This window comes from Psychrobacter sp. H26 (genome assembly GCF_059073035.1).
Genome location: NZ_JCACRW010000001.1, coordinates 2,652,889 through 2,710,559 on the forward strand (window position 1 = coordinate 2,652,889; position 57,671 = coordinate 2,710,559).

At 44.9% G+C, this 57,671-nt stretch carries 44 protein-coding genes (2 of these 44 only partly in view); 33 read left to right on the forward strand and 11 right to left on the reverse strand.

The window, feature by feature from the left end:
- A protein-coding gene (locus AC5JPT_RS11045; RefSeq protein ID WP_493858129.1) for a hypothetical protein crosses the window boundary here: on the forward strand, positions 1-878 show its 3' portion. 820 nt of this gene lie to the left of the window's left edge; only the last 878 of its 1,698 coding nucleotides appear in the window; its start codon lies off the left edge, out of view; it ends in the stop codon at positions 876-878.
- A gap of 446 nt (positions 879-1,324) precedes the next feature.
- Entirely contained in the window at positions 1,325-2,905 is a 1,581-nt protein-coding gene (locus AC5JPT_RS11050; RefSeq protein ID WP_493858130.1) for an OmpA family protein, read from the forward strand.
- Positions 2,906-3,037: 132 nt separating this feature from the next.
- Here the strand turns inward: AC5JPT_RS11050 and nagZ are convergent, their stop codons facing one another.
- Positions 3,038-4,123, reverse strand: a complete 1,086-nt coding sequence (nagZ, locus tag AC5JPT_RS11055) for a beta-N-acetylhexosaminidase (RefSeq protein WP_493858131.1) — start codon at positions 4,121-4,123, stop codon at positions 3,038-3,040.
- Between the two features lie 585 nt (positions 4,124-4,708).
- Here nagZ and AC5JPT_RS11060 point away from each other — a divergent pair.
- Positions 4,709-6,919 (forward strand): carboxy terminal-processing peptidase, encoded by a 2,211-nt coding sequence (locus tag AC5JPT_RS11060; RefSeq protein WP_493858472.1) that lies wholly within the window; start codon positions 4,709-4,711, stop codon positions 6,917-6,919.
- A 568-nt stretch (positions 6,920-7,487) separates the two neighbouring features.
- On the opposite strand, the gene AC5JPT_RS11065 is transcribed toward AC5JPT_RS11060, so the two are convergent.
- Positions 7,488-7,973: an FKBP-type peptidyl-prolyl cis-trans isomerase gene (locus AC5JPT_RS11065; RefSeq protein ID WP_319051113.1), complete on the reverse strand. Its 486-nt coding sequence runs from the start codon at positions 7,971-7,973 to the stop codon at positions 7,488-7,490.
- Positions 7,974-8,297: 324 nt separating this feature from the next.
- On the opposite strand from AC5JPT_RS11065, the gene AC5JPT_RS11070 reads away from it, so the two are divergent.
- Positions 8,298-10,313 (forward strand): M61 family metallopeptidase, encoded by a 2,016-nt coding sequence (locus AC5JPT_RS11070; RefSeq protein WP_493858132.1) that lies wholly within the window; start codon positions 8,298-8,300, stop codon positions 10,311-10,313.
- Positions 10,314-10,493: 180 nt separating this feature from the next.
- On the opposite strand, the gene copM is transcribed toward AC5JPT_RS11070, so the two are convergent.
- Together copM and AC5JPT_RS11080 are read right to left on the reverse strand one after the other, a co-directional pair.
- On the reverse strand, positions 10,494-11,360 hold the full coding sequence (gene copM / locus AC5JPT_RS11075; RefSeq protein WP_493858133.1) for a CopM family metallochaperone: 867 nt from the start codon (positions 11,358-11,360) through the stop codon (positions 10,494-10,496).
- Positions 11,361-11,578: 218 nt separating this feature from the next.
- Positions 11,579-12,193 carry an rRNA large subunit pseudouridine synthase E gene (locus AC5JPT_RS11080; RefSeq protein WP_493858134.1) on the reverse strand — a complete coding sequence of 205 codons (615 nt, stop codon included), beginning with the start codon at positions 12,191-12,193 and terminating at the stop codon, positions 11,579-11,581.
- 506 nt (positions 12,194-12,699) lie between these two features.
- On the opposite strand from AC5JPT_RS11080, the gene icd reads away from it, so the two are divergent.
- A complete protein-coding gene (icd, locus tag AC5JPT_RS11085; protein ID WP_493858135.1) occupies positions 12,700-13,959 on the forward strand; it encodes an NADP-dependent isocitrate dehydrogenase in 1,260 nt (419 codons plus the stop codon).
- A 378-nt stretch (positions 13,960-14,337) separates the two neighbouring features.
- Here icd and AC5JPT_RS11090 read toward each other — a convergent pair whose 3' ends face one another.
- Positions 14,338-16,557 carry an NADP-dependent isocitrate dehydrogenase gene (locus AC5JPT_RS11090; protein WP_493858136.1) on the reverse strand — a complete coding sequence of 740 codons (2,220 nt, stop codon included), beginning with the start codon at positions 16,555-16,557 and terminating at the stop codon, positions 14,338-14,340.
- 604 nt (positions 16,558-17,161) lie between these two features.
- Here AC5JPT_RS11090 and AC5JPT_RS11095 point away from each other — a divergent pair.
- The 4 genes from AC5JPT_RS11095 to AC5JPT_RS11110 all read left to right on the forward strand — a co-directional run bounded on the left by AC5JPT_RS11095 (position 17,162) and on the right by AC5JPT_RS11110 (position 22,838).
- Positions 17,162-18,541 (forward strand): GNAT family N-acetyltransferase, encoded by a 1,380-nt coding sequence (locus AC5JPT_RS11095; RefSeq protein ID WP_493858137.1) that lies wholly within the window; start codon positions 17,162-17,164, stop codon positions 18,539-18,541.
- Positions 18,542-18,640: 99 nt separating this feature from the next.
- The gene (locus AC5JPT_RS11100) at positions 18,641-19,141 is read left to right on the forward strand and encodes a chorismate--pyruvate lyase family protein (protein ID WP_493858138.1); all 501 of its coding nucleotides are present in this window, start codon (positions 18,641-18,643) and stop codon (positions 19,139-19,141) included.
- A 468-nt stretch (positions 19,142-19,609) separates the two neighbouring features.
- On the forward strand, positions 19,610-20,866 hold the full coding sequence (gene glyA, locus AC5JPT_RS11105; RefSeq protein ID WP_319051105.1) for a serine hydroxymethyltransferase: 1,257 nt from the start codon (positions 19,610-19,612) through the stop codon (positions 20,864-20,866).
- A gap of 436 nt (positions 20,867-21,302) precedes the next feature.
- Positions 21,303-22,838 carry an alanine/glycine:cation symporter family protein gene (locus AC5JPT_RS11110; RefSeq protein WP_493858139.1) on the forward strand — a complete coding sequence of 512 codons (1,536 nt, stop codon included), beginning with the start codon at positions 21,303-21,305 and terminating at the stop codon, positions 22,836-22,838.
- A gap of 135 nt (positions 22,839-22,973) precedes the next feature.
- Here AC5JPT_RS11110 and gltS read toward each other — a convergent pair whose 3' ends face one another.
- The 4 genes from gltS to AC5JPT_RS11130 all read right to left on the reverse strand — a co-directional run bounded on the left by gltS (position 22,974) and on the right by AC5JPT_RS11130 (position 27,083).
- Positions 22,974-24,248, reverse strand: a complete 1,275-nt coding sequence (gene gltS, locus AC5JPT_RS11115) for a sodium/glutamate symporter (protein WP_443525370.1) — start codon at positions 24,246-24,248, stop codon at positions 22,974-22,976.
- A gap of 130 nt (positions 24,249-24,378) precedes the next feature.
- Positions 24,379-24,813, reverse strand: a complete 435-nt coding sequence (locus AC5JPT_RS11120) for a barstar family protein (RefSeq protein WP_493858140.1) — start codon at positions 24,811-24,813, stop codon at positions 24,379-24,381.
- Positions 24,814-24,871: 58 nt separating this feature from the next.
- The gene (locus AC5JPT_RS11125; RefSeq protein ID WP_493858141.1) at positions 24,872-25,660 is read right to left on the reverse strand and encodes a ribonuclease domain-containing protein; all 789 of its coding nucleotides are present in this window, start codon (positions 25,658-25,660) and stop codon (positions 24,872-24,874) included.
- A 121-nt stretch (positions 25,661-25,781) separates the two neighbouring features.
- Entirely contained in the window at positions 25,782-27,083 is a 1,302-nt protein-coding gene (locus AC5JPT_RS11130) for a glutamate-5-semialdehyde dehydrogenase (protein WP_493858142.1), read from the reverse strand.
- A gap of 443 nt (positions 27,084-27,526) precedes the next feature.
- Between AC5JPT_RS11130 and AC5JPT_RS11135 the strand changes: the two genes are divergently transcribed.
- The 11 genes from AC5JPT_RS11135 to AC5JPT_RS11185 all read left to right on the forward strand — a co-directional run bounded on the left by AC5JPT_RS11135 (position 27,527) and on the right by AC5JPT_RS11185 (position 40,206).
- Positions 27,527-27,826: a hypothetical protein gene (locus AC5JPT_RS11135; protein ID WP_493858143.1), complete on the forward strand. Its 300-nt coding sequence runs from the start codon at positions 27,527-27,529 to the stop codon at positions 27,824-27,826.
- 389 nt (positions 27,827-28,215) lie between these two features.
- The gene (locus AC5JPT_RS11140) at positions 28,216-29,013 is read left to right on the forward strand and encodes an ABC transporter ATP-binding protein (RefSeq protein WP_443525379.1); all 798 of its coding nucleotides are present in this window, start codon (positions 28,216-28,218) and stop codon (positions 29,011-29,013) included.
- A gap of 390 nt (positions 29,014-29,403) precedes the next feature.
- Positions 29,404-30,204: a transporter substrate-binding domain-containing protein gene (locus AC5JPT_RS11145; RefSeq protein ID WP_443525381.1), complete on the forward strand. Its 801-nt coding sequence runs from the start codon at positions 29,404-29,406 to the stop codon at positions 30,202-30,204.
- A gap of 138 nt (positions 30,205-30,342) precedes the next feature.
- Entirely contained in the window at positions 30,343-31,161 is an 819-nt protein-coding gene (locus tag AC5JPT_RS11150) for a transporter substrate-binding domain-containing protein (protein ID WP_114701217.1), read from the forward strand.
- A gap of 179 nt (positions 31,162-31,340) precedes the next feature.
- Positions 31,341-32,222: an ABC transporter substrate-binding protein gene (locus tag AC5JPT_RS11155; RefSeq protein WP_493858473.1), complete on the forward strand. Its 882-nt coding sequence runs from the start codon at positions 31,341-31,343 to the stop codon at positions 32,220-32,222.
- A gap of 634 nt (positions 32,223-32,856) precedes the next feature.
- Positions 32,857-33,591 carry an ABC transporter permease gene (locus tag AC5JPT_RS11160; RefSeq protein WP_114701215.1) on the forward strand — a complete coding sequence of 245 codons (735 nt, stop codon included), beginning with the start codon at positions 32,857-32,859 and terminating at the stop codon, positions 33,589-33,591.
- A 12-nt stretch (positions 33,592-33,603) separates the two neighbouring features.
- The gene (locus AC5JPT_RS11165) at positions 33,604-34,329 is read left to right on the forward strand and encodes an ABC transporter permease (protein WP_319051095.1); all 726 of its coding nucleotides are present in this window, start codon (positions 33,604-33,606) and stop codon (positions 34,327-34,329) included.
- 92 nt (positions 34,330-34,421) lie between these two features.
- Positions 34,422-35,138 (forward strand): fumarylacetoacetate hydrolase family protein, encoded by a 717-nt coding sequence (locus AC5JPT_RS11170; protein ID WP_493858144.1) that lies wholly within the window; start codon positions 34,422-34,424, stop codon positions 35,136-35,138.
- Between the two features lie 371 nt (positions 35,139-35,509).
- A complete protein-coding gene (locus AC5JPT_RS11175) occupies positions 35,510-37,717 on the forward strand; it encodes a PhoX family protein (protein ID WP_493858145.1) in 2,208 nt (735 codons plus the stop codon).
- 284 nt (positions 37,718-38,001) lie between these two features.
- Positions 38,002-39,495, forward strand: coding sequence for an esterase/lipase family protein (locus AC5JPT_RS11180; RefSeq protein WP_493858146.1), 1,494 nt, complete (start codon positions 38,002-38,004; stop codon positions 39,493-39,495).
- Between the two features lie 48 nt (positions 39,496-39,543).
- Positions 39,544-40,206 carry a hypothetical protein gene (locus AC5JPT_RS11185; RefSeq protein ID WP_493858147.1) on the forward strand — a complete coding sequence of 221 codons (663 nt, stop codon included), beginning with the start codon at positions 39,544-39,546 and terminating at the stop codon, positions 40,204-40,206.
- A 117-nt stretch (positions 40,207-40,323) separates the two neighbouring features.
- On the opposite strand, the gene hslO is transcribed toward AC5JPT_RS11185, so the two are convergent.
- Positions 40,324-41,304, reverse strand: a complete 981-nt coding sequence (gene hslO, locus AC5JPT_RS11190) for an Hsp33 family molecular chaperone HslO (RefSeq protein WP_493858148.1) — start codon at positions 41,302-41,304, stop codon at positions 40,324-40,326.
- Positions 41,305-41,722: 418 nt separating this feature from the next.
- Here hslO and AC5JPT_RS11195 point away from each other — a divergent pair, with 418 nt between their 5' ends.
- From AC5JPT_RS11195 to AC5JPT_RS11255, 13 genes are all read left to right on the forward strand, one after another.
- Entirely contained in the window at positions 41,723-42,694 is a 972-nt protein-coding gene (locus tag AC5JPT_RS11195; protein ID WP_493858149.1) for a glutamate/aspartate ABC transporter substrate-binding protein, read from the forward strand.
- A gap of 99 nt (positions 42,695-42,793) precedes the next feature.
- On the forward strand, positions 42,794-43,540 hold the full coding sequence (locus AC5JPT_RS11200) for an amino acid ABC transporter permease (RefSeq protein WP_319051089.1): 747 nt from the start codon (positions 42,794-42,796) through the stop codon (positions 43,538-43,540).
- Positions 43,537-44,205 (forward strand): ABC transporter permease subunit, encoded by a 669-nt coding sequence (locus AC5JPT_RS11205; RefSeq protein WP_319051088.1) that lies wholly within the window; start codon positions 43,537-43,539, stop codon positions 44,203-44,205. Before AC5JPT_RS11200 ends, AC5JPT_RS11205 begins: the two co-directional genes overlap by 4 nt.
- 150 nt (positions 44,206-44,355) lie before the next feature.
- Positions 44,356-45,087 (forward strand): amino acid ABC transporter ATP-binding protein, encoded by a 732-nt coding sequence (locus AC5JPT_RS11210; RefSeq protein WP_319051235.1) that lies wholly within the window; start codon positions 44,356-44,358, stop codon positions 45,085-45,087.
- Positions 45,088-45,318: 231 nt separating this feature from the next.
- On the forward strand, positions 45,319-45,942 hold the full coding sequence (locus AC5JPT_RS11215) for an FMN-binding negative transcriptional regulator (protein WP_493858150.1): 624 nt from the start codon (positions 45,319-45,321) through the stop codon (positions 45,940-45,942).
- A gap of 84 nt (positions 45,943-46,026) precedes the next feature.
- Positions 46,027-46,626 (forward strand): DJ-1/PfpI family protein, encoded by a 600-nt coding sequence (locus AC5JPT_RS11220; RefSeq protein ID WP_493858151.1) that lies wholly within the window; start codon positions 46,027-46,029, stop codon positions 46,624-46,626.
- A 100-nt stretch (positions 46,627-46,726) separates the two neighbouring features.
- Positions 46,727-47,971: an FAD-dependent oxidoreductase gene (locus AC5JPT_RS11225; protein ID WP_493858152.1), complete on the forward strand. Its 1,245-nt coding sequence runs from the start codon at positions 46,727-46,729 to the stop codon at positions 47,969-47,971.
- A 303-nt stretch (positions 47,972-48,274) separates the two neighbouring features.
- On the forward strand, positions 48,275-50,053 hold the full coding sequence (locus AC5JPT_RS11230) for an AMP-binding protein (RefSeq protein ID WP_493858153.1): 1,779 nt from the start codon (positions 48,275-48,277) through the stop codon (positions 50,051-50,053).
- Between the two features lie 178 nt (positions 50,054-50,231).
- Positions 50,232-51,842, forward strand: a complete 1,611-nt coding sequence (locus AC5JPT_RS11235; protein ID WP_493858154.1) for a carboxyl transferase domain-containing protein — start codon at positions 50,232-50,234, stop codon at positions 51,840-51,842.
- Between the two features lie 90 nt (positions 51,843-51,932).
- Positions 51,933-52,739, forward strand: a complete 807-nt coding sequence (locus AC5JPT_RS11240; RefSeq protein WP_493858155.1) for an enoyl-CoA hydratase/isomerase family protein — start codon at positions 51,933-51,935, stop codon at positions 52,737-52,739.
- 69 nt (positions 52,740-52,808) lie between these two features.
- Positions 52,809-54,920 (forward strand): acetyl/propionyl/methylcrotonyl-CoA carboxylase subunit alpha, encoded by a 2,112-nt coding sequence (locus AC5JPT_RS11245; protein WP_493858156.1) that lies wholly within the window; start codon positions 52,809-52,811, stop codon positions 54,918-54,920.
- Between the two features lie 15 nt (positions 54,921-54,935).
- Positions 54,936-55,856, forward strand: a complete 921-nt coding sequence (locus AC5JPT_RS11250; RefSeq protein ID WP_493858157.1) for a hydroxymethylglutaryl-CoA lyase — start codon at positions 54,936-54,938, stop codon at positions 55,854-55,856.
- Between the two features lie 203 nt (positions 55,857-56,059).
- Positions 56,060-57,247 (forward strand): isovaleryl-CoA dehydrogenase, encoded by a 1,188-nt coding sequence (locus AC5JPT_RS11255; protein WP_493858158.1) that lies wholly within the window; start codon positions 56,060-56,062, stop codon positions 57,245-57,247.
- Positions 57,248-57,394: 147 nt separating this feature from the next.
- On the opposite strand, the gene AC5JPT_RS11260 is transcribed toward AC5JPT_RS11255, so the two are convergent.
- A protein-coding gene (locus tag AC5JPT_RS11260; protein WP_493858159.1) for a pantothenate kinase crosses the window boundary here: on the reverse strand, positions 57,395-57,671 show its final stretch. 452 nt of this gene lie beyond the right edge of the window; only the last 277 of its 729 coding nucleotides appear in the window; its start codon lies beyond the right edge, outside the window; the stop codon is at positions 57,395-57,397.

A 57,671-nucleotide genomic window follows, 5' to 3' on the forward strand; every position in this document is an offset into this window, starting at 1 on the left:
CGCTTGCTGCATGGGCGTTGCTGATCAAGCCCAACAATGACATACCAGTAGAGCCTATTGCTGCTACGCCTGTGATACCAGCGCCTGCGCCCGAACCAGTAGTAGAGGCGATGATGCCTGTCGAGTTCATCATTGGTGTTGATGATAGCGGCAATCTCTATACTTGTAGTGCCACAGTCGGTGATGTAGGACTGCAAAGCACATTGCAGCAGGCACTCAATACAAGTTTTGGAGAGCAAGCAGGTATTTGTGAATTAACTGTAAACGAGGGAATAGCAACTACTATTGCTAATATGCCAGTGGACGTACTTCCTAACGTTCTAACCATGCTTAGATCAACGCCATTTGCACGTCTACAGTTACAAAACGAACGTCTTATAGTAGAGGCACCAGATAATATGCTACTACAGCAATTGGTGACAAACATACGCAGCTTAGTACCCGCTATGGCAGTTGATAGTACTGCACCGTTGCCACTACCTAATAATAACGCTGCATATGGTATGGGAAGTGCTGATGGTGTGAACAATCAGTTTGGTGGTGGAGCAGCCTCTAATAATCAGTATAGTAACGATGGTACTGGTAATGGCTCTGTAGAGTATCAAGCGCCTGATGATAACACTGGTGATCGCGTGATACCGGCGCCGCTACCGAATAACGGTAACAACAGAGGGTTCAATAACAATCCAAGCAGTAATAACCCAAACAGTGGGCTGTCTAATATACCAAGCAATAGCCCAAGTAATATGTCTAATAACATTCCTAGCAATGCCCCTTCTAATAACAGAACGAGCAGACCATCAGGTCCTATCTCTGAATCAGAAGTAGATGAAATGGCGAGTAGTGTCATTGTCGCTGAACCTGCCCAAGTGAGATAACTAAGAGGTCAAGTGGCTAAGAGAACAGCAGCTATAAAGACTCAAAAGCAGTGTAGATTTCTATACTGCTTTTTGTCCATATGGGTTAATCAGACCTTGTTTGTAGCTTTGCAAGGCAAGCTTTAAAAACTACACCCTCTAATACGAACAGTAGTCTCCTTCAACTAATTGTTCGACTGTTATTGATATGTACCCAAGTGCTTGTATAGTTACGAGTACCAACTCAAACATTACTTAACGTATCATTTGTACAACAACGCATCGACTGTGAACCTTCTCTTAATAATTTTATAATGTCTGAAATCAAATGCAGTAGCGCGACTATAGTAGACTGACAACAGGGATTTTTGGATAAGAAATTTGACGTTGTGTTCTAGCCTTGTTTGGCGATTTCATGCATTGAGTAATTGGATGATACAAATAAAAATTAAGGGGAAAGTTATATTATGGATATTATCGGTCATTTGACACGTACAGTCAGTCCTGCGGTACTAGCGGACGATCACAATCCTGCTAAAAAAAACCTACTGGAACAGTTTTATGCGATTTTTGCTGCTCGCTTAGCTAATGATGAGACCTACAATCGCTTTGCCAACGAAAACATTGCCCGTGATGACGACGCCTTTTATGATCGCGTATGGACAGAAGGGGCTCATCGCGATCAAATCTCCCGTGAGCTTGCTCATGAACACAACGTTGACGAGACAGCCTCTCGTGGCTTAGTTGCGATGGCAGCACCACTTGCCTTTCATGAAATAAAAAGTCTGGCCGGTACTACGCCTGTACCTCAATTTTTAAGTAATAATCTGAGTAGCTATCAGCATCATATTCCTGCATGGGCAGCTGCTGTATTGCCTGCGAGCGCAGTTGCTGGTACACCCATGTCCGATACTGTCAGCACTGCACCGCTACACAAAGAAGAAGAACCACAAGGTAGCTTTATGAAAGCGCTACTACCGATTATTGGTTTGATTATTTTGGGGGCATTGGCTTGGGCCTTACTTCGAGGTTGCCAGGAAAATCCAGAGCCTATTGCTACGCCAGCGACTACCATGCAGCAAGATGAGCAAGGCAATGAACAATCAGTGATGGCAGCTGATATTGAGCCTGCTTCACTCCGTATCGCTACTGGCGAAAATGGTGAGCTTTATGCCTGCCGCATGAATGTGGGCAATGAGACGCTACAGACCAATGTAATGAATGCGCTAACTGGTGCATTTGGCGATGAAGCCAATAAGTGCCGCGCCGATGTCGATGATAACTTTGCGATAGACATGCCAGCTGCCGCTCAACTTGCCACTATATTACCTATCGTCAAAAATGTCCCAAATGCCAGTATGATTATTAAAGGCGATACCATCACGGTCAATGCACCTGACGATGCGGCATTGGCCCAATTGGTATCCGACTTACAAGCAGCTGCACCCGCAATGATGGTAGAGGCTGAAGGTCCATTAGACCTACAAGGTGAGATTGACGATAGTGTCGCTGCAGCAGATGTCGCAATGAACAACCTAGGTGAAAACCCAGATCCACGTGATGTTGCTCGTGCTTTGAGTATTCAGGTTATCAATTTCCAAGTGGATGAAGCAGTCATTCCTGATGTCAACAAAGCCATTTTAGACCGCGCTGCAAAAATCATCGATGATGTACCTGACTTGAACCTGATGATTATCGGTCATACAGACAGTCAAGCTTCTGATTCTTATAATATGGAGCTGTCTCGTGAGCGTGCTGAATCAGTGAAAGAGTACCTAGTGGCTCAAGGTGTCGATGCAAGCAAGTTGACGACCAAAGGTATGGGTGAGTCAGATCCTATCGCAGATAACTCAACCGAGCAGGGTCGTTTCCGTAATCGTCGCATTGAATTTATGGTTAATGACGAGATGGTTGATCCAAACGATGGTATGACGATTAACAGTGATTCGTTGGACCCAGATTTGAATCCGCTAGACAGTAATAATGATGATTTGCTACCAGATGGTGATGACGCTACGCAAGACACGGTAGTAGATCCAACAAATTAATCTGCAAACCTCTGATCATACGATAGTTAAAAATAAAAAACCGCCTTTTATATAAAGGCGGTTTTATTTTATCAACGCGTTAGTGGTCACCTATTACTGATTATCTGTTAGAGGCTACCTATTATCGAATACCTATTTGTAATGAGTAGGGTCTATCGGTTCTTTTAACTCTTTAGTAACTTGCGTGTCAGCAGAGGCGTTAAAAAAGGTTTGAGTGACGTTAGTCTTTGCTTGTTGCCAGTAATCAAAATGCTGGCAAGTAGATTCAAGATCGCCTTGCCATTCTGGTATATTGCCGCACATGGTTTTGATGCGTTTTTGATTGGGATAAGACAACTCCTGTGCCGCAGCAGCAGCCTCATGGACGGCCACACGGTCATTACATACCAATGCAATATCGCAGCCAGCCTCAATAGCGGCCTTGACACGCGCGCTGACATCGCCAGCTGCCTGTGCCCCAGCCATCGACAAATCATCAGAGAAGAGTACACCATCAAACGCTAATTGCTCGCGAATAATATCTTTTAGCCAAATTTTTGAAAACCCTGCGGGCTTGTCATCTACTTGCGAGAAAATCACATGTGCTGGCATAAGGGCATCGAGCAGTGGTAGCGTTTGGGCAAAAGGCTGCATGTCACTATTGATGATCTCATCCAAGCTACGTGTATCGATGGCTTCTGACACATGAGAGTCAGGGGCAATAGCGCCGTGACCTGGGAAGTGTTTGCCAGTGGTGGCCATGCCTGCTGCTTTCATACCGCGCATGAACTGTGTCGCAAGTGCAGTAATCGCTTGTGGCTCGTGATGAAAGCTACGGTCACCAATGACTTGGCTGATACCATCTCTGTCTAGTACAGGCGCAAAACTCAAATCAATCCCTACTGCCAATACTTCAGCTGCCATTAGGTAGCCGCAGTCATACGCATAGCTAAGTGCACGACTCGGATCTTGATTAAACAACTCGCCTAGTCTACCCATTGCTGGTAAGGGGGTAAAGCCTTCACGTAGCCGTGCAACGCGCCCACCTTCTTGGTCAACACCAATCAATATATCGGGATTGTGATAACGTATATCGTCGCACAGTGTACGTACTTGGGCGGCATCGGCTACATTACGTCCAAACAGTATGACCCCGCCGACTTGTGCTTGTTTGAGTAAACTGACATCCTCAGCGGTCAGTGCGGTACTATCAATATCAATCATTAAAACGCCGTACATTGCATGATCCTTATTCTTCTTTATATTGTTATATTATGGGTCTGATGAACTCTAAATGTCTACTCACTCGCAGGCCATCGTCAATAGACTTTATTATGACAGCTATTATCAAATGAACCTAATGTACGAATTATAGACGTCAAATCAGTTTATTAATCATCAGTAAATAGAGGTTGATAGTCTGCATTTGCTCTAAGTGAGAAAAGTGATAGAAAGTTTGGTATGTGTAGGCGTAGCGTGTAAGATTGCTTATACAGTTTGAGACAGTTCAGTATTATTGCTCATGATAATATTATTCAATTTAGAGTATATATTAGTGGGTAATAACAGTAGCTGTAAGCTTCAAAGGCTATAAAATATAAAGAGCTTCAAAAATAACAGCGTTGTAAAAATTATGGAAAGATACAACGACAAAAAAATCTTACAACAATAAAAGTATAGAAGAGCGTAAGCTCAAGACGACGAGTAATGAAAATAGTCAGTATTGATAGATAATCACAGATTCAGGGTTTTTAGATTTTAACAAAACAAACAATATCCCCAATTCCAAACAAATCATTAACTTCAAATAACTAGGTACATATGATGAAAAAACAACCAGCACAGTGGTTACTCAGTGCAGCGTCAGTGGGCATAGCCGGTATTATGCTGACACAAAGTTACGGTACTGCAGTCGCAGAAACCAATACAGGAAGTTTTGTTCAGACGCCTGAACAAAAAGTCACTACCCGCCAAGTCGCCGCCTTGCTGGATCGCAGTCATTACCTAAACCAGCCGTTAGATAGCAAAACGGGCAGCGAGATTTTATCAATGTATATTGATAGCCTTGATCCAAACCATACGTTGTTTTTGCAGTCTGATGTCGATGAGCTGAAAAAAAAGCACGCGGCTGATTTTGGTGCGCGTCTCAAACAGGGCGATCTATCCGCAGGGGTAGAAGTCTATGATCGTTATCGCAAACGCTCAAATGAATACTTTGCGATGGCAACGAAAATGCTAAAAACAGACATCGATCTGACAGGTAATGACACCATCATACTTGACCGCGAAAAACTGGGTCACTTCAAAACCAAAAAAGAACAACGAGACTACTGGGCGCGTCAGCTGAAATTTCAGTTAATGAGTATTACGCTGGGGCAAGAAGACGAAAAAGCCAAAGAAGCCGTGTTTTTAAACAATCCAGATATCACACGTGGACAAGATTTGGTACGTAACGATGAGCGTACACCAAGTGAGATTTTGCAAAACCGTTTGTCACGTCAGCAGGAGCAGTTCAAACGCCTCAAAGACGATGAAATCATGGAAACCATCTTGAACACGGCAATGCTGACGTATGATCCACATAGCAACTACTACGCACCGATCCAAGCAACTGAGCTACAAATACAATCTAGCTTACAGTTAGAGGGTATCGGTGTCTCTATCCGCCCTGATCGTAAAAACCCAGACTACACTCGTATTGTGACTTTGGTAGATGGAGGGCCCGCTGCCAAATCTGGTCAAATTAAGCCCAATGACTTAATCGTCGGTATCGCAAAAGATGGCGAGAACATGACTGACGTGGTCGGGTGGTCAACGCGTGAGATTGTCAGCTTGATTCGTGGTAAGCGCGGTACTTCGGTCACTCTCAAACTACGTCAACCAAATACACCAGATGCTAGCGCCCGTACGGTTACTGTCGTACGTGACATTATTCAGCAAGAAGAGTCCGGCGTGACTCAGCGTGTGGTAGAGGTGCAGCGTCCTAATATAGATGAGACACCCAAACGTATCGGTGTGCTTGAAATACCAAGTTTTTACTTGAACTATCGTGCGCGCCGTAACGGTGAGGATTATCGCAGTGTCAGTATCGATACCGAAAAAGCACTGAAGGAGTTGAACAAAGAAAACATCGATGGCTTGGTTGTCGATCTACGCAACAACCCTGGTGGCTCTTTGGATGAAGTTGCCAAAATGCTCGGCATGTTTATCAAAAGTGGACCACTGGTACAAATTCGTGATAACCGCGGTAACATTCAAGTATACCGTGACAATGATGGTGGCGAGCAGCTGTATGATGGCAAAATGACCGTCATCACCAATTTGGCATCGGCATCAGCCAGTGAGATCTTTGCTGCTGCCATTCAGGATTATGGCCGTGGATTGGTCGTGGGTAGTACCACGACAGGTAAAGGCTCTGCACAGATTCAGCTCGATAGCTTGGCGCTGGGTTCTGCTACCTTAACTCAGCGTAAGTTCTATCGTATCACTGGCGGTAGTACTCAGAACAAAGGCGTGGTACCTGATGTTGAGTTGGTCAACATCTATGACGACGCCACCTTTGGCGAGCGCGCGCAGAAAAAAGCACTACCTTGGGATACTATCAGAACGTCTCCTTATAAGCCTGAGGGTAAGTTTACCAGTGATACACTCGCAACGCTCAATCAGCAGTCTAAGGTTCGCCAACAGAAAGACCCGCAGTTTACTTATCTATCGACGCTCAATGACATACGTAACATGGATGATGAAAAGAAACCTGTTCGTCTAGACATCAACAGCCGCCGCGCTAAAATGCAGCTCATAGAAAAGCGCTCATTAGAAGCAGAAAACAAGCGCTTGATCGCCACTGGTGAACGTCCATACTCTAACTGGAATACGTACCAAGCTGCAATGGATGCAAAGTTCGAAGAGCGTAGTCGCATGAAAGCTGGTGAGCGTCCAGAGTTACCAGAAGATGAAGCATTTATTAATGAAGCTGCTTATCTCATGCTTAGTGCTGAACCTACAGCAATGCTAAGCCCGCAAGAAAAGCTATAACGCATTATAGGTAGCTATAATTTCCATGTAAGCATATGCTTACATGGATTGACGTTCAGACTACTTACTAATGATAGGGCAATCTGCGATTATAACTGTACGGCACGATTGAACGGAATGGTTCATTGATACTAGGGATTGGTATCTTAAGGTCGCATCAGGGATAAGTGGTTTGCTGATTAGGGATGATAAGGCTGGATGCCTGTCAGTTATGAGATACCCCGGGATTAGGTATCGCGTAACGCTAACATGGATGGTTGGTAATAAAAGCCGCATGACGCTTGTCGTTATGCGGCTTTGTTATGTCTAAAATTTATAAATACTCATTGGTTATTATCTACAAATAGCAAAATGGAGCTTGAACAAAGTTTGTTAAGTATTCAACTTTTCAGATCACTCTATTTACTTGATAGATTATTTATTCGACAAAGCATCTATTTGATAAGTCACCGATGATGACACACGCACAAAAAAAGGTCAGTAGACATAGTCACTGACCTTTTTGATTGAGCGACAAGTCTAATAATAACTCATCACTCAATAGCTGTTCACTGTACTCTAGGAGAGATTAGTGCTCAACGCCACCTGCGCCATGTACATGGCCGTGGTTTAGTTCGTCTTCAGTTGCTGCACGTACTTCTTGGATCTCAACGTCAAATGTCAAACGCTTACCAGCCAATGGATGGTTTGCATCAACAGTAACTTCTTGCTCATTCACGTCAGTTACAGTAACTAGCATAACTTGACCGCCAGCTTCTGATTGAAACTGCATACCAGGCTGAATGTCATCAACGCCTTGGAAGTTCTCACGTGGTACGTGCTGTACTGCTTGCTCTTGATACTCACCGTAGCCATCAGCAGGCTCAACAACTGCGTTGACTTTTTCGCCAGCAGATTTGCCTTCTAATTGTGCTTCTAGGCCTGGGATAATGTTGCTGTGACCATGTAGATAAGCAAGTGGCTGACCTTCTGGTGATTGGTCAAGGATATTGCCTTCGTCATCTTTTAACGTGTAGTTAAATTTGACGGCAGTGTCTTTTGCGATAGTAGTCATAAAATATCCTAAATATATCTATGTAAAAAATTAAATGCGGTTGCAATAAACCTAAAAAAGCCAATCAGCAAGCCAAAAAGCCACGATATTAGTCAATTATCATCAGTTTATTAAAGTAACTTTAGCAGTTAGCATCTTTAATTGAGATGGGTCACATGAGTTTCAAGGCAAAAAACATAAAAAAAGCCAATTAATGCCCCAATTTACAATAATAACTGTTATTTTCTATAGTTGATGGGTAGCTATGGGCTATTTAAGGTTTGGGAGTTGCGTTTTTTCGGATTGGCTCCTACCATAATGATAAAAATAAGGAAGAGAGATACGATGACTTCATTTACCAATACTGCCAATAATCAGCCAACGAGTGATGTGTCAATCAGCCACAATGATGCCAAGCGACTACCCTTGATTAGTTATCGGTTCGATTTTGCGCGTTTTTCTGAGCATTTGGTTGATGTGTCATTAACCTTTACAGCAACCTCAGCCGCACCTCAACTTTGGCTACCAGCATGGATACCAGGCAGTTATCTGATGCGTGAGTTTGCTCGCAACATTACTGCGGTACACTATCAAATCATAGACAGCCAAATAGAAGAAGGCGACGAGTCCTCCGAGACTTATCGCGCGCAAAAAATAGATAAACATACATGGCAGCTCCCAACCATACAGGCAGGACAAGTGGTAAATGTCGCGTACGAAGTCTACTGTTATGATTTATCAGTGCGTACGGCGTATGTTGACCAGCAGCGTCTGTATGGTAATTTTACCTCGCTCGCACTCGCAATTGATGGACAAGAGCTGGAACCCGTACAAGTTAGTTTGATTGTTCCCGCGGCATTTTTGTCAGATAAAAAAGAGAATAATGTACTATTAGCATGTGGTTTGGCAGCTACTCATCTGCGCGTTGAGGGTCAGGACACAGATGGACAGCACAGTTATCAGTTACAGGCAGATAACTACCACGAGCTGATCGACTATCCTTTCGAGATTGCAGAACAGCAAAAATTTGATTTTATTATCCACGATAATCAGCATGAGACGCTGCAACACAGTTTTTATCTCTCAGGTAAGCATAGCGCCAACATGGGCAGGCTACAGCAAGATGTCACTCAGATTTGTCAGACTTATCTAGACTGGCTGGGCGATGCGCCATTCAATGATTATACCTTTATAACCTTTGCCAGTGGTCAAGATTACGGCGGGCTTGAGCATATTAACTCTACTAGCCTGATTACGCCGCGCCGTGACTTACCAAATATAGATGAGCCAAAACTACCCAGTACTGATTATCAACGGTTCTTGGGCTTATGCAGTCATGAGTATTTTCACTCGTGGTGGGTCAAAACAGTGCGTCCCGATGTCATGATCGATGTTGATCTACGTCGCGAAGCATTTACGCCGCTGCTTTGGGTGTTTGAAGGGTTTACCTCTTACATTGATGATTTTATGTTGCAGGCGTCTGGTGTGATCGACAAGCCAAGCTATCTGAGATTATTGGCGGAACAAATCAATCGTTACTATCAAACGCCTGGGCGTAGTAATCAAAGCGTGGCAGAGTCGAGTTTTGATGCGTGGATCAAGCTGTATCGTACTGATGAAAATACGGGCAATGCAGGTATCAGCTACTACAACAAAGGTGCGCTAGTGGCATTGTGTTTGGATCTGATACTGCTCAAAAATACCGATGGTCGCTATCGTCTCTTTGATGTGGTCAAAGCGTTCTATACTCAAGCCAAGCAAAACGACAATAAGCGTATCGGTATCAGTAGTGCCGATATGGGTACGGTGATTGGGCAGTTCATGCCGCTAGCAGCATGGGAGGGTTTTGAGCATCGTTATGTTAATGGAGTAGAGGAGCTACCCATTGAGACGTTGCTAATCGAAAACGGTATCAAAATACAGGCAAATAAAAAGGAAGTGGCTGATAAACATGTGCCTTGGGGCATGCGCTGTAGCGAAACGCCAGCCGGACTCAAGGTCAATCGTGTGATGCGTGGTAGCGTGGCTGCCAGAGCTGGCATCTCAGCACATGACATCATTGTTGCGATTGATGGTATAAAAGCAGACAGCAAGCAGTTAGCTTCGCTTAGTAACGCCAAGCGCCCTGTCGAGTGTTACTTGTTCCGCCGTGATGAGCTGATGTGTGTTCAAGTGCAACCAACTAAAGCGCAGCAAAAAGACAGCATAGATAGCAATGATGCTAGCGAAAAGTCATTTCCTCACAAGATCGGTCTACGCTTAGCAAAAGAAGGTAAGGCGTTACAAGGTAGCGGCAATGAAGAGCAAGTAGAGGCAGGCTGGGAGACGTGGCTGAATGTTATGAATCAACAGCCAGATTAGATTCGTTGAACGGTGTATCAATACTGCGTGCCACTAGTATCTAGTATAGCTCGCGACACGCAACGCCATTCATAGCCTATACCGCACCGACGAATGCCACACCGACAAAAAATCCCCCAACAAGCAATAGTGCTTGTTGGGGGATTGTCATTAGTAGCTTACTGCTTCCCGATATTCTTACTACTGTACCTCAGTACTTTTATCAACACGGTTATTATCGGTGTCTTCACTGTCCGAACTTTCGTTTTCAGTAGACTGGCTATCAGGATCTATAACGTCAGTGCTGCTCTTAGCGCTATTCAAAACTTGAAGCGCTGCAATCCAATTTTGCATGACATCAATCTCAGCCTGCTGTGTATCGATAATATTCTGTGCCAATTTGCGCATTTCCTCATCGGTGCCGTACTCGAGCTGGACTTTTGCCATGTCTACTGCGCCAATATGATGCGGTAACATACCACGTGCAAAGGCCATATCAGGCATAGGATCGGCAATACCTAATGTCATATCACCATGCATATCTTCCATGCTTTTGGCATATGCCTGCTGCATGGCAGTCGTATTAGGCTTAAGTTTGGGTGCATCAGGGTGGCTGGCTAGCCATTTATTTAGAATGTCAATCTCAGCTTGCTGTGCGGTGATAATGTCTTGAGCAAGCTGGCGCATAGCCTCATCAGTACCATACTTTAGCTGGATTTTTGCCATATCTATCGCACCGCGATGATGCCCAAGCATACCTTTGGCAAACGCAGTATCAGGGTCGTTATAACCCATTCCAACCAGCATCTCAGCATGCATATTGGTCATGGTTTTCTTATAGTCTCTAAGAATATCAGTCATCTCGGAGCCATCCGCGACGTTTACATCGTCTTGCAATGTATCCTCGCTCATGCCGTCATGCTCAGCATGAGTAGTGTCAGCCACTGGTGGCGTGCTTTCTTCTACAGGTGTTGGTTGATTGTCCTCTGCTGCTGGCTGACACGCGCTGAGCAAAAGCGCCGCGAAAATGCTGGTAGCCAACAAAGCAAAACGATGAGAAGCAATCATGACATATCCCTATTATAAAATAAGACGATAAATGGATAAGACCCACTTTATACAACTAATGGCTATATATAACCAATGACGTGCCGAATTTTAGCAGATAAACCTTACCCATTCGAGACGCTATGTTTAATAGGTCGTAATATCTTTAGATTATATGAAATTATATATCGGTAACTGAGTAACGAGCAACTCAGCAATAAACAGTTGAACAATGCTCACTAATAGGCAATGCCCAATTGCTGATAATGCTCACTATTTAAGGAGATGCGTAAAAACTCACCAACCGCTAGATCGTCAAGCTCAAACCCTGCAACTGACCAACGTATCAAGCGCAGGCAAGGCAGACCAACATGAGCGGTCATACGTCTAACTTGACGATTTTTCCCTTCGTAAATCGTCATCATCAGCCATGAATCAGGCACACTCTTACGCTCACGTATCGGTGGGTTACGCTGCCAGAGCGTCATTGGCAACTCATCTTCACGGACGTGTTTGATAGAGGCAGGCAGGGTCTTACCGTCTTTTAGAATCACGCCCTTACGCAGTTTGCTCAGTTGCTCGGTAGTAGGAATTCCCTCAACTTGTACTAAGTAAGTTTTACCTTGCTTGCGCCCAGCATTGGCTTTGGGTGGATGAGTGATTGCTTTATTGACACGCCCATCATCGGTCAAAATAAGTAGACCTTCTGACGTGGCATCAAGCCTACCTGCCACACGCAAAGACTTATCAGTAAAGTACTCAGATAGGGTAGTGTGATCGTTATTGCTGTCGTCTCTGAACTGACTTTGTACGCCATAAGGCTTGTTGAATAAAACGAGACTAGAGGTAGACATAAAACGATATTTCCTAGTATTGGGTAAATGGTTGTCTATTGTAGCCTATGTCTTATGTCACGCCAGTAGTCAATAACCAGTATTGAACAAACAGCGTCGAACAAACAGCGTCGAACAAACAGCGTTAAACAAACAGCGTTAAACAAACAGCATAGCCGTCTTGTCAGTGACAGAATGGATGTCGCATCATCCGCTACAAAAGTAGGACAGTGGTCATATAGCTTTGTTGCTATTCTAAATCCATATCCTAATAGTGGCTTTTTATTTTTGGCAATCCTAGCATTCAGTTTGATTGCGATGTTACTTTCGTTTTAGCTTCTGTCGCTTAAAACTATTTTTAGTATGTTCAAACCAATGATACCAGGGCTACAGTTATCACAGCTTTACTCAGTTCATATTTGTTCAAATCACAAGTATATAGGCGTTAGAATGCTAAGAAAACCGCTGACATAACAGCGTGTTCAACTCGTTTGCAATCTATAACAGACAATCAAGGAGTATCATCTATGTCATATGATAAGGTTATCGTACCAAGAGACGGCGAAAAAGTGACCGTAAATGCTGATTTGTCGTTAAACGTCCCCAATCATCCGATTATTCCATTTGTTGAAGGCGATGGTATCGGGGTAGATATCACACCTGTCATGAGAAAAGTGGTCGATGCTGCGGTTGATAAGGCCTATCATGGCAAAAAATCTATTGTCTGGATGGAGGCGTACCTAGGCGAAAAAGCGGCCAAGATATATGACGGTGACTATCTACCGAGTGAGACGTTAGAGATTTTAAAAGACTATGTCGTTAGTATCAAGGGCCCATTGACCACGCCAGTGGGTGGTGGTTTTCGCTCACTCAATGTGGCAGTACGTCAGGAGCTTGACCTATATGTTTGTCAGCGTCCAGTACGTTGGTTTGAAGGCGTGCCAAGCCCAGTTCAGCATCCTGAGCTGACAGATATGGTTATCTTTCGCGAAAACTCAGAAGACATCTATGCCGGTATCGAGTGGAAAGCAGGTAGCGAGGATGCTAAAAAAGTTATTAAGTTCCTAAAAGAAGAGATGGGCGTGACCAAAATTCGTTTTGATGATGACTGCGGTATCGGTATCAAACCTGTCTCAAAAGAAGGCTCCCAGCGCCTAGTACGTAAAGCAATCCAGCATGCTATTGATAATGATTTGCCAAATGTAACACTGGTGCATAAAGGCAATATTATGAAATTTACTGAAGGAGCATTCAAAGATTGGGGCTATGAACTGGCAGCAGAGCGCTTTGGTGCTGAGCTATTGGATGGCGGCCCATGGATGACGATAAAAAATCCAAAAACTGGCAACGATATCATTATCAAAGATGTGATTGCTGATGCGTTCCTGCAACAGATTTTGATGCGTCCTGCAGACTACTCTGTAGTCGCAACGCTTAACCTGAACGGCGACTATATCTCTGATGCGCTAGCGGCTGAAGTCGGCGGTATCGGTATTGCGCCAGGAGCAAACAAAGGCGGTGCTATCGCAGTCTATGAAGCGACACATGGTACCGCGCCCAAATATGCTGGTCAAAACAAAGTAAACCCAGGCTCATTGATATTGTCTGCTGAGATGATGCTACGTGACATGGGCTGGTGTGAGGCGGCTGATCTTATTATTAGTGGTATTCAAGGCGCGATTGCAAACAAAACAGTGACGTATGATTTTGAACGTCTCATGCCCGACGCCATCTTACTCAGTACTTCTGAATTTGGCAAAGCAGTTATCAAGCATATGGATGCTTAGCGATATACGAACTTCGCCATAGAAGTTGTAAGTGATATATGTGCTCACAGCACTGTGTTCTATTAAACGCTATTAAAAGCCATCTGCTGACGTAGGTGGCTTTTTGTGTATTTGAAAATTGGAAAGGAAGAATAGAGCTAATCATTATAAGTGTAGATATGACAGGTGGACGATAAGGTTAACCGTCTATATAGGGTAGTGTATAAAAACGAGCGTTCTATATTTTTAGAGCGCGCATAAAAAACACCTCAATGTCCTAAGACCATTGAGGTGTTTTATCTACGATGACTTTAAATAGCATGACCGGCATAACTGGCTTTGACTTTAAAGCCTAAAGACAATTATGCTCAATTATCTCGTCACCGCTACTCAAACAAACTATAGCGATGCTAATGCGTCGTTAAACAATTTGCTTGGACGCATTACTTGTGTCGCTAGTTTTTCGTCAGCATAGTAGTAGCCTTTGATATCTACAGATTTGCCTTGAGCATCGTTGAACTCTTTGACGATAGCCGCTTCGTTATCTTGAAGATTTTGCGATAGCTCTGCGAACTTCGCTTTTAGCTCCGCATCTTGATCTTGCGCCGCCAGCTCTTCTGCCCAGTACATAGCAAGATAGAAATGACTACCACGGTTGTCAAGCTCGCCTGTCTTGCGTGATGGCGACTTGTCGTTCAATAGCAACTTCTCAGTTGCAGTATCCAACGTGTCAGCCAACACTTTGGCTTTAGCATTTTTATCATTCGTCGCCAGATGATCCAGAGACTCTGTCAATGCCAAGAACTCGCCCAAAGAATCCCAACGTAAATGGTTTTCTTCTGTGAGCTGCTGAACATGCTTTGGTGCAGAACCGCCAGCGCCTGTCTCAAACAAACCGCCGCCTTTCATTAATGGCACAACCGATAGCATCTTGGCACTGGTACCTAGCTCTAGGATTGGGAATAAGTCAGTGAGGTAATCACGTAAGATGTTACCGGTAGCAGAGATGGTATCAAGACCGCGAGCGACACGCTCTAGGGTATAACGCATGGCGCGAACCTGAGACATGATTTCGATATGTAAGCCATTAGTGTCATGATCTTTTAGATACGTTCTGACTTTTTTGATCAGCTCGTTCTCATGTGGACGGTATGGGTCGAGCCAGAAGATAACTGGCGTATCTGAATCACGCGCACGGCGTACCGCAAGTTTTACCCAATCTTGGATAGGTTCGTCTTTGGTCTGACACATGCGCCAGATATCGCCTTTCTCAACACGCTTTTCTAGCAATACTTCATCGGTATCAACGTCTACAATGCGAGCAGTACCAGCATCGCTAGATTCGAATGTTTTGTCATGTGAACCATATTCTTCAGCTTTTTGAGCCATCAAGCCAACGTTAGGCACGGTGCCCATTGTTTTTGGATCAAAGTTGCCATGCCATTTACAGAAATTAATCATCTCTTGGTAAATGCGAGCAAAGGTAGACTCTGGCATAACGGCTTTACAGTCATACATTTTGCCGTCTGCACCCCACATCTTACCACCTGAACGAATCATCGCTGGCATAGAGGCATCAACGATAACATCACTTGGTGAATGGAAGTTGGTGATACCTTTTGAAGAGTCAACCATGGCCAGACGCGGGCGATGCTCTTGACAGGCATGCAGATCACGCTCAATCTCTTCGCGTTTTGATGATGGTAGGGTTGCGATTTTGTCGTATAGATCTGCCATACCGTTGTTTACATTGATGCCTAGCTCATCAAAGAACTCGCCATGCTTTTCAAAAGCTTCTTTATAATAAATACGTACCGCGTGACCAAATACGATAGGGTGTGACACCTTCATCATGGTGGCTTTTACGTGCAGTGAGAATAGAATACCAGCTTCGCGGCAATCTTCCATTTCACGCTCATAAAATTCTAGCAACGCGGCTTTGCTCATAACCATCAAGTCGATGATTTCTTTATCAAGCAGCGCAAGTTTAGGTTTTAATACTTTTGTGGTGCCATCATCAAGTAATAGCTCCATACGTACGGTACGGGCTTTGTCTAGTGTAATAGACTGCTCGCCATCATAGAAATCGCCACCATGCATGTGTGATACGTGCGTGCTTGACCACTGCTTCCACTCACCCATGGAGTGTGGATGTTTGCGGGCATAGTTTTTGACTGCTTTTGGCGCGCGGCGATCTGAGTTACCTTCACGAAGTACTGGGTTGACAGAGCTACCTAGACTCTTGCCATAGCGCTTACGCAATTCTTTTTCTTCATCAGTTTGTGGATCTTCTGGAAAATCAGGTAGTGCAAAACCTTTGCTTTGTAATTCTTTGATAGCGGCTCTGAGCTGCTGTACAGAAGCACTGATGTTAGGTAGTTTTATAATATTGGTATTTGGGTCTTGAGTCAGGCGACCAAGCTCAGCCAAGTTATCAGGAACACGTTGCTCTTCAGTCAAGTACTCAGGGAACTCGGCCAATATACGCGCAGCAACAGAGATATCAGTGCTTTCAACAGAGACGCCTGCAGTTTGCGTAAACGCTTTAATAATAGGTAAAAAAGATAGAGTCGCCAGCGCTGGGGCTTCGTCAGTTTTTGTATAAATAATTTTTGACATTTTATTTAGATCTTCCTTTAGTTGTCGTTAATAATAAAGCTCAAATACAGTGTTGAAGATGGGTCAATGATACTATGCAATAATGAATGATATCGTTCGATCAAGTACGTTGTATGTAGCTGCTTAGCAATATTCAAGTTAACAATATTCAAAACGGGTAAAGCATTTTCTTTTAATAAAATTTATTCAAGCAGCACTCTTAGGCAATACGTCAACTGTGATGCGATATTGCTTAAGAGTCATTCACTGACGGTATATTATAATCAATCCACTATAAATCCGATAGGTTGTCAATCATATACGATGAACCAAGTATACTGTTTTAATCCATATCCTATGATTTGAATTGTACTAAGCTAATAACAACCTTATTCTACCAGTCATCTACTTCGATATCATCTTTTCCATACAACTACTGTCTTTTTATGGGATTTTATATCGACCCCAATGCTACAGCAACCGCATAACAAAAAACCATCGACCTCTCAATCGGTGGTTTTTTATTACGCCGCAATAATTTTTGCAAATTGTGACAGCAAAACCACAAAAATTTGCTAGGCTAGGTCATCAACAGATAGATTATCTATATATAGCGACGATGAATATGAGTTTAGAGTATGCGCTGATTAATGATACCAGTTGGCAGAGCCAGACAGAATGGCAAACCCCAGATACCCCTTTTATGTCATTTGAGTTTTGGCAGGCTTTGACTGACACTGGGGCGATTGGTGAGCAAGCAGGCTGGCTACCAATATTTATTTTGGTACATCGAGTCGACGATCATGCTGATAATGAAGACAGTACCGATGGCTCAGTAAGTAGCACTGCAAACAATGCATGGCAACCTGTGGCCGTGATGCCTGTATTTATAAAGGGTCATCATCGCGGTGAGTTTGTATTTGATCATTCATGGGCGGAAGCTTACGCGCGCTATGGCGTAGATTATTATCCGCGATTGGTCACCAGCGTACCCTATACACCGATTACGGGTCAGCGTCTTTGGGTAGCAAAAGGGCAAACCCTAAATGAAGATATCCTCAAAACAGCTATTGCAGGTATCGACGATATTGCCCAGCAAGTGGGTGCCTCAAGCTGGCATGGGCTATTTGTCACTCCTACGCTGGCATCTATTGCTACCACCTCTATGCCTACTGAAGTTGATGTAGAGCGTGCGATAGTCGCACAAGAGAGTGGTATTGATGCCGTGCCTATCGAGATGCCTATACTCGAGCGCCAAGGCTGCCAGTTCTTATGGCAAAACAAAGACTTGCTCAATAACAGTCAACCATTTGCTGATTTTGATGCGTTTTTGATGACGCTAAAAGCCAAAAAACGCAAAACAATCCGTGCCGAGCGCCGCAAAGTTGCAGAGCAAGGTATCACCTGTGAGCGAAAGTGCGGCGATGCAATCAGTGAGGCAGACTGGAAAGCCTTTTATCATTGCTATGTCATGACCTATGCGGTGCGTGGACAGCAGCCTTATCTCACGCTAGACTTTTTTATGGCATTGGCAGCGGGTATGTCTGAACATATTATGCTCGCACAAGCGTTTGATGCTGGTGGTGAGATTATCGCGAGTAGTCTGTTCTTATATGATGACCCTGATAGCGATAATAAGAATCCTGATAGCGACAATGTTGATGTTAGTGATAATGCAACCTTATATGGTCGATACTGGGGGGCGCTTGGTGAGTATGACAGTTTGCATTTTGAGCTATGCTATTATCAAGGTCTTGAGTTTGCCATTGAGCAGGGGTTAACGTTTTTTGATCCTGGGACACAAGGAGAGCATAAACTGGTTCGAGGATTTATTCCAACAACGACGCACTCTATCCACCGTATTTATGATCCGCGGTTTGTACCTGCGATTGGTGACTTTTGTATGAGAGACCGGATGCATATGGCACAGTATCGCAAGCAGGCGTTTGAGGCGCTACCTTTTAACGCGGATAATATGCCTGATCTTAATAGTAGCAACTCATAGCAGTCACTCATAACGGCAATCGGCCATGGTGAATGCTGCTTCTACGCGCAAGCACCTTTTAACTATCAAATACCTATCAAAGCGTACCAGCTATCAACTATGACCTGTAACCAGTCTCATTCTACTCATTATCTACCACCTACTGAGCTGTTGCCTTGGCTGGGTGCCAAAGGCTCTCTCACTGCTATGCTAGAAGAGAGGGCAGGGCAGCCACTGCGGGTAAAACGTAGCTTTGAGGGCTATCGACAGCTGTCTTTAATGCAAAAAAAGCAACTGGGTATCACAGGTGGTATGTTAGGACGACCGCTGCTGGCATGGGTGCGTGAAGTACACCTCTATGGCTGTGATGATGCGCCATGGGTACAAGCCCAAAGTATCTTTCCTCTATATAGTTTGCAGGGTCAGGCACGTCGTTTTCAGCAACTAAAAAACACCCCTATCGGCTATGTACTGTTCAAGCGCTGCCGTACCTTGCCGAACGAGCGTTTTATTAGCCATACGAGTGACGGTTGGCAACGGCAAACGCGTTATGACTGGTATGGCCGCACACTCATGATTAGCGAAACGTTCTTACCTGCGTTTTTATCTAACGATCTATAAAAATATTTTATGCCTTTATCAGTATAAAAAGGCAGTCAAGCGAAAACTTTCAGTGGGTAAATCCTTTATTTTGTTGGCTATTTAGCTGCGTTATATGACCATTTAATTCGCTCATCTTAAGGTGAGGTTTTTTTGCGCTCATCGTACAAATTTTCATGTTACACTTAATCTTTCGCAGTGATATCGATGCAAATGTATATCGATTTTATTGACGAATCAGTCAAGTTAATAGCAGGTTAATCGCCTGTGTTTGTTCTTATTTTATTCTTTGCTAATAGACGCCATTCACAATAGTGGACATACCATAAGACAGAACGTAAAAAGACAACAGATTGTAGAAAAACAGAGTGCAGAGGTGTTTAACATACCTCAAGCGACGTTGACGCATTAGTTGTTTTATTGTGGGCAGGCTATCAGCTTCTTTTCAATGACATTTTTTCAATGACAGTCACTACTTAGGACATCACTATGTTTAAAGATATTTCTATCAAAGATTTTGATCCAGTACTTGCTGAAGCCATGGCCGCAGAAAGCGTTCGTCAAGAAAACCATATCGAATTAATTGCGTCTGAGAACTACTGCTCACAAGCAGTAATGGAAGCGCAGGGTACTGACCTGACCAACAAATACGCAGAAGGCTATCCTGGTAAGCGTTACTACGGTGGTTGTGAGCATGTGGATGTCGTTGAACAATTGGCAATTGATCGTGCAAAAGAGTTGTTCGGTGCTGAGTATGTCAACGTCCAGCCACATTCTGGTAGCCAAGCAAACTCTGCGGTATTTTTAGCATTGCTAGAAGCAAATGACACCGTACTGGGCATGAGCTTAGACGCTGGTGGTCACTTGACACATGGCGCGCACATTAATTTCTCAGGCTTGAACTACAATGCTGTACAGTATGGGTTGGTAGACGGTACTGGTTTGATCGATTATGACCAAGTAGACGCTCTAGCACGTGAACACAAGCCAAAAATGATCATTGCTGGCTTTTCAGCGTATTCACAAGTAGTCGATTGGCAGCGTTTCCGTGACATCGCTGACGAAGTAGGCGCGTACCTGTTGGTAGATATGGCACACGTTGCTGGTCTGGTTGCAGGCGGTGTTTATCCAAACCCAATACCTTTTGCCGATGTAGCCACCACTACCACGCACAAGACCCTACGTGGCCCGCGCTCAGGTATGATCTTGTCACGTGATGAAAAATTGGCTAAAAAGCTTAATTCTGCGGTATTCCCAGGCAACCAAGGCGGTCCGTTGATGCACGTCATCGCGGCAAAAGCGGTCTGCTTTAAAGAAGCGCTAGAAGACAACTTCAAAACTTATCAACAGCAAGTAGTCAAGAATGCACAAGCAATGGCGAAAGTCATCCAAGAGCGCGGCTATGACATCATCTCTGGTGGTACTGAAAACCATCTAATGCTGATCAGCCTCGTTAAGCAAGAAATGACCGGTAAAGAAGCGGACAAGTGGCTTGGTGATGCACACATCACTGTCAACAAAAACGCAGTACCAAACGATCCAAAGTCACCATTCGTGACCTCTGGTATCCGTATCGGTACGCCAGCAATCACGACTCGTGGCTTTAACGAAGCGCAAGCCGCCGACCTAGCAGGCTGGATCTGTGACGTGTTAGACAGTCGCGGTGATGAAGCAGTTGCAACTGAAGTACGTGGTAAAGTAGAAGCGATCTGCAAAGAGCTGCCAGTGTACGAGAAAAACCAGTAAACCTAAATCTATACTGATTGAGTCAGCTCTCCTTAAAAGCTGCCAAAATAAAAACCGCTTAGCATTTGCTAGGCGGTTTTTTTGTTGTCCTCTATAAATATCTGAGCATCTAGCGCAACCTTGTGCTGGTATTATCATCTAGTAATTTTAAGCAGCCTTAAGTCTGTTATGTATACCTCAAACCACTATCAACATTATTTGACAACTATAGTGGATTCACCTGAATTTGATTGTCAATATGAGAGCGCTAAGTTGATGTTTAGTCGAGAAAAACATATAAATTTTTTTGTTTATACAAGAGTATTAGTATATAGTCAGCATTGAACGTTTAGTAATAATACTAATACAAAGTATAATAAATAATTACACTTTGTATTAGTGTCGATGTAATTGATTAAGTAACGATATAAATATTATTTTTACTAAAGGGATTTATATGAAAAAACAATCTTTAGTCGCAACGATGCTATTACTTAGCACTACTCTTGCCCAAGCAGCAGAGCAATCAGGTCTAGCAGCATTTGGGGCAGGTCTCGACAGTTTCATGGCCAGTATATTTGGCTGGTTCGTTGATCTTATTTTCTTCTCAGTACCTCTTGGGGACGTTAGCTTCCCACTCATTGTAGGTTGGTTGTTGATTGCCGCCTTAGTCTTTACCTTTTATTTTGGTTTTATTCAATTTCGCCAAATAGGTTTGTCTCTAGATATTGTCAGAGGCAAATATACTGATCCTAATCCCGCTACCAAAGAAGAAGGCGAGGTCAGCCATTTTCAAGCCTTAGCGACTGCCTTATCAGGTACCGTTGGTCTTGGTAATATCGCAGGTGTTGGTGCCGCCCTTGCTATTGGTGGGCCTGGTGCTACCTTTTGGATGATTATGGTCGGCCTATTCGGTATGGCGACTAAGTTTGTAGAGTGTACGCTAGGTGTCAAATACCGGACGGTATTACCATCTGGCGTCGTATCAGGTGGTCCTATGTACTACCTAAGCCGCGGTATGTCTGAACGCGGTATGGGCGGATTAGGTAAGTTTCTAGCGGTTGGTTTTGCACTTATGTGTATATTGGCGACCTTTGGTGCTGGTAACATGTTCCAAGGTAACCAAGCCTTTGCAGTAGTCAGCTCTACTTTTAACGTGCCAACGGAATACAGTCTATTCTTTGGTATTGGCTTAGCGTTTTTAGTTGGTATGGTTATCATTGGCGGTATGCCGCGCATCGCAACCGTTACCGAAAAAGTCGTACCATTCATGGCGTTGTTGTATATCACTATGGCGGTAATCGTACTGGTTGCTAACTTTAACCTCATCGGCGCTGCATTTGGTGAGATTTTCACGGGTGCCTTCACTGGTGCTGGCGTGGCTGGTGGCTTTATTGGTGCGTTGATTCAAGGTTTAAAACGTGCGACCTTCTCTAACGAAGCAGGTGTTGGTTCAGCTGCTATTGCTCACTCGGCGGTAAAAACAAAAGAACCTGCTACCGAAGGTTTAGTCGCGCTGTTGGAGCCTTTCATTGATACAGTTGTTATCTGTACCATGACGGCACTTGTTATCACCATCTCTGGAGTGAACACTGCCGCAAACTTGCAAACGCAAGCGATCACTGGTGTGGATCTAACCCGTGCAGCCTTTATGGAAACGGCGCCTATCTTCCAGTACTTCCTAGCGGTTGCGGTATTATTGTTCGCATTTTCAACGATGATTTCATGGTCATACTATGGTCTAAAAGCTTGGACTTACCTCTTCGGTGAAGGTAAAGGCGGCGAGATGATATACAAACTTATCTTCTTAGTGTTCGTTGTTATCGGTACTATCGTACAGTTTAGCTTTGTTATCGATTTCTCAGATGCGGCTCTGTTCGCTATGGCGATCTTTAACATCATCGGTCTATACTTCTTGATGCCAATTGTGAAAAAAGAAGTGAATTCTTTCGTCGCTCGTGTGAAGAGTGGTGAGATCAAAAAGTATAAATAGTGAGTTTGATTGAATACGCTATAATAATTTGATAATTAAAAAAGCCCGCCAAGATGAGTTTTGGCGGGCTTTTCGATGTCTGACATTCTTGATTTTATAGACAACTATCAAGCTTCAGTCTATGACAGCATTAGCCTACATAAACGGCAACTTGGTAAATATCTGCAATATCGTCGCATTGACGATATCGACAAAGAACGCACCTACCATTGGCACGATTAAAAACGCTTTAGGCGAGGGTAGATAGCGATCCGTAACTGCTTGCATATTAGCAATCGCCGTCGGGGTCGCCCCCATACCAAAACCGCAATGTCCTGCTGATAGTACCGCCGCGTCATAGTCTTTGCCCATGACTTTAAAGGTAATGAGGTAGACATAGATAATCATAATAATGGTCTGTACGACCAATATGATCAATACAGGACCTGCCAAATCGGTCAATTGCCATAGTTTCAAAGACAGCAACGCCATCGCTAAAAACAGACTCAATGACGCATTACCAAGCACGTCAATCGAGCGGTCAAACATATCAAAGTTGAAGACCATGGTTAGTACATTACGTATGATCACTCCGCCTGCCAGTGCCCACACGAATGTCGGCAACTCAAACCAAGTGCCTTCAGCAACTATGGCCATCACATCGGCAAAAGCCAAAGCACCTGCAAATAGTGCCAAGGTTTCGATAGTAGAGGACGCCGTGATAAAGCGCATGCTATCAGGTCTCTCAAAGATATCTTTATTACTACCGGCAGACTCCTCATCGTGCTTAGTGCTGTACAGCGACTGATTTCCTGCGACCTTTTCTATATCGCTTGGGTTCGGATTAGCAGGCGCAGGCTTTAGGCCAAGTCGATTGATCAGACGACGCGCCACGGGACCACCGACGATGCCGCCTGCCACCAAACCATAAGTCGCAACAGCGATACCCAATGTGGTCGCGCCAACCACGCCGTAGTCCTCTTCTAAGGTAATGCCCCAAGCCCCAGCAGTACCGTGACCACCCGTCAGAGCGATAGAGCCTGTGACCAGACCGAGTAGCGGATCAAGCCCTAATGCACTTGCCATAGCCACACCAACGACATCTTGTAGCACGATAAATACGGACACTACGATGGTGAAGATCAATAACGGTGTACCACCCGCTTTTAGACGACTAAAATCAGCGCTCAGACCGATAGAGGCAAAAAACATCAACATGGTGGCAGTTTGTAGCCCTTGATGAAAGTTGAAGCTATATCCCCAAACCATATTGAGAACATAGACAACAATCGCTGCAACTAGACCGCCTGCAACAGGCTCAGGAATATTGAAGTCTTCTAAAAACTTGACTCTCTTTACCAAAAAACGCCCCAGCAGTAGTACTAAGGTCGCGAGTATCAGGGTGTAATAACCGTTTAAGGTAATCTCCATAGGTTAATCCTTTGTATAAAATAAATTAACCTGAATTCGGGATAAATATGGCTTTATCTCGAATTCAGGTTTCTATGATTCAGGTTTTTATGATGATGAATGATTAACGGTGATTACTCTATTAACAACACTAGATCTCATCTGCAGATGGCACAATGATCCACAATTGTGGTTTGCCAAAGTCTCGATAGGCATCTTCAATGATGCACTTAAACATATTGAAGTCTTCGGTGTTTATACTTTTTGCTCCCGTCAAATCAAGCATCAGGTGCATCACATCGCTATCTGTCAGGCAGTCCCATGCACTGTCCCAGTTGTACGAAAAGTAATCAGGGAACTCACAGGCGCAGGCAAGACTCGTCAATAGCGTGGTTTTATCCAGTATGTCACCCGCCGGTATGGTAACAGCCTGCGCAGGAATATCCGCATGTAGTGCTGTACCGTTTTGGTTAATGTGGCCTTGATTAATACGGTCTGGATCAACATGGCTTTGGTTAATATAGTGGATGGCTTGGCTTATACTTTCTTGATCGATATTTTCTTTTTTCATATCTGCTTGTTTCATGTCCGTTGTTCCTTATCTATGCTGCATATCTGTTTGCTCAGTATTTGTTTGTTTAGCACTAAGGCACCTGCAGTCTTTGAAAACTATCGTAATGATCGACGGTCAAGTAATACACAGTAGGTGGATAACCCCCTGTGACGATACGACGTGCGCCGCGATGTGAGACGCCAGGTGTGGGTACGGTGTACTCGCGGTAGTAGCCTTGTGATTGTGTCGGTAGTCTGCCTTCACGATTATAAAACGTCGTTCCATCCTTATTTGGGTAAGGGTATGGTCCACCTTGCTGGATGAGCGCAATCGTATTATCGACCTGCTCATCACCCGTTATGCCAGCAGTGGCGACTTGAATTGTATTCTCAGAGGTATCTTGCGACAAGGTGGTTGACTCAACACTATTAGCAAATAACGTTGAGCTGATATCACCAAAGAAGTAGACAGCAATGGCGATAATAGCAATGAGGCTAAATAGGGTAGAGCCTAGGCTTCTTTTATTTTGACTGCTGTTTTGACCGCCGTATTGAGTGTTATGTTGTCTACGATTTTGATTAACGGAGTTTTGGTTAATGTGATTGGAATGATTGCGTCGCTTGCTATTACTAGGTGTTTTACTGGGCGCATTTGGCCCAGTATCTGGGTCAATGCTCAACGAAGAAGAGGTCACTTCGGTAGCTCGCAACTGGTTTTTTTCATTACGGGTACTATTGAAATACACGCTTTGACCAACCGTTATAGGCTCTACCAATCGTGCGTTACTAATATGAAAAAACACATCTTCACTTTGGTCATCTACATCGATAAAGCCATAGCCTTTATCCTGATTCCAGTGTTTAATCTTGCCACTTTGCATGGTTGCACCGCTCCCTATAATTTAAATGTCTATAATTTGCATACCTATGACTCAAATGAAAAACGCCAGCAAAATTGCTGACGTTTTTGGTTACTCATGGGCGTAGTGAATGCTCGTATGATTACGCACGAGTCTCGCCATGACCGTAGACGATCCATTTTTGTGAGGTAAGACCTTCGAGTCCGACAGGGCCACGTGCATGAATTTTGTCCGTTGAGATACCAATCTCAGCACCCAGACCATATTCGAAACCATCTGCAAAACGGCTAGACGCATTGATCATTACGCTTGCTGAGTCCACTTCGCGGATGAAGCGTTGTGACTTAGTATAGTTATCTGTGATGATAACATCAGTATGGTGACTACCGTGCGTATTGATATGCTCAATCGCCTCGTCAATGTCTGCAACAACTTTTACCGCGAGGATAGGGGCCAGATACTCAGTATCCCAATCCTCAGAGGTGGCAGCAGATAAATGACCGTTAAGCTTAGCATTGTCATTTAGGATGGCTTGCGATTTGTCATCAAGACGCAATTGCATGGCATCATCGGCAGCCACGATGGCTTCAGCAATTTTAGGCAGTAGCTCGCCTGCAACTGCTGCATCGACCAGTAACGTCTCCATCGTGTTACAAGTACCGTAGCGATGGGTTTTGGCATTGACACTGACGTTGATAGCCGTGTCTGTATCAGCATCGCTATCAATAAAGGTATGGCAGTTACCGTCTAGATGCTTGATCACAGGAACTCTAGCGTCGTTGCTGATACGTGCAATCAGACCTTTACCGCCACGTGGCACAATGACATCGACATAGTCAGTCATCGTAATCAACTCACCAACGGCAGCGCGATCGGTGGTTTGCAATACCTGAACACTGTGCTCAGAGAGATCAGTATGACTGAGGCCTTTGATGATGCATTTCGCAATCGCTTGGTTAGATTCAAACGCTTCAGAACCACCGCGCAATATAATCGCGTTACCTGACTTTAGCGCCAGTGAGGCCGCCTCTAATGTTACGTTAGGACGTGATTCATAAATCATACCGACCACACCCAGTGGTACGCGCATCTTGCCAAGATGAATACCTGATGGCTGATAGGTCATGTCAGTGACTTCGCCGATTGGATCAGGTAGACCAGCCACGTCTTTAAGACCTTGAAGCATGCCATCAAAGCGCGCTTCATTTAGCTCTAAGCGATCGAGTAGAGCACTATCAAGGTCGTTCTTTTGACCGTTGTCCATATCGATTTTGTTGGCAGACAAGATATCTTGCTTGGCGTTGATGAGCTCATCATGAATCGCCATGAGCGCGGCGTTTTTATCGCCAGTATTGGCAGCAGCAAGGGCGCGAGAAGCGGCACGTGCTTGCTTACCAACAGAGTGCATGTAAGTTGTGATGTCTGTTGTATTTGCTTGACTCATAAATTATTTTCCTTATGTCATACAGGTTTTATATAGATAAAAGTGGTTCTAAATAAAAGCGCCTAAAAAGGCGAAAATTTGGCAAAAAAAGAAGTTTTGAATGCCTACTTAAATAGCGATAGGTCATTATGCTATTTAAAATAGAGTAGATTGCGGCGATAGTAAAGATGATTTTGTGAACAGCGCCCGCTTTACAACGTGCTGATCATCCTTTATTTAGGACAGCGCTGTGAGTTATTTAGTACAGTGCCATGAGCAATATCACATACTCTGCGCTAGATGCTGGTTATCAATACTGCACTCTAACTTTACGTGTCTTTAACAGAACTGTGCTGTAAATACTAAGGTAGCCATGACGCATCATCAGTATAGTAAGCATTAACAAAGCAGCGCTAACAATAGATAGTGCTGGATCATAAAATGATGAATAATGGAGAATGAACATGGCTATTAAAAACGCAACGTATAAAAATTGGTTGACGGCTGGATTGGTTGCAGGTGCGCTCGCGCTCAGTGCGTGTAGTAAAGATGAGACTCCGATGGAAACGCAAGCTGATACGACTGTTGATGCGCAAACGAGCGTTGAAGAAAACGCCACAGCAAACAGCTCTGACGACGTCGCCGTTGCTACTGCTGATGACGGCATGGTCGTTGAAACGACAGATGATGTGGCTATTGCAACCGCAGATGACGCAGAGGTGCTCGATGGTACGGAAGACTCAGAGCATGTATCGACGTACTAAGAGTTATAGCGTACCCGTTTTATGCTACATATCACGGGTGACGCGCTGTCATCAGCTGCTGATCAAAGGCTCAGTGTAAACGCATAAGATAAAAGCACGCCTAGTACGCGAAAGTGATAAAATAAAGCCCAGAGCGATAAATGCCGTCTGGGCTTTTTTAGGTCAACGGTTTATAAAGTAGCCATAATCAGTAGTAACGACTAACTGATTGGTTAAATACAAGATTTGCCTTTTTGCTGTGGAATGAGAGACAATATGGCATTTTTTCTCTTGGCCTGCTCAGGCATAGGACTATTACGCTAGTGCTATAGATACCTATACTATTATATAAAGCTCATATTTATTTTTATTCGTGTTTTCACTCATATTTATTGGAAGTCTGCTGAACCATGCTTGATACTGCAAAAACCCCGACTCGGCCTATCGCCCTAGACTTACAAGACATCCATAAAAGCTATGGCTCATTAGAAGTGCTAAAAGGGGTATCTCTTACCGCCTATGATGGTGATGTCATCTCTATTTTGGGCTCATCAGGCTCAGGTAAATCAACATTGCTGCGCTGCATTAACTTGCTTGAAAACCCAAATCAAGGTCGCATCCTAATCGGCAATGAAGAGCTGATGCTCAAACCTGCAAAGTCAGGCGAGCTGCAAGCATCAGACGTTAAGCAGTTAGAGAGTCTGCGCGCGCGCGTGGGGTTTGTCTTCCAAAACTTTAACTTGTGGCCGCATAAGACCATTTTGCAAAACATCATTGAGGGACCGACGCAGGTGCTCAAGATTAAGAAAGCGCAAGCGATTAGTGATGCTGAGCAGCTACTCGACAAAGTAGGGCTACTCGACAAGAAAGATGCTTATCCAGCCAACTTATCGGGTGGTCAGCGTCAGCGTGTGGCTATTGCCCGTGCACTTGCTATGAAACCACAAGTGCTGTTGTTTGATGAGCCAACCTCGGCATTGGACCCTGAGCTGGTCAACGAAGTACTTGCTGTCATGCGAGAGCTAGCAGAAGAGGGTCGTACGATGCTGATCGTCACCCACGAAATGCGTTTTGCCCGTGAAGTATCCAGCAAGGTGGTCTTCTTGCACCAAGGTGTGGTCGAAGAGATCGGTACGCCTGAGCAAGTCTTTGACAACCCTACCTCTGAACGTGTCAAAGACTTTATGGCCTCACATCGCCCGAACTAATTCTGTATAAATCAGATGGTAGTAGAATCCTACTGCCATCAGATATTACAATTATCCAACTCCGCCACAGTCAAACTATAAGTCTAATAACTCCTACCACAATCAGAACCTATCACTATCGCATCTTGCCAAACGCAAAAATCACTATATCGTAACCATTGTTGACTCTTTATTGCCAGATAATAACTGTGAGTATGCAAAACGTTTGTTTTTGATATTTTACTCAGGTATTATCAAAAGGTTTATAGGTAGTCACAGCTGCTGGCTGCCTGTCATTCTGCTATCTATATTGCTTGTCTGGCAGGGACGTCAGAGAACCAAATATCAGAACCTGAAGCCAGAAAATCCTGTCAAAACCCTATGTCAAACCCATCAGAATTTAAGGAATGTATGATGTCGAATTCTCGCCTACTGTGGTCATCAATGACCGTCACCGCAGCATTGATGCTGAGTGCTTGTAGCCAACCTGCCAACGAAACAACTGATGCCAGCGCCGATGCACCTGCTGCAGAAACGACTGGGCAAACCATTCGTATTGCAACCGAAGGCGCTTACCCTCCATTCAACTATACCAATGCCGATGGTAGTTTGTCAGGCTTTGATGTCGATGTCGCAAACGCGCTATGTGATCAGATGCAAGCTGAATGTGAAATCGTCGCTCAAGATTGGGACGGTATTATCCCAGGTCTATTGGCACAAAAATATGATGCTGTTGTCGCAGGGATGTCTATCACTGCTGAACGCCAAGAAAAAGTTGACTTCACTGAGCCGTATTTTGCCAACACGATGGTATGGCTAACCAACAACGATGGCAGTTTTGATCCGATGGCGATCAACAATGTCACACTAGGTGGACAGCGCTCTACCACGCCAGGGGCTTATCTACAGGATAACTACGAAGGCAAAGAAGGCAACACGGTTCAATTGTATGACAACTATGACAATGCTTACTTGGATCTAAAGTCTGGTCGTAGCGATGCGGTATTGGCCGAAAAAGTCTCTGCCAAATCATGGTTAGCAGACAATACAGAAGGCTTTGGTATTGTTGGTGATGAAATTGATAACGATGACAACATTGCGATTGCTGTGCGTAAAGGGGATGGCCTCAAAGCAGAATTTGATAAAGCATTGAGCGAAATCCGTAGTAACGGTGAGCTTGCACGCCTTGAGCAAAAGAACTTTGGTCAATAATGTTTTCCTGAATGTTTGTACTCAAAACAAGCGATGCTGATAAGTAAAAAACGGTTCAGTATTGCAGAAACAGTTGAGTATAAAGTAGTCAGTAATAAGTGATGATACGGCTGGTAAATATATTAAGGAATAAGAGATATGACAATTTCAATGAGCAAAAAAGCATTGTGGCTAGCGCCGCTTAGCGCAGCAATGCTAATGTTGGCAGGTTGTAACAATAGCGCAGCACCAGAAGAAAGCGCTGAAGCTGATACCGCTACCGAAGCACCTCTAGATATCAAGATCGCCACAGAATCAAGCTATAAGCCTTTTAGTTACACAGACGCTGATGGCAAGCTAATCGGTTATGAGATTGAACTGGTTGACGCATTGTGTGCACAGATGAAAGCTGAGTGTGAAGTGATCTCACAAGATTGGGATGGGTTGATTCCAGGATTGAACGCACAAAAATTTGATGCAGCCATCGCTGGTATGTCGATCACCCCTGAGCGTCAAGAAGTGGTTGATTTTAGTGACCCGTATTTCTATAGCGGCATCATCCTAATTGGCAAAAAAGGCGATGACTTGAGTGTCGATGCGCTAGCGGGTCAGCCAATTGCATCACAGCGCTCGACGGTCTCCTCACAGTATCTACAAGACGAGCATGCAGATGCTGATATCAAGCTATATGACACGCAAGACAATGCGTACCTAGACCTAACGTCAGGCCGAGTACGCGGTATGATGTCTGACAAAGTCACTGGTACTGATTGGCTAAAAACCGAAGCCGGCAAAGATTACGAAATCAAAGGTCAAGAGATCAGCAGTGACGATGATGCGATGGGTATTGCCTTCCGTAAAGGCGATCCATTGGCTGCAAAATTCAATGCGGCATTGGCTGAGCTAAGAGATAATGGCACTTATGACCAAATCACTGGCAGCTATTTTGGTACCAGCTCGACCGCTGCTGCACAATAAGTAGTCGTCACGGATGGTGTCGAAGAGGTAGTGGTCGCCGACGAGGCGGCAACTAACTAAAAGGACGTCTAGCGAGCGAATTCTTGTTCCTCAAAAGGATGTTGTTTAACTAAGAAAACCCAAGGATGATCATGAGCGACCATTGTGCCCCAGCCTGTGCCACGATTGGCAAATCTGTTATGAGTACCATAACGACCAGTCGTCTATCTGTACCGTTGTTTGCACTAGCGACTGTTTTTGCAGTCTCTGGTTGTAGCAACAGTCAAGACAATGCAGGCGATACCAATCCAAAGGCTACCGATACAGCGGTAGCCACAAAAGAGGACGTATTACGTATCGGTACTGAAGGGGCGTATGCACCTTTCAACTATACCAATGCGGATGGGACACTTGGCGGTTTTGATGTTGAGATAGCAGAGGCGCTCTGCGCGGATATGCAGGTGACTTGTGAGATTGTGGCGCAAGACTGGGACGGTATTATCCCTGGTCTAAAAGCAGGCAAGTATGATGCGATTGTGGCGGCGATGTCGGTCACACCAGAGCGCGCAGAGCAGGTAAGCTTTACCGATCCGTACTTCAGTAATGCTTTGGTTTTTTTAGCCAAAAAAGACAGCAGCTTCGACCCCAGCAATCCTAGCGATATTGACGCTAATTCGATTGCCGCACAGCGCTCGACTATCTCATCACAGTGGTTTGAAGATACTTACCCGCAAGCTGAGATGAAGCTTTATGATACGCTGAGCAATGCATTTTTGGATCTTGGGTCGAACCGTGTTGATGCCATGATCTCTGATAAGCTACCAGCGATAGAGTGGCTCAGCTCACCTGCTGGTAGCAAATACGCGCTAAAAGGTGACGAGATTGATATCAACGATAACTTTGCCATAGCGGTACGTCCAGGCGACCCGCTACAGGCAAAGATCAATCAATCTCTAGCCAATATCAAGGCTAATGGCACATACGATGCAATCAATGAGAAGTACTTTGCGGTATCAGCAGCTGAGACGAGTACGGTCAGCATAGAAGCTACTGAACAGCCAGCGGTAGCAGATGCTAGCTGATGTCTAATAGCAATAAAAATTACTGATTCAAAATTACTGATCAAAAACTACTGTCTTGATTCACAAAAGGATATCGCTGTCATGGCGATGTCCTTTTTCATTAATCCCTAAACGTACTCTATACTCATAGCATAGTCATCGTTATTCCCCATCCGCTTTACTCAAATTTAGTCAGTCTTTTTCCTGGTTATCAGTCCAAGTGTCTGTTTAGGTACGGTTTAGGCACAGCTTTTACGCGTCAGTATTAACATCACAGCGAGTGAATATGATAAAATCAGCGCTCATTTCTACCGTGTCAATTATCGTAGCGCTAATCGTATTCTTCTGACGTCGTTTTTTGACGCAGACCATCCCTATTGATTTGGTATAAAATACGGTGTTTCGCCGCGTTCAGCTATTGATGCTGATTCTTTTAACTCATATTTTGCTAGGGCGTGTCTTCATTTTAAAAATGGTAATAAAAATGAGATAAATTGCAGTCAAACAAGGAAAATAGCGCAAATAATATCGAGATATTAGTCAGCTATTTGACGCCGTTTAGCAAGATTTAGCCGTTTTTAAACCATTTAGATGTCTATCGATTGAATTGAAGACATGCCCTAATTGCTAATATAAAGAGACTGAGTGGATAATCGTGTTTGACTTACAAGGATTTGGCGCGCTTTTATTAAGCGGCGCTACCGTCACCATACAGCTTGCCGTGACCAGTTTAATTATTGGTCTGGGCTTAGGCTTGCTTGGCGCAACTGCAAAGATGTCCAACATCTGGTTACTGCGTAAGCTTGCGACTGTCTATACTGCGACGATGCGCGGTATTCCTGAGCTGTTATTGGTGCTCTTTATTTATTATGGCGGCTCTATATTATTGATGAGCATCCTCAAAAAGTTCGGCTATAACGACTATGTCGAGATCAGTGCTTTTTGGGGTGGTGTCATGGCACTGTCTATTGCTTTTGGTGCCTATGCGACTGAGATTTTTCGCATGTCCATCCAAGAGATTCCGGTAGGTCAGCGCGAAGCGGCGCAAGCGATTGGTATGCGTCCTTTTCAGACGTTTTATCGCATTACGTTGCCGCAGGTATGGCAGATTGCACTGCCTGGTCTGGGGAATTTGTTTTTGGTATTGCTCAAAGATACGGCATTGGTATCGGTCGTGGGTCTCAAGGACATTATGTATCAGTCTTCACGAGCAGCGCAGTCAACACAGCAGCCATTTACCTTTTATATGGCCGCCGCGATTATTTATTTGGGTCTGACCATGTTGATTACTGGCTTTATGATGTGGCTTGAATGGCGCGCCAATCCTGCGGCACGCTATGCCAAAAAGATAAGCCGTCAATCCACTCACAGTCAATCGACCATAGGATAGAGGAGAAATACTATGGATTGGAATTGGCAGGTCATTTTTGATCACATCCCTGATTTACTAGGCGGCGCGGTATTGACCGTACAGCTGGTTGTGATCTCAGGTATTATTGGGTTGCTCTTCGGCTTGGTTTTAGCACTGCTACGACTATCGAAAAACTGGCTCGTACAGATACTTCCGTTTTTATATATCTTCTTCTTTCGTGGCACGCCGCTACTGGTACAAATATTCCTGATTTATTATGGTTTGGGTCAGTTCGAGGCGGTGCGTGAGTCGTTTTTATGGGAGCCAGTACTTAGCCAAGCTTACTGGTGTGCCATCATTGCCTTTACCCTCAATACCAGTGCATACCTCGCAGAGATTATACGCGGTGCGATTCAGACGATACCCGTCGGTGAACTTGAAGCCGCTGATGCCCTTGGGATGTCAAAATGGCAGAAGCTTACACGGGTTACCTTACCGCGTGCGTTTGGTATCGTGATACCTGCTTACAGTAACGAAGTTATCTTTATGCTAAAAGGTAGTGCCTTGGCGTCGACCATCGCTCTGATGGATATCACGGGTGTTGCTCGTACGATTAGTGCGCGTACCTATACCTTGATGGAGCTGTTCTTTGCAGCGGGTATCGTTTATTTACTGTTGTCATGGGTGATCTTATTTAGTTTCAGATTGTTTGAAAAACGCATGAATCGTCATACCAGTTATGTGCCGCCAGATGTGGTGACCAATACGATTCCATAGTTAGCAGATGATCATTGAAGTCGTTAGGATGACAGTAGACAAGACAGTATGGAGTGCTGATAAGTATTCATCATTTACAGGGAGAGTCTAGTATGAGCCAATCGCCACATGTATCGTTAGCCAATGCTATCGCAGCGGGTGTCAATCAAGAGCAAAGCATTAATAACCATAACGACAGTCTACGCGCTACTATTGGTAAAGTGGTCTGTGTGGGTCGTAATTATGCGGCGCATGCTGCAGAGTTGGGCAATGAAGTGCCGTCATCGCCAATACTATTTATGAAGCCAGCGTCTTCGGTGGTTTCTATGCGTAGCGATGTGATCCGACCCAATCCAGAGCAGCTTGGCGAGACGCATTATGAGGCTGAACTATGCATTCAGCTATCCGCTGATTTGTCCATGGCGACGATTGAGCAGGCGCAGCAAGCAATAGGCGGGGTGACGTTAGGGTTGGATTTGACCTTGCGTGATTTGCAAAGCAAGTTAAAAGAAAAAGGTCATCCGTGGGAGCGTGCCAAATGTTTTGATGGGGCATGCGTGCTTGCTGATTGGCTTGACCCACAAGCGTTTGGCAATCTTCAAAATGTACAGTATCAGCTGTCTATCAATGACACGCTGACGCAAGATGGTGATAGTGCTTTGATGCTGTTTCCCGTCTATGAGCTACTGGTCAATATCAGTCATGCCTTTAATTTGCAGGCAGGCGATGTGATTATGACTGGCACACCAAGTGGCGTAGGCGTCTTGCAAGCAGGAGATAAGCTTACCCTCACGTTGGGCGCTCATGAGTGGACATCGCAAGTACGATAGGCTTGCTAAGATAGCTGAAGCCATTATTTACAATAATATCTTTTAACAACGGCTAGCAATGACAGCTTGTAGTAATACATATCAAAAACCCTAAGCAATCGCTTGGGGTTTTTTGCGTTTGTGTTCTTTGTATTTTGTGCTTTTTATATTGAGTCTGATTATTACACTATCTTGTCTGCTTGATGGTTCTTATTGGCTCAATTGTGCTTAGTTGTCATCGAGCCGACAATTGTCATTATTTTGTCATCTATCGTTCAGCGTGCTGTCATAAAGGATCAGTAGACTTAAGCGGAATTCATATTTTTGTGGTTGTAATTGCAACGCCGCGACCCACCCTCCGCCAATCTAGCCTAATAGCAAGGTGACTGATAATGACATTATTGAACAATGAGCGAACGCTTGCCCACGAAGTGGTTGAAGACTCAAACCCTACTAACAATACTGATTTTCAGACGATTATCAATCGTCGATTGAACCGCCGAAGCATCCTAAAAGGGGGCACAGGATTGACGGCTGCTGCGTTTTTTGGCGCACTACCATTGGTTGGTTGTAGTGATGATGACGACGGTAATATTGTAGGCAATGACAATAACGCCGCTATCCCTGCACAAGGGGATTTGAGTCGTCCGGATACGTTGAAGTTTGAGGCAGTCGCGCACTCAACTGCGGATACTATGACGGTAGCAGCAGGCTACACCGCTGAGATGATCTTGCCGCTTGGCACACCGCTCATGTCGGGTATTGAGGATTGGAAAGACAACCGCGAACAGTCTGCCGAATCATTTGAGTGGCGTATGGGCGATAACCACGACGGCATGTGGTTCTTTGGCAAAAACGGTAATGCTTACGATGCCAAAGCTTCAGAAAACAGCCTATTAGTCATGAATCACGAATACGTCAACAGCAGTGAGCTCAGTCCTTTTGGTTACTATGTCACTCAGGATAATGATGCGGCTCCTATCTTCAAAAACCGACGTCTTGCAAGCGACGTGCGCCGCGAGGTTAACTGTCATGGTGTCTCGGTGGTTGAGCTCACTCGCCGTGCGGATGGCAATGGCTATGAGATGGTAGCAAACTCAAAATACAACCGCCGTATTACCAGTAGTACGACTGCGCAATTAGCAGGTCCTGTAGCAGGCTCTGATCTGGTCAAAACCAAGTTTGATCCAACAGGCTTTCAGACTCGCGGTATCAACAACAACTGCGGTGCAGGACTGTCACCTTGGGGTACTTATCTGACCACAGAAGAGAACTTTTTGGGAGTGTTCGCCCGTGGACAAGATGCCAGTCAATTGAGTACTGGTGATAACTACGGGCGTGAGCGCTATGGTGCGACAGAGAACTTCCCAGGCTGGGAGTATCTATGGCATACCCCAGATGCAAATGACGCTAAGATAACAGACGAGTTCTCACGCTGGGATATGACGGCCGTCGGTGCCAGCGCCGCTGAGGACTATCGCTATGGTTTTAATACGTTTGGTTATATTACCGAGATTGACCCATTTGACCAGAACTCTGTACCGCAAAAACGAACTGCCCTGGGCCGTTTTGCTCACGAAAACTGTGCCTATGCCCCTGTAGAGCAAGGCAAGCCAGTGGTGTTCTATATGGGTGATGATGCGCGCGGCGAGTACATCTATAAGTTTGTATCTACAGCAGTCTGGTCAAATTCAGATATCGGTGGTGGATTAGCAGCGGGTGATAAGTATCTTAATGACGGCACACTATACGTTGCGATCTTCAATGAAGATGGTAGCGGCGAGTGGAAAGCCCTCGTTCATGGTCAAAACGGTTTAGATTCTTCTAACAGCGTATTGCCGTTTAATGGGCAAGATGAGGTGCTCGTATTTGCTCGCGCTGCTGCTGACGCGCTGAACGCTACTAAGATGGATCGACCTGAATGGGTATCGGTCAGTCCGATGACAGGCGATGTCTATGTGACATTGACCAATAACAAATATCGCGGTGTGCGCGATGATCAACCTGTCTCAGCATCCAATCCTCGCAGTTATAATAATGATGGCAATGACAATGGTCATATCATTCGCTGGGCAGAAGCGGGTGGCGATCATGCTGCAACGAGCTTTGAGTGGGATATCTATCTGTTTGGTGCGCCAAATGATCTGTCAGCAGAAAACCTATCTGGGCTGAATGACAACAACGATTTTTCTTCACCTGATGGCTTGTATTTTGATCCACGCGGCGTCTTATGGATTCAGACAGATGATGGCGCTTATACTGATACCAGTAGCTGCATGCTGCTGGCCGCACTACCGGGTGAGGTCAGTGATGGATCGATGACCACCACATCAGCAGGGCAGTCAACCCGAGTGGGCACATCTGCTAGCAATGATAATATCAAACGCTTCTTTGTCGGTCCTGAGGGCTGTGAAGTCACAGGCATTACTATGGCACCAGATTTCAAAACCTTGTTTATTAATATTCAGCATCCAGGCAATACTTGGGGTGCGGTCGCTGGTGGCAATATTCCTCGTTCCGCGACTGTGATGATCACACGTGATGATGGTGATGTCATACTGGCAGAATCATTCGATAAGACAGATAGCTCGGCGCAATAAGCGAAAACAGTGATGCAAAACAACCAGATAGAACAGTCAGATAAATAATGGTCTATCGCATAGCTAAAAGTACTAAAACTATATAAAAAATCCCAAGTCATGGCTTGGGATTTTTGTTTGGGTGTATATGCTGAATAACGCTTTTATGATGACAAAGCCACCGTTTATCATCTATATCTCTCTTTTGGTCACTAATGGACGCTGAAATCAAATCATTCGCTTCTATTTGCGACAGTTAAAGGATAGTATGGAAAACTATCCTTATCGCTAAATGTGTCAATATTATGAGCAGCCAAAATTTGTTTTATAACCCTAGTGTTAGTGACAGTAGCGCTCAAAATGATAGCAATTATACTCGCAATCACCATGAACTTGATGCGCATTTTTTCTCAGATGCTAGCGTACCGCTGCATAGTGATTGGTATGAGCAGATAGATCAGCTCGAAGCAATCGATATGGATGAGCTGGTCAAGTTATTAGCAGACACAGACGACGGCAACGAAGCCGTCAAAAAGCCTGTCTCTTTGGCGGACTTTTTTGAAGGATTGGCGCAGCTTGCAACAATGGGTGTGGTCGAGATCACTGAAATAGTTGAAGCTATTCACCGTGAGGTTATCTTGCGTCCGATGGGTCGATTCAATGATAAGCATCTGAATAAGTGGCAGCGCGGTTTTACTGGACGCATCTATGGCACGATACGCCATATCATGCTAATGGTCGGTAATAATCTAGCCTCTATCCTACGAATATACAAAAACTTCATCGTCCAAAAAACGGCTCAACCATTGCCTGACTCATTAAAAAAATTGGTCAATGTCATCAATGGTGTCATGGGCGACCATTTGGTCAACAATCAAAACGCACTCGCTGTCCCGATGATGTTATACAACAAAGATGGCAGTCCCCAAGAACAGATCCTATCTGGACGTATCGTTATCTTTTGCCATGGTTTGTGTATGAGCCATTTGAGCTGGCATGCACAAGAAAATAATAACCTAGGCGATGCGGTACATGTCAGTCAGCCTGATACTACCGTGCTGTACTTAGATTACAATACAGGGCGACGTATCTCACGTAGCGGTCATAAGTTCTCTCAGCTACTACAGGACTTGGTCGATGATAACCCAGATATCAGTCAGATAGATTTGGTTGGTCACAGTATGGGTGGATTAGTTTCCCGTAGTGCGCTGTTTTATGGTGAGCAAGAGCGCTTGGACTGGATAAAGCGCGTGGGTAATCTCATCACCCTAGGCTCCCCGCATCATGGAGCAGTGCTTGAGCGTATCGGTAATTATGTACAAGACATCATTGCCAAGTTGCCATTTGCAGGCTCACTTGCCAAACTCGGTGACATGCGTAGTGCTGGTATCATTGATCTACGTCACGGCAGTATTCGTGATGCTGACTGGCAGGCACTAGAGGGACGCAGCGTATTACCACAAGATTTCCGCCATCCTGCGCGTCTGCCAAGCGGGATTAAAACCTACTTTGTCGCTAGTGCTTTGCTCGAGACGCATTATGACTCTAAGATGACTGATCTGCTAGGTGATAGTCTGGTCTCGGTGGCATCAGCGTTGGGTGAAGACGATGCTGAGCATGCTTTGTTTGTGCCAGATGGTCACAAAGCGATATTTTATGGTGTGAACCATATGAACTTAATTCATAGTCGACGGGTACGTGAGCAAGTCGTTGAATGGCTGTTCGACAACGGTCGAAGTGACTATGCCGGACGTCCTCGCATACATTCTTATCCTAGAAGTTTGGCTGTGGCGGTGTAGAGAACAGTGAGGATCATTTCGAGTTATCTGCGTTATATGTACTGCGCAATGACGTTTTTATCATCTCAGAAAGTGCTACTGAGAAATGTATCTTTGCTATTAGGCAGCGCACTCATAGTTACTAGCTGTGCAAAGCCAAGTGTACACGACCCCAACGCTCAAATTAAAGTAGATGTAGAGGGTGACAAATACGTTATTCCCTTAAACCATATTGTCAGACCAGATACGGGTAGTTATGCCAGTTTTGAGACGGATATGGGTCATGGGTATTTCTTTTGGCCAAGTGGTCGAGGCCTCAATAATAATGATAAAAACCCAAATGTCTTTGATTATGACAATAATATTATAGAGTTTTACTGGGCAGCTAAAAACTCAAAAATTGAAGGTGCTGATATACCGACTAGAATAGATGCTATCAAGCAAGAAGAAAATAGAGGTCTTGATAAAGATGCTTATGAACTAGAGGCATATATCGGATCAGGCGATAATCCCTTTATATACTATATAGGAAGTACTTATACAGACGTGCCGATCACGATTCGCTGTATGCCTACAATTGATGAAGACCAAGATAGGATTTGCCAAATGGAGTATATGTATCCTGAGTACAATAACTATGTAAGACTTCAGTTTTCAAAAAAACATTTAGCTGACTGGCAGGCAATCAATACTATGGCGATTGATTACATGAAAAAATGGCATCAAGACTAAAGACAGTTCAATGTAAAAGCAGTCACATACTTTTTAAAATTGCAAAAATAAAAAACCCCTCAAGCATCACACTTGAGGGTTTTTTTATAAATACTGATTTATAGCAAGTAAGAAAAATTACTCAGCAAATATTGCTGCTACATCATCTTTATTAAATTTATAGACTTCACCGCAGAATCCGCAATCCATCTCAAACGTGCCGCCTTGCTCATCGATAATGTCTAACGCTTCTGCCTCACCGATTTGCTCGATTGCCATCTCGCATTTTTCGCGTGAGCAGGTGCACCCAAAGGCTAAGGGAGCAGGCTCAGGCGCGACGACGTTTTCTTCATGATACAAGCGATAGAGTATTTCGTTAGCATCCAATGTAGTCAGCTCTTCTGCCTTAACCGTACGCGTCAGCACGCTCAGACGAGTCCATAAGTCATCATCGATACCGGCATCTTGGTTTTGCTCAACTTCAGATGTTTCTTCAGCAGTACGCGGTAGCATCTGTACCAATATACCACCCGCTTGTAGGCCATCAGATGCCAAGTTAATCAATGTCGGAATCTGTGCCGATTGCTTTTGATAATGTGCCAAGCAGTCTGCTAGATTGTCATGGCTACGCTCAACGATACCTTGGTACGGCTCACCGCCATCAGGTTGGATATTGATAAACAAGACGCCTTGCCCCATTGCGCCCAACTCAGCAAAGGCGTCTTTGGCATGAGTCATGTTGTCCCATGCTTGTATTTGCTCATCTGTCTCACCTTTCCAGCTGGCAAGCGCACGGATGATACCGTCTTGATCGCATTCTGCCATTGCCCAGTTCAGTAGACTATCACTGTCTGACGACTGCAATTGAATAGATAAGCGACCGTTGATTTTGACCGTACTGATGAGCAAACTCGCTGCGGTCAACATTTCACCCAACAAGCGTTTGATGGCTTCGGGATAAGGCTTTTGAGCAATGGTGCTTGCATAGCTACGTGATAGGCGCACGACGTCGCCGCGCACTGGAGAGTCTTCAATAAAGAAACGTTGGCGAATGTCGTTACTACCATGAGTGTCAGTAGTTTGGCTGTCCGTATTTGGGACTTGGGTATCTTGTGTCATAAGTCATTTGTAGTATAAGGAAGTTGTTTGCTTTATGGGGATTGCTGCCGATTTATCAATTGTATTTATCATACTGCGATGACTAGCTTGTATAGCAAAACCCAATAAGCGGTCTAAATAATAAGGCTATATCTATACAAGCTTTTATTGATCACAGCCTATATAGCCTTTATTGGTTCGAGTTTATAACCTTATAGCAGCAGTAAATCACTGGCGTTTAACCAAAGATAGATATCTATGTAGATATAGATTCTCTCGAAAAAAATTCACCATCGAGTGCAATTTTGTTGTACAGTAACATTAAATTGCATTGTGATAAACAACAGCAACAACTGTACGGATGCGGCGCAGTTAGGTCGTCCAATTAGACCTATGTCGTTCAAGCACTCATTAATCTTGTGATAAAAGGATGTATTTCATGACCTACTCATTTTCTAAACCGTTGACTTTGGTAGCCTTTATGGCACTTGGCTTAGCGGGTTGTAGCAACAGCAGTGATACTAGCACTGAAGCGCCAGCAGATGATGCAACCGCGACAGAAACCATGAATGGTACGCTACAAAAAATCAAAGACTCGGGTACCATCGTTGTCGGTCACCGTGACTCCTCTATCCCTTTTTCTTATATTGCTGATGACCCTAACCAGCCTATCGGTTATGCACATGACCTAGAAATGAAGGTAGTAGAAGCCGTCAAGCAAAAGCTAAACATGCCAGACCTCAACATTCGTTATAACCTGGTGACCTCACAAACCCGTATCCCACTGGTACAAAACGGTACGGTAGATTTTGAGTGTGGCTCAACCACCAATAACGAAGAGCGTCAAAAACAAGTGGCATTCTCTAACGGTTTCTTTGAAATTGGTACACGCTTACTGACCAAAAAAGACTCTGGCATTCAAGACTTTGAAGACCTAAAAGGTCAGACTTTGGTGACTACGGCAGGTACGACGTCAGAGCGCTATATTCGTCAGTACAATGATGACAATCAGATGGATACCAATATCATCTCAGCAAAAGATCATGGCGAAGCTTTCTTGATGCTAGAAAACGGCCGCGCTGATGCCTTTATGATGGACGATGTACTGCTCGCTGGTGAACAAGCCAAAGCAAAAAATCCTGATGAGTGGGTTATCGTTGGTGAGCCACAGTCGTTTGAGATTTACGGTTGTATGATGCGTAAAGACGATCCTGAATTCAAAGCAGTGGTTGATGAAGCATTGACCAATGTCTTTAGCTCAGGCGAAATCAATAGCATTTATGACAAATGGTTCTTGAACCCAATCCCGCCAAAGAACGTCAATCTAAACTTTGAGATGTCAGACAACCTAAAAGCGTTGATTGCCAATCCACATGACAGCGCTCAGCCAAAAGTTGCAACGGCTCAGTAACGCTCATTGTCCCTCAATATAGCTTGCCTATACGCTCAGATAGCTTGTGATGCTGTCTGTGACGTTTAGGCTTATCAATCGCTGCTCGGAGAGACAACCATGAATTATAGCTGGAACTGGGGTGTGCTCTTTGAGCAGACTGGTATCGGTAACGAGCTTTATATCCATTGGATGATTACTGGTCTAGGCTGGCTGCTATTGATTGGTAGTATTGCCTGGACCATCGCTATGGTCGTCGGTACCATCTTTGGTATCATGCGTACGCTGCCCAATAAGACTGCTCGTACCATTGGTACGGCATATGTGACGTTTTTTCGTAATATTCCACTATTAGTCCAGTTGTTCTTTTGGTTCTATATTGCACCTGGCTGGCTTACGCCCACGATACAAGAATGGTGGTACAAGGAGTTGTCTCCGAATACCTCAGCCATGCTATCAGCCAGTATCGGTCTGGGTCTATTTACCGCTGCTCGTATCGTCGAGCAGGTACGTACAGGTATTGAGTCACTGCCTGATGGGCAGATCAATGCAGCCTATGCACTAGGGTTTAGTATTCCGCAAGTCTACAAAGAAGTACTACTGCCGCAAGCCTTTCGTATTATTTTACCGCCACTCAGCTCTGAGCTGACCAACTGCTTTAAAAACGCATCTGTCGCCTCGCTTGTTGGGGTAATGGAGCTGATCAGTCAAACCAAGACCATCAGCGAGTATACCCAAAACAGCATTGAAATTTATACCTATGCGACGATTATCTACTTGGTTTTCAATCTGTCCTTGATTGCTATTATGGGACTGATTGAACGTAAATTGCGTGTACCCGGACTCATTGCAGGAGGTCAGAAATGAATATGACCGAATTGGCAACCGCCTATCCTGGTTTGATGGGCGGCATGATCACCACCTTAAAAGTGCTGTTTTTGGCTATTTTGGGCGGTATCAGTCTAGGAACCGTATTGGCATTGATGCGCTTATCAGGCATCAAAGCGCTTGAGATTCCAGCGAAGCTGTACGTCAATTACTTCCGCTCTGTACCGCTGCTACTGGTACTACTGTGGTTTTATTTTGCGGTACCGATGATTTATCTGGGGGTAACAGGCAAGTACTTGCAACTTGATGCTGCTTTTGCGTCTTGTGTGGTTGCCTTTATGATGTTTGAGGCCGCTTACTTCTCAGAAGTGGTACGTGCTGGTATCCAATCGATTGGCAGCGGACAGGTCAATGCTGCCAAAGCACTGGGCATGACATATAGACAAACCATGAGTCTGGTTATCTTGCCGCAAGCCTTTCGTAAGATGCTGCCACTGATTTTGCAGCAGTGTATTATTCTGTTCCAAGATACCACACTGGTATTTGCGATTGGTTTGACAGATTTTTTCCGTGCCGCATACGTTCGCGGTGAGCTTATGGGATTACTCACACCTTATATCTTAGGTGCTGGTGCTGTCTATTTTGTGATTAGCTTGAGTGCCTCTATTGGGGTGCAGCGTATTCAAAAGCGTCTGCGGTTCTGATGCGGTACTTGATGTGATTTTTTGGATGATGACGTCTTAAATAACAGTTATCAAAAACAATGTAGTTAGGAGCCAGTGATGAGCACAGCGGATACATACTTAAATGCCTTTGGCGGACTGGTCACCAACAGTGGTCATGCTAGTGATGAGATGGTCATTCAAATGTCCAATGTCAGTAAATGGTATGGAGACTTTCAGGTACTGAAGGAGTGTACCGCGCATGTACATAAAGGGGATGTGGTCGTGGTTTGTGGCCCATCAGGTAGCGGTAAATCAACCTTAATTAAGACGGTCAATGGACTTGAGCCCTTTCAAAAAGGGGAAATCATGGTCAATGGTGTCTCTGTCGGTGATTCAAAGACCAATTTACCCAAGTTACGTAGCCGTGTCGGCATGGTGTTTCAACATTTTGAGTTGTTTCCGCATTTGACGATTATTGATAATCTGACCGTCGCACAGATCAAAGTATTGGGACGCAAAGAAAGCGAGGCCAAGCAAAAAGCCATGGCATACCTAGACCGCGTCGGTCTGACGGTACAGGCAGCAAAATATCCAGCTGAGCTCTCTGGTGGTCAGCAGCAGCGTGTGGCGATTGCTCGTGCACTGGCTATGGACCCTGTGGCGATGCTCTTTGATGAGCCGACATCCGCTCTTGATCCTGAGATGATTCAAGAAGTGCTCGACGTGATGGTTGAGCTGACTCGTGATGGTATGACTATGATGTGCGTGACGCATGAAATGGGTTTTGCCAGTCAGGTTGCCAATCGTATTATCTTTATGGATGAAGGACATGTCGTAGAAAATTGCAGCAAGGATGAGTTCTTTGAGGGTGCAAAAAGTGAACGTGCACAGCAATTCTTATCAAAGATTTTGAATCATTGATCGTATTTTGATTTGCGACTATTGATGGCACTGTTTGCAATCGTAATGCTATTAATCGTCATGCTACTAACAGTACCGCTTCTAGTAAAAAGACACGTCCACTAATATACTTTTTACTATTAATGGTTACACAAAGCGCCCTATTAAGGACAGCGAAATGCTCTCTTTGATAGGGCGCTTTGTATTTACTCTCTCTTCTATGGTTATTCAAAAAACGACTTGGAGCCTGCTATGTTTACTCCTAAAGCATTTAAAGAAGAGCGTTTTGATACGATAAAAGCATTTATCAAAGAGCAACCTCTAGCGACCGTTGTTGTACAAACACAGAATGGACTAGAGGCTTGTCATATCCCCATGTATTGGCAGGATGATGGTAGTGAGTACGGTTGCCTATACGGTCACATCGCCAAAGTAAACGCTTTGAACGACTATGATAATCTCGATGCACCATGGCTGATTATATTTCAGGATGCGGGTCATTACATCAGTCCCAATTGGTACCCAAGTAAAGCAATAACACACAAAGAAGTGCCGACTTGGAACTATCGTAGTGTGCATATCAAAGGCTCAGTTAGTCTGTTGACCGACCCTATGGTATTGACGGAAATATTATCGGAACTCACTCAAGATTTTGAAGCCAATCAGCCTACTCCTTGGTCACTTGATGATGCGCCAGAAAATTATATTCAGGCACTTTGTCGAGCAATTGTTGGTATTCGCATCAGTATTACAGACATTCAAGCACAGTTTAAGCTGAGTCAAAACAAAACAGCGGATAATAAAGCAGGGGTCGTAGCAGGACTAAAACGGTGTAAGACGGCAAAAGCAGATGCCATGGCGGCGCTGATTGATTAGTTAAGGCTGTAGGAATAGTACAATATAACTGGATCAAATATTACTTAACGATATCAATCTAACTCACTCTTACTAGGACAAGCTATGACGCTAAGACTAACGGTTGGCATACTTCTATTTAACGAGGTAGAAGTACTGGACTTTGCTGGGCCTTTTGAGGTGTTCTCGTTGGCGGAGAACGGCGCAAGCGATAAGCACTTTGAGGTTATTACTATTGCTGAGCATCAAGCACCGATCTCTGCCAGAAACGGTCTGCAGGTTATTCCTGATTATAGTTTTGCCTCTCATCCAGCTATTGATGTGTTGATAGTTCCTGGTGGTTATGGTGCTGAACAAACAGAAATACATAATAAGGCAGTGATTGATTGGATTATTGCCCAAACAAACGTGGCAGTACTGACACTCTCAGTGTGTACAGGTGCCTTGTTACTAGCAAAGGCAGGTTTGCTCGCTGGTCGCTCGGCAACTACTCATTGGATGGATCTGGATAATCTGGCGTCATATCCCGACATTAATGTTATCTCTGAGCAGCGCTTTGTGGATGCAAGCGATGATACCTGTAGTATTGTCACATCAGCGGGGATCAGTGCAGGCATCCATGCCAGCCTATACTGTGTAAAGAAATTAATAGATAGTGACACCATGCGTGCAACTGCCCATCGTATGGAATTCGATATTGACTAATACACGTGGCTAGATAGATGAGTGTATGTCTGTTTACTGATACAATAGCCGGCATTATTATCGATAATTAAAACAATTCCTTATCTATATTGGAGCTATTATGAGCGCAGAAAACCTATCTACAACGTCGCCAGCATCAACGAAAACAGGTGTCGTCATCATTGGTGCAGGATTAGCAGGCTGGCATGTGATTGATGCTATTCGTGCCAAAGATAAAGCCATTCCAATCACTTTGATCACAGCGGATAGTGGTGATCGTTATCACAAACCGATGCTGACCATGGCAATCAGTCAAAACAAACGCGCGTCAGATTTAGTAAGGGCGACGGGCGTAGATGCGGCGCAAACAGCAGACGTAACCTTGCTGGCCAATACAGAGGTAACAGATATTGATCCGGTGAGCCAAACCCTACAACTGCGTGCTACCAAGCACTCAGACAACACACCGACGACCATTAGTTATGAAAAAATGGTGCTAGCAATGGGCGCACATCCTATCTTCCCTAAGAGCTTGCCACAAGATTTGGTCTGGCATGTCAATCATATTGAGCGTTTCGGTCAGCTACAAGAAAAACTGGCAACCGGTAGCCAACACGTTGCAATCGTTGGTGCGGGTATGGTGGGGACAGAGATTGCAGAAGACTTGCTCAAAGCAGGGCATAAAATAACGCTGATTGATCTCAATGATGCACCGCTATCACAAATGCTACCAGCTAAGGCGACGGCGCGTATTGCTAAGGCAGTCGAGTCGCAAGGTATTCAGTTCTTGGGTGGTTATCAAGTATCAACAGTTACCCGTGTTGGCGATAGCAGTGAAGATGCTGAGAAGCTACAAGTAGACTATGCCCCGATCGCCTCGACCGAAGGCAGTACTGATGCTCAGTCGCTTGAGCCGCTAGTTGTCGATCACGTGATTGCCAGTACAGGTCTGACCGTTGACGCTCAACTGCCGACTGCGGCTGGCGTGGAGTTCGATCGTCGTACGGGTATTGTGGTTGATGCAGCGACACTGCGTACCAACGCGGCGAACATCTATGCCATTGGTGACTGCATGTCTATCAATGGAGTCGCGTGTCGCTATGTCGCACCGCTGCGGGCACAGGCTGCGACCATCGCTGATGATATCTTAGGCCATGAGCATGATGGCTACGATCATAAGCCGCCTATGATTCGCCTAAAAAACAAAGCGATCTCTGTAATGGTGACGGGTGTGCCGCAAGCGACTGGCAATTGGCAAGTCAAAACCGAAAGTGATGATGAGCTTGTTATGGATTTGCTGGATGAGAATGATGCTGTTAGTGCAACGGTAACGATAAAAGCACCTGCCACTCCTAAAGCATCATAATAAACTGGCTTTTAGTAAGCACGTTTAAAAACAGCGTTTATGACTGTGCCAGCCCTATAACGGTTAATAGGGCTGGCTTTTTTGTGTCAAAAATTTGCCATGATTTTATGCTATGTTTCGTTATATCTCTCTGAGCAAGCATTTTTTATGACTAATTAAATGATACATATTGTATTGATATTGTTGACAGGCTTTTGCCTATGGCGTTATAGTAGCTGAACGCTATGCACGGCCTCATCACGGAAGAAGGTTTGTATACAAGCGATCAATCAGCACATAAAAAGTAAAACGAAAGGACTCGTTATGACTCAAACTCCCGATTTCGATTCGACTCGCGTTGACTTCGATGCCATTTTAAACAACATTCCTAGTATCAATATGGGCGCGCGCTCAGCAAATGCACCGCTCACTCAAAGCTATGATAAAGGTCCTGATGTGCCACTGATTGAGGCGACAATCGGCGACTTTTTTGATGCTATTGTCTCTAAATATCCTAATCGCGAAGCATTGGTTGTTCGTCATCAAAACATCCGCTGGACATATCGTGAGCTGCAGCAGCAAGTCAATCAGCTGGCCAGTAGTATGATTGAGATGGGGCTTGAGATTGGCGATCGTATCGGTATCTGGTCACATAACAATGCTGAATGGCTACTGATGCAGTTAGCCACAGCAAAAGTCGGCGTCATCCTTGTCAATATCAATCCTGCCTACCGCACCTTTGAGTTGCAATATGCTCTAAATAAATTGGGCTGTTCAGCGCTTGTACTTATGCGCCATTTTAAAACCAGTGATTATGCTGGCCTAATCCGTGAGCTGTGTCCTGAGATTTATCACAAAGACTACACACAGCTTGATTTGGTTGAGATTCCAACGATTGAGCGTATCATTTGGATTGATGAGCCAGAGTCTGATGAGACCTTTGGCTTTATGCAGAAATTCTCAAGCTGGATGAGCGAGGGTAATGCCAATGATCCACGTGTCGCAGAGCGCCAAGCTCAGCTCAAAAATACCGATGCTATCAATGTACAGTTCACCAGTGGCACGACAGGTACACCAAAAGGCGCCACTTTAAGCCATCGCAATATCTTAAACAATGGTTACTTCATTGGTGAGGCGATGAACCTCACTGAAGAAGACAGACTGTGCATCCCTGTACCGCTATATCATTGCTTTGGCATGGTACTTGGCAACCTAGCGATTCTTACGCATGGTGGTTGTATCGTTTATCCAAATGATGGCTTTGAGCCACTGACTGTATTGCAAGCTGTAGAAGAAGAGAGATGTACAGGTCTGCATGGCGTGCCAACGATGTTTATCGCAGAGCTCGACCATCCTGAGTTCGAAAACTTTGATCTATCGACGCTACGCACAGGTATCATGGCAGGGTCCAGCTGTCCGATTGAGGTCATGCGCCGCGTCATCGATAATATGCATATGAGTGAAGTGACCATTGCCTATGGTATGACAGAGACCAGTCCTGTGTCTTGTCAGACCAATGAGCACACGCCACTTGATAAGCAAGTCTCGACCGTGGGGCTAGTACAGCCTGCGCTAGAAGTAAAAGTCGTTGATACCGCAACGGGTGAGATCGTAGCGTTAGGCGAGACAGGTGAGCTGCTCACACGTGGCTATTCAGTGATGAAAGGCTATTGGGGCAGTCGCTTCAAGACACGTGAAGCCATCCAAGATGGTTGGATGCATACAGGTGATCTGGCGACAATGGATGAAGACGGCTATGTCAAAATCGTCGGTCGTAGTAAAGATATGGTCATCCGTGGTGGCGAGAATATCTATCCGGTAGAAATCGAAAACTACCTCTACCGTCATCCAAAGATTCGCGATGTGCAGATCGTCGGTATACCAGATGAAAAATATGGCGAAGTACTTGCAGCATGGATTGTTCCTAAAGAACCTGGCTGCTTGACCGAAGAGGAAGTACGAGAGTTTTGTAGTGAGCATATCGCTCATTATAAAGTGCCGGCATACTATCGCTTTGTGACTGAATATCCGATGACCATCACAGGCAAAATCCAAAAGTATAAAATTATTGAGCAAATGAAAGAAGAGTTGGGTCTGCAATAGCCTTGCGTATCAGCTCTAAACTTGTTTATCAGCCCCAAAACATAAAAGATGAACCATGTGAGTAGCCATTAAAACAGCGGCCAGTAATATTTAAATAAATGACTGCGCATCTAAAAAGCGACTCGCATAACAAGCTACTCGTAATTACGTATCTATGTATAAAAGAAAAAGGGATATCATGAGCGCTACTATAACCAGTAAATTGAGTCCGAACTCAAGCGACTTTCAGCAAAACAGTGCTGCGATGCAAGAGATTGTCGATGACCTGTATATACACTTGCGCAAAGTCGCTCAAGGTGGCTCGGAGCGCGCACGTGCCAAGCATCTTGCACGTGGCAAACTGTTACCACGTGAGCGGGTCGAGCGTCTGCTGGATGTGGGTACACCGTTCTTAGAAGTGGCGCCAATGGCCGCGCATGATATGTATGGTGAAGAGATTCCAGCGGCGGGTGTGATTGCTGGTATCGGCCGCATCAATGGGGTCGAGTGCATGATTGTCTGTAATGATGCCACAGTAAAAGGTGGCACATACTACCCAATGACCGTCAAAAAGCATCTACGTGCTCAAGAGATTGCGCAAGAAAACCATTTGCCATGCGTCTATCTAGTCGACTCAGGTGGTGCCAACTTACCCAATCAAGATGATGTGTTCCCTGATAAGGAGCACTTCGGCCGTATCTTCTTTAACCAAGCCAACCTGAGTGCGGCAGGCATTCCGCAGATTGCTGTGGTCATGGGCAGCTGTACGGCTGGTGGTGCGTATGTGCCTGCCATGAGCGATGAGTCTATTATTGTAAAAGAACAAGGCACTATATTTTTGGGTGGTCCGCCACTGGTCAAAGCAGCGACTGGTGAAGAGGTCACCGCAGAAGATTTGGGCGGCGGTGATGTACATACGCGGCTCTCAGGTGTGGTCGATCATCTAGCGCAAAACGATACCCATGCACTATCTATCGCTCGTAATATCGTCAGTCATCTCAATCGCCCAGCGAAAAATATTCCCAATCAAATCACACCGCGTCCGCCGCGTTATGATGCCAAAGAACTATACGGCGTGATTCCAACGGACAAGCGCAAGCCATTTGACATCAGAGAAATTATCGCCCGTATCGTTGACGACAGTGCCTTTGATGAGTTCAAAGCGCGCTTTGGCACAACGTTAGCGTGCGGATTCGCTCATATCGAAGGGATGCCTGTAGGTATCATTGCGAATAATGGCATCTTATTTAGTGAATCTGCCCAAAAAGGCACACATTTCATCGAGCTATGCTGTAAACGCAAAATACCGTTGGTGTTCCTGCAAAACATCACAGGGTTTATGGTTGGTCGTAAATACGAGAACGAAGGTATCGCTCGTCATGGTGCCAAGATGGTGATGGCAGTAGCAAATGCTAAAGTGCCAAAATTCACCGTCATCGTTGGTGGCTCGTTCGGTGCTGGTAACTACGGTATGTGTGGTCGCGCTTATAGCCCGCGCTTCTTATGGATGTGGCCAAACGCGCGTATCTCTGTTATGGGCGGTGAGCAAGCGGCATCGGTACTGGCAACGGTCAAGCGTGATAATTTTGATCGAAAAGGTGAGTCGTGGAGTGAGGAGGATGAAGCTGCATTTAAAGCGCCAATTCGTGAGATGTACGAAGAGCAAGGCCATCCGTACTATGCCACCGCGCGCATGTGGGATGACGGCGTGATTGATCCTGCTGATACGCGTAATGTGTTGGCACTAGGGTTGAGCGCCGCTTACAACGCGCCAATTGAAGAGACGACGTTTGGTGTCTTTAGAATGTAAGATCAAGGGTCAGTGCTAACTATTTAATGACATTCAATAACGGTATTCGTTAGTAAAGATAGCGGATCGTGATCAAAAGAAGAGAGAACCATGCAAAACGATATTAATAATTATAAAAGTCTATTAGTCGATATAAAACAACACGTCGCTACCGTGACGTTAAACCGTCCTGAGATACGTAACGCCTTTAACGATGAGATGATTGCCGAGCTGAACGATGCTTTCACCACCCTTGGTGCTGATGACGAGGTGCGTGTCATTGTATTAGCGGCTGCGGGTAAGGCATTTTGTGCAGGTGCTGATCTTAATTGGATGCGTGCCATGGCGGATTATAGTTATGAAGAGAATCTAGCGGATGCTGATAAATTGGCGCAAATGCTCAAGACTATTTATGAATGTCCTAAGCCGACAGTCGCAGCTATTCAAGGCGATGTCTACGCAGGTGGTATGGGCTTAGTTGCTGTTTGTGATGTGGCTATCGCCGTTAAGATTGCTAATTTCTGTCTCAGTGAAGTGCGGTTAGGCTTAGCGCCTGCCACTATCAGCCCTTATGTCATCCGAGCGCTAGGTGCTAGAGCCTCGCAGCGTTATTTCTTAAGTGCTGAAGTGTTTGATGCTAAAAAGGCGCGGCAGCTTGGCTTTATTCATGAGCGTGTCAGCGAAGAGTGGCTGAGCGATGAAGTGGCTGCGTTCTGTAATAAGGTCGTCAAAAACAGTCCAGATGCAGTCAAAACCTGCAAACAACTATTACACGATGTCGCTGGTGCGCCTATTACAGATGAGTTGATTGCGGATACGGTCAAAGGTATCGCTGATATTCGCTCATCGGCACAAGGTCGCGAGGGCGTGCAAGCCTTTCTACAAAAGCGTAAACCTGATTGGCTGACAGCAGATTAACGATAAGTAATAGATAAATGAGCAAATAGACAAGACGTCAAATAACAACGACAAGACACAGGGATAGTTATGTTTTCTAAAATTCTAATCGCCAACCGTGGTGAAATTGCTTGCCGAGTGGCTGCGACTGCTAAGCGTCTTGGCGTCAGTACCGTTGCTGTCTATTCTGATGCGGACCGCAGTGCTAAGCATGTAGCGGTCTGTGATGAAGCAATTTATTTAGGTGGTTCGGCACCGAAAGACAGTTATCTCAAAGGCGATGCTATTATTGCTATCGCTAAGCAAACGGGCGCCCAAGCGATTCATCCAGGATATGGATTTTTAAGTGAGAACGCAGACTTTGCAAAAGCCTGCCAAGATGCTGGCTTGGTGTTTATCGGTCCATCGGCGGATGCTATCCGTGCCATGGGCGGTAAGTCCGAATCCAAGCGCTTGATGGAGTCGGCTGGCGTACCATTGATACCGGGCTATCATGGTGATAACCAAGATGCCCAGTTTTTGCAGCAACAGGCCGATAGTATTGGCTATCCTGTCTTGATCAAAGCCAGTGCCGGTGGCGGCGGGAAAGGCATGCGTATTGTTGAAAAAAGCAGCGATTTTATTGACCTGCTCGACTCATGTCGCCGTGAAGCGATTACTAGTTTTGGTAATGATCAAGTGTTGGTTGAAAAATATGCCCTAAAACCACGTCATATCGAAATCCAAGTATTCGGTGATACACATGGCAATTACGTGCACCTGTTTGAGCGTGACTGCTCCGTACAGCGCCGTCATCAAAAAGTATTAGAAGAAGCCCCAGCACCAGGTGTCGATACTGCCATGCGTGAAGCAATGGGCACAGCGGCAATCGAAGCAGCACGTGCGGTTGATTACGTGGGTGCAGGTACAGTTGAGTTTATTGTGGAGCAGCGTGAAGGTTCTATGAATTTTTATTTCATGGAGATGAACACGCGCTTGCAAGTTGAGCATCCTGTTAGTGAAGCCATTACTGGTGTCGATTTGGTTGAGTGGCAGCTGTTGGTTGCTGCAGGTCAGCCATTGCCAAAAACGCAAAATGATCTGGCTATCAACGGTCATGCAATCGAAGCACGTATCTGCGCTGAAAACCCTGACAATAATTTCCTGCCAGCGACTGGGACTTTATTCACTTATCAAAAGCCTGAGCACAGTACGTTTGTCATTGATAAAAACGGCACTGATGTGCGTATCGATGATGGCGTACGTGAGGGTGATGTCATCAGTCCTTTCTACGACTCTATGATTGCCAAGCTGATCGTCCATGCGCCTACGCGCGAGCAAGCGTTAGCTAGACTAGATCGGGCGTTGGCGCAGACGCGTATTGTAGGTCTGCCAAATAACGTGGCATTTTTGCGTTATATTTTGAATACCGATTCATTTAGCAAAGCCAATCTTGATACCGCCTTGATTGAGCGCGAACAGGACAAGCTGTTTGACCAGCATCCGCTTGGATTATCGACGCTTGTGGTGACAGCTATTGCCCAACAGCTTGAGAGTGAGGCGACCATGCAAGGTTTAGATCCATTTAGCAAGCCAATGGGTTTCCGTGCGTATAGTGATTATACTCGTTCATTTAGCTTGGTTTATGATGAGCAGGCCTACAATGCTCGCATCAGTAATTGGCATAATGCGAGTGGTGCTGATAGCAAAAAAGGCGGCGATAATCTCAGTAGTTTTACGCTCATCATTGGTAAAGAAATCGCGAATACGCAGGATGATAGCAATATCAATGTAGCTGCTCAGACCGAAACGGTTTATGAAGGGCAAGTCAGCTATGATAGCAGTGACGCGCACAATCATACCTTATGGTTAGAGGGTGCCCGTATCAGTGCCCAAAGCTGGGTCAATAATGAGACAGTTTATGTGTTCACAGATAGCGGACGTGATGAAATTACGCTTATTGATATCATGGCACATGTAGGCGAGGATACGGCAGCGGTTGGTAGCTTAAAATCACCAATGCCAGGGCAAGTGGTTGCATTCAAAGTAGCTGTTGGCGATACTGTAAAAAAAGGCGAGCCACTTGCCGTCATCGAAGCGATGAAAATCGAACATACGATTACGGCACCGACGGATGGGGCTGTGGCAGAGCTATTGTTTGCAGCAGGTGATTTGGTCGCTGATGGTGATGAGTTATTACGTATCGATAGTGAAAGCGAATAGAAAAGGATAATAAGTATGAGCCATTCGTATCCAGAGCATGTCACTATCGTCGATGTCAGTCCGCGTGATGGACTGCAAAACGAATCGATGACGGTGCCGACCGCTATTAAGCAAGCACTCATTAATGATCTGATTGCAGCGGGTGTCAAAAAACTAGAAGCAACCAGTTTTGTTTCACCGAAGTGGGTGCCACAGATGGGCGATAATAGTGCGCTGCTTGACGCACTTGAACCTACGCGTCAGACAGACATTTGCTACTCAGTATTGGTACCTAATATGCGCGGCTTTGAAAATGCCATCGTACATCGTCCTGATGAAGTCGTTATCTTTGGTTCAGCGAGTGAAACCTTTAGCCAAAAAAATATCAACTGTAGTATCGATGAGAGTATTGAGCGGTTTGCACCAGTGGCTGCGGCAGCAAAAGCGCAGGGTATCAAAGTACGCGGTGTTATCTCTTGTACGGTTGGCTGTCCTTATGAAGGTGAGATTGACCCTAGCCAAGTCGCTTACGTCACCAAGCGATTGGTCGAGATTGGCTCAGAGCAGATTGGCATTGCCGATACGATCGGTGTGGGTACGCCACTCAAAGTACAAAGAGCGTTGCAAGCTGCGCTTGAATACGCTGATATCACGATGCTGTCGGGGCACTTCCATGACACTTATGGTCAAGCACTAAGCAATACTTTGGCTGCATTACAAATGGGGGTTGGTGAGTTTGATACTTCCGTCGCTGGCCTCGGCGGTTGCCCGTATGCCAAAGGCGCAACGGGCAATGTTGCGACTGAAGATGTGGTATACATGCTGCATGGCATGGGTATCAGCACCGGTATTGATTTAGATAAGCTGGTCGTGGCGGGTGAAGGGATCAGTGCATATTTGAAGCGTCCAAATGGCTCAAACGTAGCTCGGGCTCTAATCAATAAACGTCAGTCTTAATTAATATAGTCAATCCCTGTGAAGGTATGACAGCGTTAACCTTGTTTGAAGTATTTGATATACATCTACACTCGGTTGCCTTGCCATACTCTCACATTGAATGGACTATACCATTAAAAACGGTAGCAAAAATACAGTTACAGTGGCTTTAAAAAACAGATTCAAATTCGAAAATTAAGAACATTTATATACAAGGAATGGTTATGAGTTTACCTGGATTAAATTTTCAGCTTGGCGAAGATATCGATGCTCTACGTGATGTTGTGCAGCAATTTGCAGCAAACGAAATCGCCCCACGAGCTGCCGAGATTGACAGTAGTGATGAGTTCCCAATGGATCTGTGGCAAAAGATGGGTGATCTTGGTCTACATGGTATTACCGTTCCTGAAGAGTATGGCGGTTCTAACATGGGTTACGTCGCACACATGGTCGCGATGGAAGAGATCAGCCGTGCTTCGGCATCGGTAGCGCTTAGCTATGGTGCGCACTCTAATCTATGTATCAACCAAATTAAACGCAACGGCTCTGAGGCACAAAAGCAAAAATATCTGCCGAAGCTCATCAGCGGTGAGTTCATCGGTGCCTTAGCAATGAGTGAGACAGGCGCTGGCTCAGACGTCGTTAGCATGAAGCTCAAAGCCGAAGAAAAAGACGGCAACTATGTCTTAAATGGCAGTAAAATGTGGATCACCAATGGTCCTGATGCGGATGTGATGGTGGTCTATGCCAAGACCAACCCTGAAATGGGTGCCAAAGGCATGACGGCATTCATCGTTGAAAAAGGTATGGAAGGTTTTGGCACCGCGCAAAAGCTCGACAAGCTCGGTATGCGTGGTAGTCATACGGGCGAGATGACCTTTAATAACGTAACCGTACCAAGCGAGAATATCTTAGGCAGTCTCAATGAGGGCGTGAAGGTACTGATGAGCGGGCTCGATTATGAGCGTGCTGTATTGGCCGCCGGTCCTATCGGTATCATGCAAGCAGTAATGGACAATGTCGTGCCTTATATCCATGATCGTAAGCAGTTTGGTCAAGCGATTGGTGAGTTCCAGTTGATTCAGGGCAAAGTCGCAGACATGTATACGATACTACAAGCTGGTCGTAGCTTCTTATATACCGTCGGCAAGAATTTGGATATGTTAGATGCGCGCGGTGCCGGTCATAGCCGAGAAGTGCGTAAAGATTGCGCCAGTGTGATTCTATGGTGTGCCGAAAAAGCCACTTGGATGGCAGGCGAGGGTATTCAGATATTTGGTGGCAACGGCTATACCAATGAGTACCCACTAGGTCGCTACTGGCGCGACGCCAAGCTCTATGAGATTGGTGCAGGCACCAGCGAGATTCGCCGTATGCTGGTTGGTCGTGAGCTATTTAACGAAACCAAGTAAAGCGATATCAGTGCAGTGGTGAGCTGAATAAGATTAAAGTTTTATAAAAACTATCTTCAAAAGATAATACTAAAAAAAGCAGCACGTTTTAGACGTGCTGCTTTTTTATGGGCATAACATTGCGTTAATTGCGTTATCTGTGAGTGACTATGGTTTGTTATGGTAATCAAAATATCGCGCCAATCCATTTAATAATAAATCATCACGCAAGCGTACGGGGCGATTGACATGCTGGGCAATAGTCGCTGCATCTCCGCCCGTCATAATCACCTCAAAGTTGGGATGACGACGGCTAATCTCATTAATGGCACCAACAATAGACAATAGTATCCCGCGATGAACCGCATCTTGGGTAGTCACGCCTTGGCTAACACTATCAAAAGTACCGTTAGAGATCGTGATTTGTTTGGTACCAGAAAACAGT

Bases quoted from the DNA above. Each gene is read 5' to 3' on its own strand.
- AC5JPT_RS11050 (WP_493858130.1), top strand. From the start codon at position 1,325: ATGGATATTATCGGTCATTTGACACGTACAGTCAGTCCTGCGGTACTA.
- nagZ (WP_493858131.1), bottom strand. From the start codon at position 4,123: ATGTACGGCGTTTTAATGATTGATATTGATAGTACCGCACTGACCGCT.
- AC5JPT_RS11060 (WP_493858472.1), top strand. From the start codon at position 4,709: ATGAAAAAACAACCAGCACAGTGGTTACTCAGTGCAGCGTCAGTGGGC.
- AC5JPT_RS11065 (WP_319051113.1), bottom strand. From the start codon at position 7,973: ATGACTACTATCGCAAAAGACACTGCCGTCAAATTTAACTACACGTTA.
- AC5JPT_RS11070 (WP_493858132.1), top strand. From the start codon at position 8,298: ATGACTTCATTTACCAATACTGCCAATAATCAGCCAACGAGTGATGTG.
- copM (WP_493858133.1), bottom strand. From the start codon at position 11,360: ATGATTGCTTCTCATCGTTTTGCTTTGTTGGCTACCAGCATTTTCGCG.
- AC5JPT_RS11080 (WP_493858134.1), bottom strand. From the start codon at position 12,193: ATGTCTACCTCTAGTCTCGTTTTATTCAACAAGCCTTATGGCGTACAA.
- icd (WP_493858135.1), top strand. From the start codon at position 12,700: ATGTCATATGATAAGGTTATCGTACCAAGAGACGGCGAAAAAGTGACC.
- AC5JPT_RS11090 (WP_493858136.1), bottom strand. From the start codon at position 16,557: ATGTCAAAAATTATTTATACAAAAACTGACGAAGCCCCAGCGCTGGCG.
- AC5JPT_RS11095 (WP_493858137.1), top strand. From the start codon at position 17,162: ATGAGTTTAGAGTATGCGCTGATTAATGATACCAGTTGGCAGAGCCAG.
- AC5JPT_RS11100 (WP_493858138.1), top strand. From the start codon at position 18,641: ATGACCTGTAACCAGTCTCATTCTACTCATTATCTACCACCTACTGAG.
- glyA (WP_319051105.1), top strand. From the start codon at position 19,610: ATGTTTAAAGATATTTCTATCAAAGATTTTGATCCAGTACTTGCTGAA.
- AC5JPT_RS11110 (WP_493858139.1), top strand. From the start codon at position 21,303: ATGAAAAAACAATCTTTAGTCGCAACGATGCTATTACTTAGCACTACT.
- gltS (WP_443525370.1), bottom strand. From the start codon at position 24,248: ATGGAGATTACCTTAAACGGTTATTACACCCTGATACTCGCGACCTTA.
- AC5JPT_RS11120 (WP_493858140.1), bottom strand. From the start codon at position 24,813: ATGAAACAAGCAGATATGAAAAAAGAAAATATCGATCAAGAAAGTATA.
- AC5JPT_RS11125 (WP_493858141.1), bottom strand. From the start codon at position 25,660: ATGCAAAGTGGCAAGATTAAACACTGGAATCAGGATAAAGGCTATGGC.
- AC5JPT_RS11130 (WP_493858142.1), bottom strand. From the start codon at position 27,083: ATGAGTCAAGCAAATACAACAGACATCACAACTTACATGCACTCTGTT.
- AC5JPT_RS11135 (WP_493858143.1), top strand. From the start codon at position 27,527: ATGGCTATTAAAAACGCAACGTATAAAAATTGGTTGACGGCTGGATTG.
- AC5JPT_RS11140 (WP_443525379.1), top strand. From the start codon at position 28,216: ATGCTTGATACTGCAAAAACCCCGACTCGGCCTATCGCCCTAGACTTA.
- AC5JPT_RS11145 (WP_443525381.1), top strand. From the start codon at position 29,404: ATGATGTCGAATTCTCGCCTACTGTGGTCATCAATGACCGTCACCGCA.
- AC5JPT_RS11150 (WP_114701217.1), top strand. From the start codon at position 30,343: ATGACAATTTCAATGAGCAAAAAAGCATTGTGGCTAGCGCCGCTTAGC.
- AC5JPT_RS11155 (WP_493858473.1), top strand. From the start codon at position 31,341: ATGAGTACCATAACGACCAGTCGTCTATCTGTACCGTTGTTTGCACTA.
- AC5JPT_RS11165 (WP_319051095.1), top strand. From the start codon at position 33,604: ATGGATTGGAATTGGCAGGTCATTTTTGATCACATCCCTGATTTACTA.
- AC5JPT_RS11170 (WP_493858144.1), top strand. From the start codon at position 34,422: ATGAGCCAATCGCCACATGTATCGTTAGCCAATGCTATCGCAGCGGGT.
- AC5JPT_RS11175 (WP_493858145.1), top strand. From the start codon at position 35,510: ATGACATTATTGAACAATGAGCGAACGCTTGCCCACGAAGTGGTTGAA.
- AC5JPT_RS11180 (WP_493858146.1), top strand. From the start codon at position 38,002: ATGAGCAGCCAAAATTTGTTTTATAACCCTAGTGTTAGTGACAGTAGC.
- AC5JPT_RS11185 (WP_493858147.1), top strand. From the start codon at position 39,544: ATGACGTTTTTATCATCTCAGAAAGTGCTACTGAGAAATGTATCTTTG.
- hslO (WP_493858148.1), bottom strand. From the start codon at position 41,304: ATGACACAAGATACCCAAGTCCCAAATACGGACAGCCAAACTACTGAC.
- AC5JPT_RS11195 (WP_493858149.1), top strand. From the start codon at position 41,723: ATGACCTACTCATTTTCTAAACCGTTGACTTTGGTAGCCTTTATGGCA.
- AC5JPT_RS11200 (WP_319051089.1), top strand. From the start codon at position 42,794: ATGAATTATAGCTGGAACTGGGGTGTGCTCTTTGAGCAGACTGGTATC.
- AC5JPT_RS11205 (WP_319051088.1), top strand. From the start codon at position 43,537: ATGAATATGACCGAATTGGCAACCGCCTATCCTGGTTTGATGGGCGGC.
- AC5JPT_RS11210 (WP_319051235.1), top strand. From the start codon at position 44,356: ATGGTCATTCAAATGTCCAATGTCAGTAAATGGTATGGAGACTTTCAG.
- AC5JPT_RS11215 (WP_493858150.1), top strand. From the start codon at position 45,319: ATGTTTACTCCTAAAGCATTTAAAGAAGAGCGTTTTGATACGATAAAA.
- AC5JPT_RS11220 (WP_493858151.1), top strand. From the start codon at position 46,027: ATGACGCTAAGACTAACGGTTGGCATACTTCTATTTAACGAGGTAGAA.
- AC5JPT_RS11225 (WP_493858152.1), top strand. From the start codon at position 46,727: ATGAGCGCAGAAAACCTATCTACAACGTCGCCAGCATCAACGAAAACA.
- AC5JPT_RS11230 (WP_493858153.1), top strand. From the start codon at position 48,275: ATGACTCAAACTCCCGATTTCGATTCGACTCGCGTTGACTTCGATGCC.
- AC5JPT_RS11235 (WP_493858154.1), top strand. From the start codon at position 50,232: ATGAGCGCTACTATAACCAGTAAATTGAGTCCGAACTCAAGCGACTTT.
- AC5JPT_RS11240 (WP_493858155.1), top strand. From the start codon at position 51,933: ATGCAAAACGATATTAATAATTATAAAAGTCTATTAGTCGATATAAAA.
- AC5JPT_RS11245 (WP_493858156.1), top strand. From the start codon at position 52,809: ATGTTTTCTAAAATTCTAATCGCCAACCGTGGTGAAATTGCTTGCCGA.
- AC5JPT_RS11250 (WP_493858157.1), top strand. From the start codon at position 54,936: ATGAGCCATTCGTATCCAGAGCATGTCACTATCGTCGATGTCAGTCCG.
- AC5JPT_RS11255 (WP_493858158.1), top strand. From the start codon at position 56,060: ATGAGTTTACCTGGATTAAATTTTCAGCTTGGCGAAGATATCGATGCT.